The organism is Imperialibacter sp., assembly GCF_040222385.1.
Lineage (GTDB): Bacteria > Bacteroidota > Bacteroidia > Cytophagales > Cyclobacteriaceae > Imperialibacter.
In genome coordinates this window covers 173,015-230,479 of sequence record NZ_JAVKDF010000035.1, presented here as the reverse complement: position 1 = coordinate 230,479, position 57,465 = coordinate 173,015, and the positions used below count along the sequence as shown (strand labels likewise).

Sequence of the window (57,465 nt, the reverse complement as noted above, 5' to 3'; positions counted from 1 at the left end):
CGAATGATTAATTTCCACTGACTTTTTCATTAGTTTCTCCCGAAAATGTATAAACAGACTTTTACTCAATGCGTCTTTTTTTGTGTCGCTATGTGGCATAGCTGCGCTGCGTTTGGTCAGTCTGCTTTACCTGTTGATGACCGGAAAGTTGTGTTGCTAAAAGCCATCAAGACAGATGGAACCGAGGTCGCAGGTTTTTTACTTGATCTCGATAGGGAAAACGGACTTCTTCATTTTCAACAACGAGATGAACTGTTGGTGGAGGAGTTGAGGGCTGAGGAAATTGACAGGATTGCTTATTTCAAGAAGGGCAGTTTCTGGAGAGGCTTTGGTTGGGGGGCACTAGTTGGGGAGTCATTGTGGGCTACCTACGTTTTCTCCAACGAGCCCGGTTATTTTGGGCGAGGTTTTGACCTGGTGGTGGGGTCTGTACTGTTTGTTACTCCGGTGGGCATTGTGGCCGGTGTTGTGGATGGAGCCAAAGGGGTTCATCTTGATTATGAGGTGGGAGGAGATAAGGCTGCCTTCCAACTTCCGATAGACCGGCTTACAAGGTTTACCAACCAGGATGTGCATTTGATAAGGCCATCGGAAAAGGGTAAGAAAAGGCTTCGTAACTATAGCTTCACTGAGACACCAATTGCGAGACGGCATCCGCAGTATAGCCCCCGGTTTCACTTTGGCCTTTCCTATGGGCTTGGGCTAACTGGCATGAGCAGAAAAATCGAAAAGAACTACAGCCCTTTGCAGTTTGACAGCAGGTATGGTGACAGCAGAAGAGGACATGCTGGCATATTTAGAATCGGTATTTCTTACTCGCTGAGCGATACGCTCGAAGTAGGCTATGCTTTCCAAAATGAGTATGGCGATGTGGTAAACTTGTACGGCAGCAGGAATGGTTACGAGATCAGAACATCCGTTTACATGTTTCAGAGCAGCCATAAATTATACGGTATGTACCACCTTAAGCCTTACTACAGAGCTGTTGGTACCCCTTTTCAGCTGTCGGCAGCAGCCGGGCTGATTTTTAGTGACACTTACCTGGCGACGGAAACGTACGGCTCTTCGTCGTTTCCTGATGTTTTTGTGTATGATGAAGCCAGACGCACGACAATTGTGCCAGGTCTTGCCTTCATGGCAAAGGCATCTTATTTCATTAACCCAAACTTATCTATTCAAATATTGCTTGAGCAGGATGTGTATACCAGGGCTTCCACTACTGGCCTTAGCCTGGGTGAGCCGGTAAACTACACCACAAAGCCACTCAAGATCGCTCCCAATCTTTTCTCCATTGCCACTGGGCTGCGGTTTCATTTATGATCGATAGGCCTACTTGAGTTCCTTGTATTTCTCTATATACATCTGATCGAGCTCCTCTGAGTCTTTGTATTTCACCCTTAGCCCAGCCAGCTTCTCTTTCAGGTCTTTTACCACATCTGCATAAGCCGGGTCGTCGTACACATTGGTCATTTCTTGCAAGTCTTTTTTGCGGTCGTAAAGCTCCCATTCGTCTACATCATAGTAAAAATGTACCAGCTTGTAGTCTTCAGTCACAATGCCGTAGTGGCGCTTCACCATGTGCACACCCGGGTACTCGTAGTAATGATAGTAAACAGCATCTCGTGTGAAACTATCATTTTCGCCCTTAAGCAGTGGAATCAGGCTCTCGCCCTGCATGTCTGACGGCACTGCGGCACCCACAGCCGATAGTAGTGTTGGAGCAAAGTCGAGGTTTTGCACCATTTGGGTGTTGGTGGTGCCTGGCTGAACTACACCCGGCCATTTAACCAGCAATGGGGTTTTGAACGATTCATTGTAAATAAATCGCTTGTCGAACCAGCCATGCTCACCCAGGTAAAAGCCCTGGTCGGAGGTGTAAACAATGATGGTGTTGTCGGCCAGGCCATTTTGCTCCAGGTAGTCAAGCACTTTGCCCACACCCTCGTCAACTGAGGCAATGGAACCCAGGTAGTCTTGCATGTAGCGCTGATAACGCCATTTCATCTTTTCTTCCTGCGTCATGTTGGGGTAGTTCTTCTTGAACTCCTCGTTCATGGGGCCATAGACGGCGTCCCATTTGGCTCTTTGCTCAGGATTCATGCGGCCTACCTCCCTGGCAAAGGCTGCCTTGTCCCAGTTGGCTGTTTCGGGAATGCCCAGCTCGTCCATTACTTCAGGGTAGATCTTGGAGTCACCGGCCCAGTTCATATGGGTGAGCAGATTCATTTCAGCCTCTTTGGCTGCAGAGCCACGCCCTTCGTAGTTGTCGAACAAGGTGGCTGGTTCTTCGAAAGTCCTGTTGATATATTCGGTGTAGTGCCTTTCCGCTGGCAACCATTCTCTGTGCGGGGCCTTGTGCAGGTACATAAGGAGGAATGGTTTTTCGGCGTCTCTCTCTTTGTCGAGCCAGTTCAGCGTCATGTCGGTAATGATGTCGGTCACATAGCCTTCCACCTTGATATTGCCTTCGTTTTTGGTAATAAAGTCGGGGTTATAGTAAGCGCCCTGGCCAGGCAGAATTTTGAATTGATCGAAACCTTTCGGGCTGTTGCCAAAGTGCAGTTTGCCAAACATGGCCGTTTGGTAGCCTTCCTTTTGCAAAAGCTGAGGGAAGGTGATATTGGTTGTATCGAACGGGAAGTTGTTGTCGATTTTGCCATTCAGGTGGCTGTGCTTGCCTGTAAGGATAACGGCACGGGAAGGTGCACAGATAGAGTTAGTGACACTGGCATTGGTAAACAACATGCCTTGTTTGGCAATCCGGTCGATATTGGGCGTTTCAATCAGCTTGTTGGAATAGGCACTAATGGCCTGGTAGGCATGATCATCCGACATGATGAAGACGATATTGGGCCGCTTTTTCTCTGCTTCTTTGGGAGCAGAAGGGCTGCAAGAATAAAGGAAAGCGACGAACAAAAGGCCGAAAGTTAACTGACTGATGAGTTTCATTGGGAGCGGTTTAAGCTTGAGTAAAATCCAATTTACCAATAATGATCAAAAATCTATGGCGAGGATGCGATGACCGGCAATAAGGCGGTTTTAAACTAATACTTCAATGGTTGGATTGAGCTGCTTCAGGGCCTCCAGGAATTCGTTTTCCCTGTCAGGCGAACCACCTTTGTACTTTATCCGCAGTCTCCTGATTGAATTAGCCGGTGCCGACAGCAAGGTGTAAGTGCGATGAGCCGTCCAGATGTCTTTTATATCGACTTTATCAGCTATAAATGGCCCGATTTTTACAATCAGAACATTGTCTTTAATGGTATAGCCGGTGCCGAAAAATATGGTGAGGATGAAGACCAGAATGGGGACCCAAATAGCCAATGAGATAAAGATTGAAGTGGTGTGCATCGATACAAGAGACCGGTAGATGTTGGCTGTGCCGAGATAGGCAACTAGCAGTACAGTGAGCCAGACTAGAACGCTTTTGCGGGAGGGGTAGTATCGTTGAGCAGTTGTTTGCATCAGAATTTACTTGTTGTAATATAGGCAATTCCGCCCATTCCGAAATTCTACGAATTCTGATATTTACTATTTTTATATTTACTCTGCTTATTCATTATACCTATGATACGTTTCACCCTAATAGCCCTCCTGCTATTTACTGGTATTGCTTCTTTCGCTCAGCAGTTCACCTATTGCAATCCCATCAATATCGATTATGGCTACACGCCCATTCCCAACTTCAGCGAAATGGGTAGACACCGGGCCACCGCTGACCCCGTCATTACTGTTTTTAAGGGCAAATACTATCTCTTTTCGACCAACCAATGGGGCTACTGGTGGAGCGACAACATGTACAAGTGGAATTTTGTCCCTCGCAAATTTCTGAAGCCATGGCACGATGTGTATGATGAGCTTTGTGCACCCGCCACACTCGTGTTGGGCGATACACTGTTTGTTATTGGCTCTACTCATACAAAAGAGTTTCCGCTTTGGATGAGCACCAACCCCACAGTAGACGATTGGACGGAGGCCGTTGACAAGTTTGAGGGTGCCGCCTGGGATCCTGCCTTTCTAGAGGACGATGATGGCCGGGTGTATCTCCACTACGGTTCCAGCAATTTCTACCCCATGTATGGAATAGAGGTCAGCAGAAAAACCTTACAGCCAATTGGCGAACGTGTTGACTTGATCCACCTGAACGACAGCATTCATGGCTGGGAGCGCTTTGGCGAGCATGCCGACAATACTTTTCTTGACCCCTTTATGGAAGGGGCATGGGTCAATAAGTACAATGGCAAATATTACCTGCAATACGGTGCGCCCGGCACGGAGTTTAGCGGCTATGCCGACGGCGTTTACACCAGCGACAAGCCACTTGGGCCGTGGACTTACCAGTCGCACAATCCTTTTGCCTACAAGCCCGGAGGGTTTGCCAGAGGCGCCGGGCATGGTGCCACCTATCAGGACTTATCAGGCAACTGGTGGCATGTCTCTACGATAGTGATTGGCGTGAAGAACAACTTCGAACGACGCCTCGGCATTTGGCCAGCAGGGTTTGATGACGACGGCATCCTGTATTGCAATACCACCTTCGGCGACTACCCTCACTACCTCCCGAATGGCCCGGCCGACCATTTGAAGAGCAGGTTCACGGGGTGGATGCTGCTCAACTATAACAAGCCTGTGCAGGTGTCATCTACCCTGGGAGGTTTTGCAGCCAACCAAGCGGTGGATGAAAGCATCAAAACTTACTGGAGTGCTGCTACCGGCAACAAAGGAGAGTGGTTTCAAACTGACCTGGGCGAGGTGAGCCAGGTGAATGCCATTCAAATCAATTATGCCGATCAGGATGCTGACTTCCTTGGCAAGCCAACCGATTTCTACCATCAGTACATTATCTACGTTTCAGAGGATGGCAAGAAATGGAAGGTGGCAGCCAACAAAGCACAAAACAAAACAGATGTGCCTCACGACTACATTGAATTCAGTGAGCCCATTAAGGCTCGCTATCTGAAGATGGAAAACAGTCATATGCCCACAGGCAAGTTTGCGCTTAGTGGCTTCCGGGTTTTTGGTAAGCAGAACAAGCCACTTCCGGCACCTGTCCGGCATTTTATTGTGCTCCGTGGCGACAGCGAACGCCGCAATGCCTGGCTGAAATGGGAGCAGATGCCCGATGCCACGGGTTACAACATTTACACAGGTATTGCACCCGATAAGCTATACAACAGCGTCATGGTGTATGGTGCCAATGAGTATTATTTCACAGCCATGGACCTGGACAAAACCTACTATTTCCAGATAGAGCCTTTCAACGAGGCGGGCGTCGGGCCAAGAGGCGAAATCATGAAAGTAGACTGATGCCCCGTCAGGAACCAAAATGTTTTCTGGCGAGCAACACATTTGGCAAACCAATGGCCACAATTAATATACATGAACCAATGATTGCTGAGGTCAGGTTGAAAGGGAACTTTGGTGTATTTGACAATGGCAGCACCGCCTGGTTCATGACCAGCCACACAAAAAGCCCGTAAATAACCGCCGGAAGTAAGATCCCTGCTCGCAAAATTGACACTCTGCGGTAAAGCAAAAAGAAGAGAGTGGCCCATGCGAAGGCAATTAAGTAATGGAACAGCAGGCCGAAAACTGCGATCACTGCTCCACCGGAGAGCGCTTCAACACCAAAAACACCACTGGCAACGAATTTGAGTACCGCTGAGGGGATGGTGGAATTTCGGAGCCAGGCACTGGCGAAAGCGGAGAGGATATCCAGTGTGCCTGTAGCAAAGCCAGCAAAAACAATAGCTTTACTCAATGGCTTGTTTGATGTGCTCATAACGAATTTGTTTAAGTAGCCGGATGGTCTGGGTTAAATAACAATTATCCCGATATTTACTACTATCGGAAGAAGGGTGGATAGGCAAATGACATCAGTTGAATGCCAGTTTGCGACAATTCCTGTCCTTTCATGGAATTGAAGGGAACCCTTTTCTCTAAAAACAGTTTGATACATCATGCAGAAGGAATTTCTAGATAAATTATATAAAGATCACCAGGAGTGTCCCAGGTGTCCAAGCCCTAAAAGGGTATCACAGTTTTTTGTTGACTTGCTCGAAACGCTGTTTCCTGACTTCTCCATGCGGGCTTTTTCTTCTCAAAGAGAGCTGGAGATACACCTGAAAAAACTTCAGATTGAACTGGATGAGATGCTCACACTCAACCCTATCAAGGGTGTGGTGGATCTGGAAGATGTGGCAAAGCTTTTCTTTGAAAAACTGCCGGAGGTTCATTCAAAAATATTAGACGATATCAAAGCGCTGTACGAAGGTGACCCGGCTGCAAAGAGTCAGAGTGAGGTAATTCGCACCTACCCAGGCTTTTACGCCATTGCTTCCTACAGGATTGCGCATGAGCTGCACAAGCTTGGTGTGAAGGTAATTCCAAGGATTATCACAGAGCACGCCCACGGCAAAACAGGGATCGATATTCACCCGGCAGCCACAGTTGGGGAGCATTTCTGCATTGACCACGGCACTGGCGTGGTGATAGGAGAAACCACCATCATTGGTGACCACGTGAAAATATATCAGGGAGTAACATTGGGTGCCCTTAGTGTCGATAAAAAAGATGCGGAAACAAAAAGACATCCGACCATTGAGGACAACGTGGTGATATATGCTGGCGCCACGATTTTAGGTGGCGAAACCGTTATTGGCCATGATAGTGTGATTGGTGGCAATGTATGGCTGACTCGCAGCGTAGCTCCGAACACGAAAGTCTACTACCAGGCCCGCATGTACAATAGTGATACAGAGGAAACTGATCTGCTCATCTTCAAAGAATCTGCTCAATGAAGCTTTTTGATTTAATTGGCAACACGCCATTGGTAGCGTTGGAAAAAATTCCAACCAATAAGAATGTGACCATTTACGCTAAGCTGGAAGGACAAAACCCCGGCGGAAGTGTGAAGGACCGGGCTGCTTACAATATGATCAAAAGTGCTCTGGAGCGTGGCGATATAAAACCAGGCGACAAGTTAGTTGAAGCAACAAGCGGAAACACAGGCATTGCCCTGGCTATGATTGCCCAGGTGATGGGTGTGCACATGACCCTGATCATGCCTGACAACTCTACCAAAGAGCGTGTGCTGTCGATGGAAGCTTATGGAGCCAAAGTGATCTTAACCCCGGCTGCTAAAACCATCGAATACTCCAGAGAGCTGGCAGATAAAATGGCTGCTGAGGACGGTTATACCATCCTTAATCAGTTCGCCAATTCTGACAACTGGAAAGGACATTACAAAACCACTGGCCCCGAGATTTGGAATGATACCAATGGTGAGGTGACGCACTTTGTATCTGCTATGGGCACTACGGGCACCATCATGGGGGTGAGCCGCTACCTGAAGGAAAAGAACAACAATATCCAGATCGTAGGCACCCAACCAACCGATGGGTCAAGCATTCCCGGGATCAGACGCTGGTCGCCGGAGTTTCTCCCTAAGATATTTGAGCCAGAAAGAGTCGATAGGGTGGTGGACGTAAGCCAGGGCCAGGCCACAGAAATGACCCGCCGCATGGCGAGGGAAGAGGGCATCATGGCGGGCATGAGCAGTGGGGGCGCCCTGTATGCAGCACTACAGATAGCTTCCGAACTGGAGTCCGGTGTGATCGTCTGCATTACCTGCGATAGGGGTGATCGGTATTTGAGCTCAGATTTGTTTGGGTGAGAGCACTCAAAACTTCGTTACTTGCTTATTTAGTAGTTTTGAGACTATTAATTTCTTTTCTGAGAATAACGGCCTCTTTGGACGCATTGTCAGTCTTTTCTAAACGATTCTTCAGGTTTTCGATCTGTACCTGAAGCTTCTTTGCTACCTTTTCTATATCTGCGCTACTCTTCATTCCCTTTTAATCTTTTGATCTCGAGATCATTCTGATAAATCTCTTTTTTATAAAGATAGTTCTTTGCTTCTAGTCTTTCAATTAACAGTTCCACATGTTTGAAGTAGCTCTGAATTTTTTCATGGTTTATTATGTCCGGGTCAACATGATTCAATTCACTCTGAGCCTCGTAAATAGCTGATTCATTCAGCAGTATTTCTTTAGCTAATTCGGAGTTGCGACTTTCTAGCTCTGTAATTTTATCATTCATCGTGTAGTGAAAGTGATTTGAACTATTACCAAATCAAAAGAGACTTTTTTAAGCTATCACAACGGATGCGCCAGCACCACCTCCCTCGACTCCAGTAGCGGTACAATTTTACCCAGCACTATTTCCTTAAAGTAGTCGGCGTCACGGTGAGCCTGTAGGGCCGCTTCGTCTTTGTAACCCTCATACAGCGCAATCGTGTGGTCATCGTCTTTGCCCTGATGCAGGGTGTAAAACAGGTTGCCTGCCTCTGCCCGGGTCTTTGGAACCATTTCTCGAAGCAGTTTGATGACAGTATCGGCCTGGCCTTGTTTTACTTTCCAGGTCACAATAAGATAGAGGGGTGGTTGAGTCATAGTTATTTGTGCTGTTAGGTTATCAGTGCTTTGTTCTTCTCAATATCGTAACGGTCTTCCTTGTAATGTTTACTAAATTGGCTCCATATATCGCAACGGTCTCCCTTGTGATGTCTACCTGATTGGCGTCCGCCACTTCCGGGATGGGCGACCGTTCATTCATGCCCTTTACTTCTCCCCCAGCGCCTCAAACTTAAATTTCTCAGTCGCTGCTGGCTCATGCTCCTGCTTCATGATGGCTTCAATCTGCGCCACCACTTCCGGGTTTTCTGCGGCCACATTGCTTTGCTCTTTCGGGTCAGTCTTCAGATTGTATAATTCTACCTCCAAATTGCCCTCAAATATCCCTTTCCTTACGCCCTTCCAGTCGCCCATTTGCACAGCCTGCTGCCCGGTGTATTCCAGCAGCTCCCAGTAGAGAAACTCATGTTTCTTCTGGTCGCCCTGCCCAAGTAAAGTGGGCAGGAAGCTGATACCATCTGTTTTGGCAGGAGCGGATATCCCGACCAGGTCACATAGCGTGGGCATCACGTCGTAAAAAGCTGAGGCAAGGTCGGTGGTAGTGCCAGGCTTGATCTTGCCTTTCCAGCTAGCGATCATCGGCACACGTATGCCGCCTTCGTAAACAAACCCTTTGTTTCTACCATAGCCATTGGTGTAAGGGCCGGTGCTGTTGAAATACTCGAAGTCAACCCCGGCGGTATAGCTAGGACCATTGTCGCTGGTGAAGATGATCAGCGTGTTTTCGTAAACCCCCAGTTCTTTCAGTGTTGCCACTAGTTCGCCCACCTGGTCGTCCAGATAGCTGATCATGCCCGCATAGGCGGCTCTTGGGTAGCGGTGAGGAAAATAGCCCAGATTGCCGAGGTAGGGTTGCTCCTCACCAAAAATGGCATGGTACTTTTCCACGTACTCTTTCGGTACCTGCAAAGGCAGATGAGGAAGAGGAGAGGCATAATACATAAAGAAAGGATTGTCCTTATTCTCACGTAAAAAGCCCAAAGCCTTTTCGTGCATTACTCCGGGGGCATAGTCAGTTTGGTAGAACTTATCAAAGCTCGACTCAGCCAGCGTATCGGCGCCCGTCTCCAGCTTTTCGCCAGGAGCCATAAATGTGTTGTCGAGGTAGATGCGGCTTTCATTTTCCCAGATATGTGTAGGATAAAGGTTGTGTGCCTGACGCTGGCAATTGTAGCCGCAGAAGTAATCGAAGCCCTGCGTGTTAGGTGTGCTTTCGGAGGCGGGTGCCCCAAGCCCCCATTTTCCAATAAGGGCCGTTTTGTAGCCCGCTTGCTGCATCACTTCACCCATGGTGAGGGTGCTGTCGGGTATCGGACGCTGCCCTTCCAGGGTTGAATCGGCCAGCATGGCTGCGAAGTCCCACACGGCGCCCCGCTCCTGCCATTCGTCATTACCTCTAATGAAGGAATGCCCCATGTGCAAGCCGGTGAGCAGTGCATACCTCGATGGCGCACAAACCGGAGCTCCGGAATAATGACGGGTAAACTTCATGCCATTCTTCGCCAGTGCGTCAATATTTGGCGTCTGAATTAGTTTTTGCCCATAGGCACCCACATCTCCATAGCCAAGGTCATCGGCCAGTATGTAAATAATATTGGGTTTCTTCTCTTCCGGAGTGGTAGAACAAGATAGCAGCACTGCGCAGAGAAAGAGCAGAATAATGGAAGACCGCATGATAGATGGTTTGGTGTTAAGTAGCCAATATAGCCATTTTATGTTTTTCTCTTTAAAGTAACTGGCAGCGAAAAAATCCCCCGGAATGGGGGCCGTTTCGAGTGCCGATGGTTTTATATTTACCCCTATGATCAAATGCTTCTATTTCAGTATCTTAGTGGCTGCCTTTGCTTGTGACGCCAGGCCAACCCCACATGTAGAGTCGACGGTGAAAGCCCTGGCGACTGCGCTGAAAGACAATTATATCTATGAGGACAAGGCAGAGCAAATGAGTGAGCACCTGCTCAAACGCTTGAGCGAAGGGAGGTTTGATGGAGAAATGACCGACGAACAACTGGCCAACCTGTTGCACGAAGAGGTGAGGTCAGTAGTCGACGACAAGCATTTGCGGATCTGGCTGAGCAGTCAGGGTAGAAGCGCTTCCAACAGGAGGGAAGTGCCCAGTTACCCTAATGGATTCGGGAAGGCGAAGATCTTGGCCGATCAGGTAGGCTACCTTGACATTACAGGTTTCTATAACCCGGGTAGCGGCTTCAGGGCCGACTTGACTGAGCAAATGACGATACTGTCACGAGCCAAAGCTGTGATCCTGGATCTTCGTAATAATGGTGGTGGCTCGCCCGACGCAGTGCAGCTCATCTCCAGTTATTTTTTTGACAGAAGTAAGCCTGTTCACCTTAACACGCTTTATTTCCGAAACAGGGATTCCAGTACCGATTTTTACACCCTACAGGATATTGAAGGGCCCGATCTTAGCGGTAAGTCGCTTGTGATACTTACGAGCGACTACACTTTCTCAGCAGCTGAGGAGTTTACTTACAATATGCAATCGCTCAAGCGAGCCACCATTGTGGGTGAAACAACGGGCGGCGGGGCTCATCCGGTCAACCGGTACACCATTTCAGAAGGAATTATGGCCATCATTCCCGTCGGTCGGGCCATCAATCCCATAACAAAAACCAATTGGGAAGCTGTCGGTATCAAGCCTGATGTGGAGGTTGATGAAGAAAGTGCGCTTGATAAGGCAATGGAACTGCTTTCCGGCTCCTGATATTTTTTTAGAGGGGACTAATTCCTAATTTGAAATCGACAAATTTCAAATCCTCTATGTTCACCATCGACGCCCACCTTGACCTGTCCATGAACGCCCTGGAATGGAACCGGGATATAAGACTTCCGGTAGCTGACATCAATAAAAGGGAGCAAGGGCTGGCCGACAAGCCAGACAGGGCCAAGGCCGTAGTTTCATTGCCTGAACTGCGGCGGGGAAACATAGGCCTGGTAGTGGCTACGCAAATTGCCCGCTATGTGGCGCCCGGCAATCCTTTGCCCGGCTGGCATTCACCTGAGCAAGCCTGGGCGCAAACGCAAGGCCAACTGGCATGGTACAAAGCCATGGAAGAAGCCGGTGAAATGGCTCAGGTTACCAACCTCTCCTCCCTCAATAACCACCTTGCCTTGTGGAACAACGGGCAAATAAATGAGAGCAAACCTGTAGGTTACATCTTAAGCCTCGAAGGGGCAGACTCCATTGTTACCGTCGGCCATCTTGAAAGAGCCTATGGTTACGGGCTGAGAGCATTGGGCCCGGCGCATTATGGGCCCGGCCGATATGCTCAAGGCACCGACGCCACCGGAGGGCTGGGGCCAAAAGGTCGGGAACTGTTGAAAGAAATGGAGCGGCTGGGCATTATTTTGGATGCCACGCATTTGTGCGACGACAGCTTCTGGGAGGCTTTGGATCACTATCATGGGCCCGTTTGGGCCAGTCACAACAACTGCCGGGCGCTGGTTAATCACAACCGCCAGTTCAGTGACGAGCAAATCAAAGAGTTGATCAATCGGGGTGCTATTATTGGCGGTGCCCTGGATGCCTGGATGATGGTGCCCGGCTGGGTGCGGGGCCAATCGACTCCCCTGGCGATGGATTGCAACCTCGAAAAAATGATCGACCACATGGATCACATTTGTCAGTTGGCGGGCAATGCTCTGCACATTGGCATTGGATCCGACCTGGATGGTGCCTTTGGGAAAGAGCAATGCCCGTACGATTTGAACACCATAGCTGACCTGCAAACAGTGCCAGATTTGCTGGCCAAGCGAGGTTATTCTGAAAAAGAAATTGAACAAGTAATGCACGGAAATTGGCTTAGATTTCTTCAAAAGGCATGGGCGGAGAAAGATTGACGAGCTAAAGTTTCATTCAAAGTGCTTAAGTCATATATTTAGCGAACCACAATGAGTGATTTAGAAGTGGGTAGGATAAGTGGCGGGATGCCGTTTATTGTTACAACCTTCAAAACGCCATCAACCTTAAGACTCATGTTGTTGAGGAGAGATAATTTTAGACAGTTCATCTTTCTGAGTAAGTTCGCTGTTTGCCTTCTTTTGCTGGCTCTTTTTCTCCCTGAAAGAAGTGCTGGCCAAGGTACGGACAAGCCTGATTCATCCATTGTCGATGAGCTTTCGTCAAAGGCAGATGTTGCCATGCTGTCCAATGTAGATTCAGGGTTCTTCTATGCCAAAAAACTATTGGAGCTTGGCGATCAACAAGAGTTTGACTATGCCAGGGCCAGGGGATATGAGAAGCTTGGCTGGACACACTGGGTGGAGGGTAACTACGCCGACGGACTTAAAAATGCTTTGGACGCCATCAGAATTTTCGAACAGTATGGCCCCTCCGAAGGCCTCGTCAGTGCTTTTTTATCTGCCGGAAGAAACCTTTTTGAGCAACGTAGTTACACCATGGCGCTGACTTATTATCAACGGTCGGAGGCTTTAGCACAAGAATTGGGGTTGGAAAAACCGCTGATAGAAGCGTACAGAGATCTTGGTGGTATTTCTATCTCTCTTGGCGACTATGAAAAAGGCCTGGACTATTGCACCCGAGGCCTGGCGATCGCTAACCGCCTGGGGTTGAGATCGTCTATTCCGATATTTTATAGCCATATAGCACTCATTCATTTTAATCAAGGCGACGTTGAGCAATCGGTGGATTATAACTGGCGGGCCATACTGGAAGGGAGACTGACGGGTAACCGCCGTGTAGTGGCACTTGGCTTTGAGCGCCTGGCCAATGTCGATCTTCAGCAGGGGTTGTACGATGAAGCCATCCGCAAAGGAAAAGAAACGCTTGAGATGGGGCAGGAGCTTGGTTCCTCGCTGATAGCCATGCGGGCTTATATGGTGCTTTCCAGAGGGTATGAAGGAAAACGAGACTATGAAAAATCTCTCACTAACTACAAGCTGTATATCGAGATCAGCGATAGCACTTACAACGCTGACAAGGAAAGCATCATAGCGTCCATTGAGGCAGTGTATGACCTCGAAAGCAAGCAGGGGGAAATAGAACTCCTTGAAACGGAAAAGGCGCTGAATGAACAGGAGTCCAGGGCCAAAAACTACTACATACTCCTTTCGCTCGTGGCTATTGGTCTTCTGATTGCACTCACCTTTGCTTTGTTCAGGGCTTCCAGGTTTCAAAATCAACACAATAGTGAACTTCAGGTCAAGAACGATGAGATAGCAGCACAAGCCAAAAAGCTTGGAGAGATGAATGCTACAAAATCGAAAATTTTTTCCATCATAGGTCATGACCTTCGGAATTCGGTGGCCAACCTGAAGCAGCTGCTGGATTTACTGAATAGCAAGAAAATAACCTTGAAAGAGCTCAGAGAAGTAGCTCCAGAAGCCAAGCAAAGCGTAGATGCGTCATTTGACGTGCTCGATAACCTCCTGCACTGGGGGCTTACGCAAATGAACGGCATTAGAACCAATATAGAGCCGGTTTTGCTCCAACCCATCCTTGCCGAAATCGTGTCTCACTTCACTCTTTTTGTGGAAAGGAAAAACATCACATTGACCTTCGAGTCAGAGAAAAGCATCACTGTGATGGGTGATGCTCCTCAGCTGACTGTAGTGCTTCGGAACCTGGTGGGCAACGCCATTAAGTTCACCAAAACAGATGGAGCCATTGTCGTTCAGGCAAAAGACATGGGCGATTTTGTGAGAATTTGTGTGAAAGACAACGGCGTGGGTATTTCTGAAGACAAACTGAAGCTCTTGTTTAAGCATGAAACCCACTATTCCGAATCTGGAACTAACGACGAAAAAGGAACCGGCCTGGGGTTGCTTCTCTGCTACGAATTTGTGGAGAACATGGGCAGCTGGCTGCAGATAGAAACGGCTTTGGGCGAGGGCACGACCTTCTTTTTTGACATGAAAAAAGCCTGATACTGCTTTTCTTACTTATGCTATTCTTTCTGGAGAATGGGCTAACTTTGTGCTATGGGTGAGCATGTGAATAAAATACTCAGCATTTTGGAGAAGGAACCTGCGTTTACCATTGTTGGTAAAGCAGCAGACGAGCTGGGTGTGGAGGCGTACGTTGTTGGGGGTTTTGTGAGAGATATTTTCCTGGGTCGTCCATCCAAAGACCTTGATTTTGTGTGTGTTGGCAGTGGGATTGCACTTGCAGAGAAGGTGGCCAACAGCATCAAGGGCAAATCAAACCTCAGTATTTTCAAAAACTTCGGCACTGCTCAGGTCAAGTGGGGTGAGTATGAGCTTGAGTTTGTTGGAGCCCGCAAGGAAAGCTATCGATCCGACAGCCGTAAGCCCCTTGTAGAAGATGGCACCCTGCAGGATGATCAAAACCGCAGGGACTTCACCATCAACGCCATGGCCATTTGCCTGAACAAGAAAAGGTTTGGCGAGCTTGTCGACCCTTTCAATGGCATTGAAGATCTGCGCAAAAAAACAATCAGAACACCGCTGGATCCCGATATCACTTTTTCGGACGACCCCTTGAGAATCATGCGGGGCATTAGGTTTGCTGCGCAGCTTGGCTTCGATATTGCGCCCGATACCATGGAAGGCATCACCAGAAATGCCCATAGGCTAGAAATTGTTTCAATGGAGCGGGTAACAGATGAGTTAAATAAAATCATTCTTTCAAACCCGCCTTCTTATGGCTTCCAGCTCATGTTTCATGCCGGTGTCCTCAAGTTTGTCTTTCCTGAAATGGTTGATCTTTATGGCGTAGAGGTGATCAATGGCAAGGCACATAAGGACAACTTCTTTCATACCCTGAAAGTGCTCGATAATGTTAGTCAGGTTACTGGCGACCTGTGGTTGCGCTGGGCAGCCATTATGCACGACATCGCCAAGCCAGCCACAAAGCGCTTCAACGACAAAGTGGGTTGGACCTTCCACGGCCACGAAGACAGAGGTGCCCGCATGGTACCCAAAATTTTCAGAAGGATGCGCCTGCCCATGGACTTAAAAATGAAGTATGTGCAAAAGCTGGTCAGGCTGCACTTGAGGCCAATAGCGCTTGTAAAAAGGGAAGTGACTGATTCTGCCATCCGTCGCCTGTTGTTCGAAGCGGGGGATGATGTGGAGGACTTGATGAAGCTGTGCAAGGCCGACATTACCAGCAAGGATCACAACCGGGTGCAGCGCTACCTGAGTAATTTTGAACTGGTAGAACAGAAAATGGCGGAGGTAGAAGGTAAAGACCATGTTCGGAACTTCCAGCCACCAGTTTCCGGCGAAATGATTATGGAGGCCTTTGGCATTCCTCCTTCCAAGCCCATTGGGGAGATCAAAGAAGTGATCAAGGAAGCGATCATGGAAGGAGAAATCCGCAATGAATTTGAGCCTGCCTATGAGCTGATGCTGAAAACAGGGCTGAAGATGGGCCTGAAGCCCGTAAAGGAGTTGAAAAACCAATAGTGTAACCTGCCCCGGGAGCAGATCAATTTTGGTAGCACGACAGGTTAAATGTTGTTAAATCGTGCGGAAATATTTCGTGATTCAACTGAGGAAGTTAATTTCGGGATTGTTAAAGAAGCTTATTAACTAAGAAAAATATGAAAAGAGTAGTTGGTACGTTGATGTTGGTGTTTTTTGGAGCGGTTGCAGCCTTTGCTCAGGATTCGCCTCAGTCCACGCCTGAGTTCAAAAGGAACAAGCAAGTGTTTGAAATGGCCTCTTTGTTCAACGATGCTGCCGTAGCCAGAACAGCGCTGTATAACATGATTGCCATTGATAGCAAAAATCCAGCGCTACTTGACTCACTGGCTCTTTTATACTACGAATTTCAAAATTATTCATCTGCCGCCATCGTGACTCAGGCAGCACTGCGGGCCAATCCCAGCAACCCATTGATGCTGGAACTTTCTGCTATTTGCTATGAAAGTCTTGGCTTGCCCGACAGAGCACTCGCACAGTACGAAACGCTTTACATGAAAGAAAATAACCCTTTGACACTCTACAAAATGGCGTTTCTTCAGCTACAGGTGAAGCACTACGTGGAAGTAAACACGTCAGCGGATATTCTGCTGGCAAAGCCGGAATTGAAGGAGACCAAGATCGTGTTTCCTAAAGCAGATGAAACCACGCAGGAAGTAAGCATGCATGCTGCTTTATATAACCTCAAAGGGCTGGCAGCCAAGGCTCAGGGAGACAATGTTGGAGCCAAAGCCATGTTTGATAAAGCGCTGGAGGTGTCCCCCGATTTTGAAATAGCCTTGAAAAACGCTCAGGAAGCAGTCTCTAAATAAATCTCGCCTTTTAAATTCTCCAGTCTCCGAAATCTGTAGAGGAATTCAGCCAGGTAAAATGCGCCTACGCCGGTGGAGATATGCCATAGAAAATGCGTGCCCATGGGCAGTGCATTTTCCTTCCAAGCATCCAGCTCCCTGAAGGCAAGTGCCAGCACGAACAGCGCTATCGAAGCCCCGATTATTCCTGCATAACGGTACTTAATTTTGTTTAGCAGCAGCAAAATTGGCAGAAAAAGGAGGGTGCCTGTGATGGCGTATGAGATATTGAGTGCGGTATGAGGTGACACAATAAAATACATGCCATACCTGATGCCCGCCGCAGGCACAATGATATACATGATTTGCCACCACTTGGGCAATACTTTGATCCAAAAGTAAATGCTGAGCGAGATGGTCAAAACGGCTGTGGGGAAAACGTCCAGCCACAGGAAAAACTCACTATTGCGGAATGCATGAAAGAGTGTGCTGCCAAGTCCGCCCAAAAACAGCAACGGCATGCAGTAAGCCAGAAAGAGATAGTTCTTCAACTCTTTGTTAAGCTTGAACGCCCAATAAACTGCCGGGAGTAGAATGAGCAGCGAGGAAATAGCATTCCATGGCTCTACTATGATCCATTCAGGATGAAATTCATGGTACACGGGCCCCCCGTCAGGCAGGCTGGCAAAGTACCGTGCATGCTCTGTATTGTTGGGTAAATCAATTACCTGCATAGTTAATCACCTCATTTACTTCTACTTGCGTCCCGTTGATCGGGGATATGTGCCGAACACATAAAGTTCTGAACAAAATAGACGTTAAAACACTTACTAAATAGTATACCAGGCGACAGGAAGTGATGTTCATCATTTGTTTCAGGCAAATTTTCGCACTTCTCATTCGCTTAACAACACAAAGTTATCATGAATTTATCACGCCCAACAATATTCTTTATTGCAGGACTCATTTTATTTACTTCAGCGGATATTGCCGCTCAAAGGGAAGGAGGAAAAGTGGATGTTGTAGGGAAGATCGTTGATGCAGGTAGCGGTGACCCTCTGGAATTTGCTACGGTTTCCTTCTATACGCCCGACTCCAGCCTTGTATCCGGCGTTGTTACCGACCTCCAGGGCCAGTTTAAAATTGAGCTGGCACCCGGATCCTATTACAGCCTGGTGCAGTTTGTTTCATACGAAGACAAGTATTTCTCAGGAATAACCTTAGCGGAGGGGCAGAAACGTATGAATCTGGGCACCATAGCTGTGGAAGCAGACAGTGAAACCTTGCAGGAAGTGGTGGTGGAGGCAGAGAGAGGCCAAATGGAAATGAGCTTCGACAAACGCATATTTAACGTGAGCAAAGACCCAAGCAATGTGGGACGAACTGCCACACAACTGCTCGACAACGTGCCGTCAGTTACCGTTGACACCGATGGAAATGTGGCGCTTCGGGGAAGCCAGAACGTAAGAATTTTGATTGATGGAAAACCATCCGGGCTGGTGGGGATCAGCGGTTCAAACGGGCTCCAGTCGTTGCAGGGAAGCCTGATCGAAAGCATTGAAGTAGTGACAAATCCTTCGGTTCGCTATCAAGCGGAAGGATCGGCGGGTATTATCAACATCGTGCTGAAAAAGGATGATAGAAACGGGGTAAATGGATCTTTTGAATTGAATGCTGGCTACCCGGCCAACTATGGAGCCAGCGCCAATGTCAACTTTCGCAGAGAGAAAATAAACTACTTTGTTAACTACGGGGCTAACTACCGGGAGAGCCCCGGCGGAGGTAGCTCCTTTCAGCGATATACGCTTCCCGACACCTCATTTATTACAAGAAGAACCGAAGACAGAACCAGGGGGGGCTGGGCACACAACCTGCGAGCCGGAGCCGATTTCTTTGTGACCCCAAAAGACATCATTACAGTATCGGGAGTGGTGAGGTACGAAGACGGAGAGAATGTGAATAATCTGATTTACGAAGACTTTAATAGCAACGACGTGTTGCAGAACAGAACGGGTCGGGTCAATACCGAGCAGGAAAATGAACTGAACTCAGAGGTGACGCTGAACTATGAACGGTCGTTTGACGACGAAGACCGCAAGCTGACGGCCTATGCTCAGTACAGGGATAATAACGAAACAGAAGACTCTGATATCGAACAACGTTTACTCGAAGGCGAAGACATAGATATGATTATGTTGCGCCAGCGGTCGCTCAATGATGAAACGGAAAGGAACATTCTGATTCAATCCGACTATGTGCATCCTTTTTCAAAGGATGGCAAGTTCGAGGCAGGGTTCAGGAGCACATTGAGAAGAATCAATACCAGTTACCTGGTAGAAGAGCAGGATTCGGTTGGCACCTGGAATAATCTCGTGAACTTCACCAATGATTTCAGATATACGGAGAATGTGCATGCTGTGTACGGCCTGATCGCTAATCGCCATGGCAAGGTGTCGTACCAGGCTGGTTTGAGAGCCGAGCTATCCGATATCCAGACGTTGTTGCTGCAAACCGACGAAACAAACAATCGGCTTTATGCCAACCTTTTCCCAAGTATCCATGCCAACTATCATCTCAACGAAACCCACTCCTGGCAGGTAAGCTACAGCCGCAGGATCAGCCGGCCAAGGTTCCGGGAGCTGAACCCTTTCTCTTCTTTTAGCGATGCAAGGAACATACGCACGGGTAATCCAAACCTGAATCCCGAATTCACCAACAGCTATGAAATTGGCTATTTGGTCAATGGAAAAACGTCTACCATATACGCTGGCGTGTACAACCGCCGAACCAGTGACGTGAGCCAGAGAGTGAATTACGTGGATTCCGATGGTGTAACGTTCTCACAGCCGCTCAATCTCGCCTTCGAAAATGCTTTTGGCGTAGAGTCAAATATTTCCAAAGACTGGTTTGACTGGTGGACATCAAGCCTCAACTTTAACTTCTACCGGAGTATCATAGAAGGGGACTTTAATGGAGAGTCGCTCAACGCCGACACCTACACGTGGAGTGGGAGGGTAAATTCCAGGGTCACACTTTGGAAGAAAATCAACTACCAGGTGAATGCTTTCTACAGAGCGCCTCAAAATACGCCACAAGGTGAAAGGCTGGCCTACTATGCCATCGACATGGGGCTGAACAGAGACATCCTCAACGGCAATGGCACTATCAACTTGAGTGTGAGGGATATACTCAACTCCAGAAAGTGGAGGGGCATCACTCAGGGAGAAACATTTTATCAGGAAAGCGAATTTCAGTGGCGTGCCCGCCAGTTTATGGTCAGCTTTGTTTACCGCCTCAACCAAAAGAAAAGAGGAGGAGGCCGGGAGGAAAGAGAGGACTTCGAAGGTGGTGAAGGCGACTTCTAGACTCCAGCCGTTTTAATCACTCCTTCATAAATACCGGCTTTCCACCCACAAACGTAGCTATCACTTTGGTGTTTCGAATCTCGTCGCCTGGGATGGAAAGAATATTTCTATCCAACACCACAAAGTCGGCTAGCTTTCCCGGCTCAAGGCTGCCTTTTATATTTTCCTCAAAAGAGGCGTAGGCAGCATCAACGGTATAAGCCCGGAGCGCCTGCTCCGCTGTTATCTTTTGCTCAGGCACCCAGCCGTCCGGGTCGGCACCGTCCAGGGTTTGACGGGTGACGGCGGCATAAATACCTTCCAGTGGAATGGGGGGTGCTACAAACCAGTCGCTGCCAAAAACTACCCTGGCCCCGGCATCGAGCAATGATTTGAAGGCGTAAGTTCGTTTAATGCGCTCAGCGCCAATTACTTTTTCAGCCCATCGCCCGTCGTCTATGGCGTGATAGGGTTGCACTGATGCAATGATGTTTAGCTCAGCAAACCGCACGAAATCATCAGGAAGAATATGCTGTGCATGCTCAATGCGGAAACGACGGTCTTTTGAACCGTTTTCTTTTTCTACTTCTTCAAAAATACCGAGCAGCGTGTGGATAGCCCGGTCGCCAATGGCGTGTACCATCACTTGCAGGTCGGCTGAGTCGGCACTCTTGACCCACCGATGGAGGTCGTCTGGCGTATTGACAAAAAAACCGGAGTCGGTGGGTGTGTCGGAAAATGGCTCGTAGAAAGCGGCTGTGTGCGACCCCAGGGAGCCGTCCACAAAACCCTTCACGCCACCAAACCTCAGCCACTTGTCGCCGCCTTTATATGCTTCTGCATCTTTCAGGGCATTGCGCCAGCTAGCCAGCGAACCTGTCACATACACCCTGGTGGTCATTTCTTCTTCTTTATGAAGCTGAGCATAGGCCTCGTTCATATCGTTGAGCGCATGTACCGAGGTTACACCGTGAGAGGCCACATATTCCATAGCAGTTTTGGCCGCTCTTAGCTGTTGTTTGAGAGAAGGGTCAGGCAACACTTTGTAAAAAGGTCTCCTGGCGTTGTCCTTAAAAATGCCTGTAATATTACCGGCTTCATCTCTTACAATAGTTCCTCCGACAATATCTGCCTGCTGGTTGCTGACATTTGCCAATTCCATGGCTTTGCTGTTGACCAGCACCATATGACCGTCCAGCCGGTTGATGAACAATGGATTTTTGGCTGTTACGCTGTCGATCCAACTTTTTTGTGGCAGTTCGCCATCCCAATTTTCGTGGTTCCAGTCACCGCCAAGTATCCACTCACCAGGCTCAATGGTGGCTGCATAGGCTTTGATACGTTCAATAAATTCTTCGGGTGTGTCGGCGTCTCTGAGCTGCACCGACAGCAGGTTATAGCCACCGTCCATAAAGTGGGTGTGGGTATCGATGAAGCCAGGGATGATCATCTGGTTATCGTAAGCTTCCATGGCAGTGTTGGAGCCTTTGTAGGCCAGCATTTCTTGCAGACTGCCTACGGCAAGTACCGTGTCGGCCTTAACCGCCATGGCTTCTGCCTGTAGATTGCTCTCATCGCCCGTCCAGATAAGCTTGGCACTCACGATCAAATCGGCTTCAATGCCCCTGGAGCACCCAACGCTAATTATTAAAATGGCAATAAGTGCAAATAATTTATTCATGGTTATAAGGGATAAGTAGTAGACTTTGAGTAAATATGCAATAAAACTGTGATTGAATAAATAGAAAAGGCTTCCTGATTTTTTGCAGAGAAATGGAAGCTTTCAACTGGAAGGATTGTCTTTTAGTAAGTGCTGTTTGCTTTATTTTTTTTGTGAGCTGTTGCAAATGCCCTGGGTTTTACATGAACTGAACCATTAGTATATCCCTATCATGATCCAATGAAGGCTATTTACTCTTTTGTTTGCCTCGCTTGTTTGCTGGCTTCCTGCACAAGCCAACCCGATAACTACGAACTCATCGAAGGCGAATGGAGGAATGTGTCGCTGCAACTGATCCAGCATACTATCGCCAACAGCTCAGCTGACTCCACACTGACCATCAAGAATGGCGACTGGGACAGCGTTCTCCAAATGCGCCCGATCCGAACTACCTTCAATAGCGATGGTACCTACATGTCCCGCTACTATAACCTTAGCGACTCTCTGATTTTTGAGTCGGGAGGGCATTGGCATTTCATTGGCGACAGCCTCTACCTGTCGTCCGACGAGGGCGACAATAGCTACCTTTTTCAACTACTGGAAAACAACCAGGCCAGGTTCGTTTCCCGCCTCGACTGGGACAATGACGGCCATCCGGACGATGAGTACGACGGTATTCAGCAAAAACAATAGAACAATTTTTCACATTTAAACTCCTCATGCAACCCTCTATTTCTCCCAAGGTCTTTGGTATAGAATTTCGAAAGTTTTGGAGAAAGCAATTGCATACAGGTTGGAGGATTCACAAGCATATACAGTGACGGAGGAAGGGAAAAGCGCCGTTGTCAATATCCATCAGTCCCTTATCGACAGTTGTCGGGAGGGGAGCAGAGAGGCGCAATACCAGCTTTACAAACTGTATAACAAAGCCATGCTGAATGTGGCATGGCGGATAGTGAACAACCAATCTGATGCAGAAGACATCCTGCAGGAGTCTTTCTTAAGTGCCTTTCGCAATATTCAGTCGTACAAGGGCGACGCCACCTTTGGTGCCTGGCTAAAGCGGATAGTGGTGAACAAAGGTATCAACCACCTTCGCAAGCGAAAGCTGGAAATGAGTGACCAGGAAATTGGTGAAGTGGACGTGGCCGAAGAGCAAACTTCGGTTGAAAATGATCCTGAAGTTTTGTTAAGTGTGGAAAGGATCAAGAGAGCCATTCCACAACTTCCAGACGGTTTCAGAGCGGTGTTGTCGCTTTACCTGTTGGAAGGCTACGATCATCGTGAAATTGCGGACATATTGGGCATAACAGAATCAACATCGAAGTCGCAGTTTAATAGGGCAAAAAGCAGATTGAGAGAAATTTTGAAGTCGGAGGTGAATTATGAGTAGTCGTTTAGAAGAATTTATTCGCAACCACAAGGGGGACTTTGATGACAAGGAAGCCTCCGATAAGGTATGGGCCAACATTAGCAAAGGGCTTGATAAAGACAAAAAGGAACCTGTTCCCATGTGGAACTGGACATGGAGAGTAGCGGCAGTGTTTTTCTTTCTTACCAGCTCCTGGTTTGCAGTGGAAAAAGTGATGCAGTACAGGGAAAACGGAGGAAATGAAGTGGCTGTAAGTGAAGAGTACAAGGAGTTTGTGGAGGCTGATCACTATTACACAACATTGATCAGCCAGAAGAAACAGGAGATAGAAGACTTTCGCCTGGCCAATAGCGATCTCGAAGAAGAGTTTTTGCAGGATGTGGAGAAACTTGACTCCATGTACATGGACTTAAAAAATGAATTGAAAAGCTTTCAATATAATGAGAAACTGATGGATGCAGTAATTCGCAATCTCCAATTGCGTGTCGAAATTCTAAATCAACAAATCAGTCTTCTGCAGCGGATTCAGCAGAAAAAAGCGCAGGAGGAAGCAGTTTCTATTTAAGAGAAAGATCATGAAAAAAGGAATGTATAAACATTTGAAATATTCGGCACTGGCCCTTTGTCTGCTGTTCGTGGCAGACTTGGCGAGTGCTCAGGGCTCTGAAAAAGAGAAGAGGGTGTCGAAATCGTACAAGGTAAATGACAACCGCCTCGAGTTTTCGGTAAGGAATAAGTTCGGGAAAGTGGAGATTTCTACCTGGGACAAACCACAAATAGACGTGGAGGTGGTGATCAAAGTAGATAACCGAAATGAATCCAGGGCCATGAAGATGCTTGACCAGATCAATGTCACTATCATGGAGTCGTCGCAGGCGATTTCGTTTGAGACGAGAATCGACGGCAGTTTGAACAACCGCAACAACGAAGAGTTCGAGATCAACTACACGATTAAAATGCCTTCGAACCTGCCGCTCATAGTGAAGAACAGCTTTGGCGACACCTACATTGGTTCCTACGATGGCCCGGCCACCCTTGACATTGCTTATGGCAATATCAAAGCCGAAACATTTTCGAACGATCTCAGGCTGGAGCTATCGTTTGGTAGCGGCGACATTGCCAGCACCAAAAAGACCGATATGACGGTGAAATACAGTAAGCTCGATGTGGGCAAAGTGGGCAACGCTACTATCAATAGTCAGTTTTCGGACCTCGATATTGAAGAGCTGCTGGACGTGAACCTCGACGCCAAATATGGCAGTGTGGAATTCGGCTCGCTCAACAACATCACAGGTAGGGTGAGCTTCTCGGGCTTTGAACTCGACCTGCTTCGGAAGTCAATGGATCTGACCACCAGCTACTCTGGCGACTTCACAGTGCGCAAGGTGAGCAAGGGCTTTCAGCGCATCAGCCTCGACGGTAAGTTTGGGTCGTTTGATATTGGATTGGAAAGTGGAGCCAACGCTTCAGTAGAAGCCAACCTGAAGTACTGCGACATGTCGTACTCAGGTGTGCCCTTCGAATTCAATTATGTGGTGAAAGACCACAACAGCAAGGAATACCGTGGCAAGCTGGGCACGGGCCAGGGTGGCACCATCAACCTCAGCAGCGACTACGGTGATGTAAGAGTAAGAACAGTGCAGTAATAAGCAATAATTCAAGTCCTTAAAGGCCGTGCCAGTGGAAACTGGGCGGCCTTTTGTGCCTTTTCCCGTCACCACTGACGCCAGATATATTTAACCCTTTGTAAGGCTTTATGTAGTTGTGCCTGGAACTATACCTTTCCATTATGTTTGCTCGTTCAGCTAATTTCTCTAAAATTGCGAGCGGGCTTTTGCTAGCAATTGCTTTCCCCTGGAACCATCAAGTTTTTTCTTTAAAAGTTCTATCAAGAATTTTCGTGCAACCACTATGTATATACCCGAGGAGAACGACCGTCACGCTCCTGATTTACTAAAACCTGGTCAGTTGAATAAGCTTTTACAGCGCCAGCTTGAACAGTTTCTTTCTGCTGGTGAAACGATACCCCCGCATCTTGAAGGGTTCCTGCAGACCGTTAGCGAAAGCTACGAAAATTTTGAAAAGCAGCTGTCTGGCGAAGAAATCCGCTCTCTCGTGTCTCAGCAAATCGGCAGTATGGGTACCTGGGAATTGACTTTGGACAGCCAGAACCCTCTGAGAGGACAGTTGGATTGGTCAGAAGAGATGTACGGGATTTTCGGGTATGCCAGAAATGAGGTGCCGGTAACCCTGGAGCTCTATTTTGCTCACTTGCTACCTGCCGACAAACGGCTGGTGGAGACCACTCTTGGGCAAATGATTGCATCGGGAGAAGATTGCCGCATGGAACACTGGCTGATCAGAAAGGACGGTAGCGAATGCTTCGTGTGTCAGAGGGGAACGCTCGTGCGTGACCCGGAAAGTGGTGAACCCCTTCGGCTGATTGCCATAGTGCACGATATTACGGGCCAAAAAAGAGCGCAGGAGGAGATACAGAATAAGGAGACTCATCTTAGTATGACTCAGCGTATTGCCAGGGTGGGTAGCTGGGAGATGGGCCTGCAACAGTCGCTGAATTCGCTTGCCGGCTCTCTTCGGTTGTCTGACGAGTGTTATCGGATTCTTGGCTATGAACCAGGAGAGATTGTTCCTGACGTTCATGTAATCACTTCGCACATTCACCCGGATGATAGAAAAAGGGTGCACGCCGTAGTTGGGGAAGCAATGGCGGTATCGTCGCCTTTTGAGGTAGAATGCAGAGTGATTACCCGGCAGGGCCAGTTGCTTCATGTAGTTGGCCGTGGTGAGATAATCATTAACGGCTTGCGCAACAAGCCAGTGAAAGTGATTGGTATATTGCAGGACGTAACCGAGCAGAAGCGAGCATCTCTGTCACTGGAAGAGGCCAAGGCCAATTTTAAAAACATTCTCGAAAATACCGATACAGCATTTGTACTGCTTGACGCTGAAAGAAGAATTCTATTGTTCAACCGGCAAGCCGATGAATTGGCCAGAAGAGAGGCTGGATATGCAATGATTATTGGTGAAAAATACGAGGACATCGTGCTGCCAGGCAGGAAGGAAATAGTAAGGCAAGCACTGGAAAGTGTAGCGCTTTCGAAGCAAAAGTTGGTCTACGAGTCCCACTACGCAAATGCTGACCGCCCGGAATGCTGGTTTTCTGTAAGCATACATCCCATTGTAAGTGAAAATGATGAGCTCATCGGTATGAGCGTAGCCACCCATGAGATCACGAAAGAGAAAAATCATCTTGAGCAAATCAAGGTGAGCAATGAGAGGTACGAGTTGGTCACCAGGGCTACGAAAGATGTGATTTGGGACTGGAATCTGATGGATGACATGGTGTATCGTTCAAATACTTTCATTGAAGTGTTTGGAGGAATAAGCGTAGCCGATGAAATGCTCAAAGATGGATGGATAGAACAGGTGCATGAGGAGGATCAGGCTCGTGTGCACCAGCACATGATGAGCTGCATAGAGGACCCCCGAGCCAATGTGTGGGAAGATGAGTATCGGTTTTATCGGAAAAATGGTGAATTGGCCTACGTCAGCGACAGGGGCCTGATTATTCGCAACAGCCAGGGCCAGGCGGAGCGAATGGTAGGGGCCATGAGAGACATAACTACTCAAACGCTGCTTGAAAAGGAAAGAGACAAAATCACCAACGACCTGCTGCAACGAAACGTGGCACTTGAGCAGTTTACTTATATAGTTTCACATAACCTGAGAGGGCCTGTTGCCAACATACTTGGGCTTTCGGGGTTGCTAAAGTCCTCTGCGCTGGACGAGCAATCCTTTCAGATGTGTTTAACCTCCATGGAGTCCACCACAAAAAAACTCGATCAGGTCATTAAAGACCTGGACCAGGTATTACAGGTGCGTCAGCAGCTCACACAAACAAAGGAAAAAATAGGCCTGCGTGGACTGGTGGAAGAAATTCAAGTGATGATAGGGCATGAGCAGGGGCACAATGATATTTGGGTAAATATTGATTTTTCAAAAACAGATGAGGTGTACAGTTTAAAGAGCTATTTGCACAGCATTTTTCACAACCTCATTACTAATAGTGTTAAGTACAGAAAACGTGATCAACCGTTGACTATCGACATAAAAAGTGATCAATCAAACGGGTACACCGTGCTTACCTTCAAAGACAACGGCACAGGCATAGACCTGAAAACCAATGGGGAAAAGGTTTTTGGACTGTATAAGCGATTTCATGAAAGCGTCGAAGGAAAAGGTGTGGGATTGTTTATGACCAAGACGCAGGTAGAATCACTGGGAGGAAGAATTCACCTCCAAAGTGAACTGGGTGGTGGCACAGAGTTTACCGTCGAGCTGCCGCTTGGTTGACACTAGGGGAGGGATCTCGTGCCAATGTGAGCTGAGTCGTTTTTTTTGCATCAATCTGTATTTCTGGGGATCGAGTGTTTGGTTTGTGGTTAGATAAAAAAGCAAAACTGGTTCAATGCGTCTCGCCCGGCCGGGCTTCTCCAGTCGGATAAGCTTGGACCTTTTGCTTTTTTATGACCACTTGGGACATTGGGTTTAAAGGTCAATTTCCCCAGATTTTCCGCTTGATCCGTTTTTTTGTTATGGATTTTGCCCACAGCTTATGCATATAGCTGAATGCGGGTAAGTAAACAAAAACCCCGCATCAAAATGACACGGGGTTTACCTGTGCTGCCAACTTGTTTTATCGTGATTACCTTTTTATCGGATTTTTCATTTATCCAGCAGATTTTATTCGGATAAAACCTTCTTATCCGCCATACCAGTTGCTTTCCCAGCCTTTGCTAATACCCAACTTTAGCCCTATAGGATGTTTATTGAGGTACACCACTACAGGGTATTCAGCACCTGTAGCGTCGCCCTTGAATTCAGCCCCGCTCAGTGTGTAAACCTTGCGATTGTCTGCATTTACCTGTTTCACAAAGTAAACGAGGTTTTGAATGGGCTCCGGGCCTGGATATGGTTGCTCAAACTCCATCTTCAGGACATCTTCATTGTGACTAAAACCAGCGATTTCCATTTGAAAGTCCCATGTTTTTCCTCCGTCTGTTGTAGTGGTGACAATGGAGACCTCCTGGTCCTTTTCCTCCACTATCACATCACTTGTATAAGGCTCCCCGATGGCGCTACCGTCGGCACGGAGCATGGTGGCCGTAATGCTATAGATTGTCTCAATCGGCTTGACTTTGCCCTCAAAGGTGAGAGGCTTATACACGTAGGTATTGAGTGCTTTTTCAATGTTGGAATTGGTTAAGGTCAGGACCGCAGTTTCCGGGGTTGGTGCCGGATTGCCGTAGGTGTCGTTGAACTTTACCTGCACATAGGAGGCGGGCTCATTCTTTGGATCGGTGTTTTCATCCACGATGATGCGGAAATTGGTTCCACTGTTGTTTTCTCTGATCCTGATCCTGTGAATCCGGCCGCAGCACGGCCGTTCCACCAACACGTTCTCAGTAAAGGCGCTCACGGGTTTTCCATCAAAGCCCATCAGGATGGCCGTTACGCTGTAGGCTTTGTCTGTTTCCAATAAGTCACCAGGGCCCTGGGCCACGTAGGTGGTGCCACCGTTTTCATCGTTCTCAATACTTCGGGCTGTGGGGTAGGCAACTTGCTCTATTATGCCGTTTTCAGTTTTGATCATCAGTTCGATGCGTTCTACTATGCTCGAAGCACTGTTGCCATCCAGTACTACCGACGTTCTGAAGTAGTTGTCTTCACGGCGCCTTCTGATCTTTACCCTTTTGACACGGCCTGTGAAATCGGCTTTTTGAATGACGGTTTGTCCGCCACCGGGTTCGCCGATAATTATTCCTTCCAAGTCGGCCATGGTCACACTAGTGGTGAAGATGCCGCCTGTAGGATCAGTGGGTGTCCAGACAAGGCTGTTCACTGTGCCAAGCTTTTTCTGTAGCTCGCTTAGTGTAATCTTCTCCGGTGGCTTCATGCCGCTCATGGATTCAGTAAATGCGATATCTATTTTACTCACCACACTTGCCGGATCGTTGTAAATAGGAATGGAAACAGCCAACTGGAAGCCCTCTTTGCCGCTGGCACCTGTGCTGAGAATCGTTAGTTCACCAAGGCTTGGCGCCTGCAAGATAGCTTTGCCCCTTTCGTCCACATAGGCATCATAGTGGTGCGATTGCACCAGGCTGCCTTTGCTGTCAAAATACTGTAGGTCGATAGTGACCACCGAGCCTTCATACCCATTGTCGCCGGGGCTGTAGGGAATGGAATACTGTGTGTCAATTTTACCGAAGTTTAAAGAGAGGTGCTCGCTCCCTCCGTGGTTGCCTTTGGAACTGATTGTAAGCACGGTCTTTCCCTTTTCGTCGGGCACCACCGAATTGTCTCTCACTACCACTTTGTGTTTGCCTTTATTGGTTGTTCGGAAGACCACATTGGGGATGCCCTGGTCGTTCATTTCGAGGTCGTCGTTGGTCAAAGCCTCGGTCAGCAGGTTGATGTCCTGCGGCTCGATGAGCTCGATCTGTTCCTGGCAACTGGCCAGCAGAAGCAGCATTGTGAAATATTTTAGCGAGTTGGTTTTCATAGGAATGCTGATGTTTGCGAAAATAAAAATATGGCATGTTTATGCCTGATTTTCACTAAATGAGGAATTGCTGGAGCTGAATGAGTATTCGTTAGGGGAAGGTGATTTTCAGACGCCGCCTGTAGTGTGTTTTGTTGCGCTTATAGCTGCCTCAGAAGAGGCTTAGCCGAGGCTGATCCTAAAGCACTTTCCTTCCCTTGTCATCAAGCCGTTGTCGCTTGGTGAGGAGTAAGACGCTATTTCTTCCCCAAACCTCTCGTAGAAACCAAACGACTTTGGGTGACTGGAGCTAAGGTAGATGTCAGTGAAGCTCAGCTTTCCATAGTAGGGTATGATAACCTCTTTCAGCCATCGCTGCCCAATGCCCTGGCCCTGCTCCATGATATGGAAGTATTTGAGGATAAGAGATTTTTCGGGCTTCGGTATCGGATGCCTCGATTCAATTGTTACCAGCTCGCCATGCACCATAAAAAGAGCGCCCTTCAGTTCTTCGCCCTTCATCAGTAAGTGCGAATCTATCCCCAGGGTGGCTTTCTTTTTCACCCCATCAAAAAAACGGGTAGCATGGGTCAGCTCATTGTAGTCGTCCCAGTCGTTGGCAAGTTTCCATTGTACATAGTGCCCTGTTGGGGCCAGGAATTCAGAATGGAATACCTTGCTGAGGAGAAACGACCAGTCGCCTGAGGTGTACAGTGTTTGCATAACACCACAAAAGAAGTAAATATATGGTTCGCCCGGTAGAGCGAACCATGCAAAAGCGGGGATTACTGCTGCGCAGCCACACTGTCGGCCGGTTCAGCCATTGGGTCAATATTCATTCCTTCCAGCTCGCCCTCCAGCCTGGGAATAAACGTGGAGCCAGAGAAGTCAGGGTTGTTCACAATATCCGAAATGGCTTGCTTTCTCTTTTCCATGTCCTTTTCGTTCAGTGCGATCCTGCCAAATTTGGCGGCTGCAATGTCAACAGGCTTTGGCGACAAGTTTTCTTTTTTTACCCAGCCTGTTTCTATCCAGGTGCCCTCGTTGCGTTTGCCAACAACTTCCGCCCAGTCGTCCTGCAGGCTTTTTATGGCTACAATATCCATTTGGCTGAAGCTTTTGTCGGACTTGGTGAGCAGGTCGGGCCTTTTATAAATAGACACATCATCGGTGAACACAGCGGCCATGCCTCCCTCAATCACCAGCAGGCTTTGTGCCCAGCCTTCTTTGCCATCAGCCAGGCTCACCCTGGCATAGGCCCGGTTGTTGTCGCTGGAGTCAACAGCAGACTCTCCCAGCAGGGTTAGCGTTTCACCGATACTAATAGAGGTGATGTACTTGCTTTTAGCATTGGGCTCAGCTCTTACGGAAAGATTGTCCCACACGCATACCGCAGCGAGTGGTTGGGCGCCTGCTTCGCTTTCGTCGGTACTAGCCTCACCTTCCATCGCCGTATCACCGGTGGCGGAAGTTTTCTCTGTTTGTGAGCATGCTGTCAGGAGAAAGGTTGACAGAAAAAAGAATGCTATCTTTTTCATAGTTAGGTTGGTTTGGTTGTAGTAGTTAGATAATTGTTTCTTCAAAATAGAAATAATAAAGATGTAATGAATCATCTATTTCAAAAAAATCCACATGGAAACTACAGCCAGATCAATTGGATTGAAATACTTGCGCTACGATGATTCCCTGTAAAGGCAGTGAGAATAGAATGCAAAAAACGAAAGCATTGCGGTCTGACGCAGCCGAATAGTTTCAAAAACTAAGGAGGCAGATTAACTAAAGCCGGTAGAAACACCGGCTTTTTTGTGCGTTAAATATTCCACCAGTAAGTAAACTTCAGCACAATGGCTCTGTTCTTTACATTGAACAGTCCCGACTCATAGGGCGTTGGCAGGTAATTGTCGGTATACACTATGAACAAGTCGGAGGCCGGCGCATAGCGCCACTGTATCCTGGCATTCAGGTTCACATTGTCTTGTTGATCGTTGTACTGCAAAAAGCCCGTGAGATAGAGCTTGTTAGTCATAGTCACGTCGAGGCGTGGGCCAATCAGCCAGAAGTTGGTAGTGTTCCATGGCTCGTCCATCACTATCTTGTTGTAGCTCGAGCTTAGGGCTATGCTTACATAGGGCTGGAACCGGTAGCCAATATCGGTGGTAAAGTTGAATCTTGTGCCGTCGTTATAGTAGCCGCCATAGCGGGTGCTGAACCCATAGGTGAAAACACTTTGTGGCCGACTGCTAAACTCAGTGCCCCATGAGGCCCAATTGTGTTTTGTTCCTGTTTGCAGGCTGTCTTTGCCTGAGTTGGTGGGGTCAAAGGGAAACAACAGTTCCACATAGTCATAACCCCGCCACACTGTAAATCTCTCCTGCTTTCTGAAAACGAAATTGTAGCTACCGAAGGTAGTGTTGTCGGTCAGATAGAAATCCGGTTTAAACACCGTGTATGTGCCAAGCGTAGGGCCATGGCTGAGCAGCAGCTTGCCTTTTGGAAAGAAGTTGTAGCTCACCTGAGGCGACAAACGAATAAAATTTTTGCGGGGCACATAGCCTGCCTCGGCAGTAAAGTTTTTGCCCACATATTCGTGCTGCCATGCCACTGTCAGTTTCCTCCCGGAATACTGTAGGTTGGCCGCCTGGGTGAAGTCCTGCCCTTTCACGTCGGGGCTAAAAGACTTAAGGAAGAGCGCTTTGCCTGTCAGCTTGTTGTTTGATGTGGCCAGGTTGTATTCCAGCCCCATGTTGCGGTTGTACTGCGAGTAAAACGGCTTATCCGAGCTGAGGTCAGGCGTGTAGTTGATCGACTCTTTGTTCACAAACAGGAAGCCTATATTGGAGCGGGCGAAGACCCTGCGTTGCACTGCCATCACGGCAAAATTCTGTGAAGGGAGGGCAGTCTTTTCCACCTTTCCTGTTTGCATGTCCATCAATCCTACCCGCCAGTTGCGATTGATTCTTCCGCTGAGTCTGGCACCAAACTGAATAGGCACTCCCAGTCCAACTCGCCGGGAAAAGAAGGGGCGAATGGAGGAGTAGCCAAAATTGGCAAAGAGGTCGCCGTTTTCCAGAAAAAACTGTCGTCGTTCGGGAAAAAATAACTCAAAGCGATCGAGGTTGGTCACTTGTCTGTCTACATCCACCTGCGAGAAGTCGGGGTTGATAGTGAGGTCGAGGTTCAGCGACGAGGTGAGGGCAATTTTGGCATCGGCTCCCACGTCGCCGGTCACGTCGGCGTCGGTGCCCTCCTCATAGTTTTTCGTCACCCGACCCAATGTGTAGGGAATCACCGAGATGTTGGGCCCGGCGGCTGGTGGCGGCTGATCCCAGACGAGTATGCCGGTGTAAGCTAGCGAAGCACTGGGAAACTGCCGTGGCACAGGTGCCCAGCTGGATTTCTCGGTTGTTTTCAGGTCGAGGCGACTGAAATTGATGCCCCAATTGGTGATGCCATTTTTGTATCGGATGCTTTTGAAAGGTACGGCCATTTCGAACACGTAGCGGTCGTCGTAGTTTTTCACCGCCGAGGTCCATTTGTTGTCCCAGCTGAGGTCTACCGAACCTCCGTTGTACATAATGCCATCCCATTGCGCACCTGCTGCATTGGCGCCAAAACTGAAGCCATTGGTTTGGTCGTCAAAGGGATCCATGAACAGCAGGAAGTTGTCATTTTTGCCGAAGCTGAAATCTCTTCGGAGAGACTCCACATAATAAGGGCCTTCAATGGGCCCGTGAAAGCAGGTGGCTATCAGGTAGAGGGTGTTCTCATCGTAAGTCATGCGCACATCGGTGCGCACTTTGGCAAAGCTGGTATCCATGGGCAGGATACTAAAGAAGTCGGTAGCGACGTCGGCGTCGAGCCAGGCCTGCTCGTCCATGGCACCGTCGATAACTATTGGTGAAGATGCCTTTTGGATTTGGAGCTTATAGTCTTCATTTTTTTTCTGAGCAAAGGTGACATGCCGTGCTAAACTCATCAGCGTCACCAGGAGTAAAAAATACTTCACGTAGTAGGGGTATTGTTTAAGAGGTTCTGGCAAAAGTAAAACCTTATTTCAAGTTTTGAACGACGGATTTGACCAGCGGCCATAAGTCAGTTGATTACGGAACCTGAAAGCATTTTCGTTCGCATGAGAGATAACAAGTTCCATGTTTTTTTAAAGCCATTACTTCCATCGGCATTAGTCATATTTAGCCACGATTGAGCTGCGTTTTTTTAAAGTAAAAAATTGAAGACTATCGCTTTTCAAAGAAAAAAGTCACTTGTGTTAATAGCAGGTATTCAATACTATGAAGTGAAACGCATCGTCTTAATTGATGGGTGGTTGGAACTTGTTTCTGTAAATCCTGTAGATTTATAACAGGTTCAAAATGCAATTTCATATTTCTTGTCTGATAATATTTATCTTATTTGTTGATATTTTACAATTTTTATTATAAATAATTACCTCATATCACTTTTAGTCAACTTTTGGTGGTATGGAACAGCTTTACGAAAGATTAATAATTCGGATAAAATAACAGAAAAATAGGCTGTGGCATCAGATTCATTCGACAGCCTTTATGAGAAGAAAAATGTTATCGGAAGTTGACAAACGTATTATTGGGGGTTTTGCGACGGCTTTTTTGCTTCTGGTTGTCACCATGTTCTTTTCCTACCGGAATATGTCGCAGTTTCGTTCCATCACCTTTGAAGTATCGCACACACACGAAGTGCTTTTTCAAATTGAAGCGATTTATTCAAATCTGCTTGAAATTGAATCGAGTCGGCGGGGCTTCCTGATCTATGGAGATAAATCCTTTGAAGACACCTACAAACAAAGGAGCAAGGATATTGCCGTACACCTGGATAGCTTGGAAAAGTTGGTAGCCGACAATGCCAGGCAGCTCCAAAGTTTAGATACATTGGGACAGCTAATAGCGCAAAAGATTGCTTTGGGGGCCGTAGAAAGTGCTGGTATTCAACAACTTACAACTCCGCCAAATCGAAATTCATTGACAGGCAAACAACTTACTGATGGCATCAGACGGATATCGGAGGGTATGAAGAGCAATGAAAGAGATTTACTAGGCAAACGGGTAGGTCTTGCAAATGCCGCCAACCGCCAGTTTTACCAACTGTATGTCGCCTTTGGGTTGATAATTCTATTGATTTTTGTGATCACACTGTACATAGTTCGGAGTCGGATGAAGGAGCGTTTGGCTGCAGAAAGGGCCCAGCGGCAGCGTGCGGAAGCAATCAAAGACCTTTACGACAATGCACCTTGTGGCTACCATTCTCTTGACGATAGCGGTAACTTTATTGAGATAAACAACACGCTGTTGCGCTGGCTGGGCTTCAGCAAGGAAGAGGTATTACACAAGAAAAATTTCTCAGATTTATTGAAGGAAGAAGAGCGGGAAGTTTTCAAATCGAATTTCCAATTGTTTAAAGAAGGCGGGAGGGCGGATGCCGTGGAATTCGAGCTTGTCAGAAGTGACGGTACTTCTTTCCCAGCTATATTGAATGCAACGGCTGTAGTTGACGAGAACGGAAAATTTATTAAGGACCGTGCTTCTATCTTCGATATCACCGCCAGAAAGCAGGCAGAAGAAAAGGCTCATTTTTTGAATGCCGAGCTGGAAGCATTTAGTTACTCAGTTTCGCACGACTTACGGGCGCCTTTGCGGTCAATTGATAGTTACACGAAGATTATTGCAGAAGAGTACAATGACAAACTTGACGATGAGGGTAAAAGACTGATCAGTATCGTGATGCGGAACGCTGCCCGGATGGCCCGGCTCATCGACGACCTGCTTGATTTTTCACGCCTGGGCCGGAAGGAGCTGATCAAGTCTACCTTTAATATGAAATTGCTGGTGCAAAGTGTGCTGGAAGAAATGGAGGTGCGGAACGATGATCCCAGGATTCTCCTGAAAAATGAAATAGAGCTTGATGCCTGGGGGGATAAAAAAACAATACGGCAGGTTTGGTACAATCTTATTTCAAATGCGATCAAATACTCCTCGAAAGTTTACCGAGCTGAGCTAGCTTTTGGATGTTATTCGGAACCTCACCGGCAAGTATACTTTATAAAGGACAACGGCGTGGGGTTTGATATGGCCTATTATGATAAACTATTTGGTGTTTTCCAGCGGCTCCATAGTGCGAAGGAGTACGATGGAACCGGAGTGGGTCTGGCTTTGAGTCATCGGATTGTTTCCAGGCACGGAGGGGATATATGGGCAGAATCTAGCCCCAACAAAGGTGCGACATTTTACTTTAGTATACCTACGAAAAACACAAAAGATGATAGCTGAAATAGAAGTAGAGCCCTATTTAGTGATTGTAGACGACAGTGAGGAAGATGCAGAACTCACCACCAGGGTGCTCAAATCTGGAAAGTTGATCACGAGCGTTGTGCATTTCTCTGATGGAGCGGAAGCTCTGGAGTATTTCTTTTCAGCTTCATTCAAAAGGCTACCCGTTCTCATGTTGCTGGATCTGGACATGCCAAAGGTGGGTGGGCTGGAAGTTTTACGAAAGATAAAACAAGACGAACTGAAAAAACACATCCCTATTGTGATCATGTCATCTTGTGGCGACGATAACGTGATCCGGGAGTCTTACTCCCTTGGCGTGAACGGCTTTGTGAGAAAACACGTGCAGTTTGAGAAATTCAGGCAGGAGATGCTGTGCGTTGGCGATTTCTGGTTAAGAACCAACTACTATCCCGGCAACCCGAACCAAACTGACCAATGAACAAGTCCAGTTCTTTGCGAATATTGATCCTGGAGGATTTTGAAGAGGACGCTGATCTCTTAAAGATAAATCTTAAGAGACAAGGTGTAGTGTTTGAAGACGTTATCGTAGACAACAGGGATGATTATGTAACCCAACTGATTGACTTCAAACCGGACTTGGTGCTGTCCGATCACCTGCTTCCTCAGTTTGATTCTACCGAGGCGCTCAAAATTTGCAGGGAGGAGATGGGAGATATACCCTTCATACTCGTGACTGGCACGGTATCGGAAGAGTTCGCAGTGTTGTGCCTCAAGCAGGGTGCCGACGATTACATACTTAAGAGTAATCTGGCACGCCTTTCTTCGGCTATTTACAATGCCATTAATCAAAAGGAAGGAGAAAGAAAGCGCAGGGAAGCCGAGGCCAACTTGAAAAAACAGAACCGGCAACTGAAGAAAATCAACGGAGAGCTGGACAGCTTTGTTTATAGGGTATCGCACAATCTCAGGGCACCGCTTACCTCGGTACTGGGTCTTATACAGCTATCGAAGCTAAACGGAGTGTCTCAATCTGAAGTAGAAAAATACCTAAGCTTGATGGAACAAAGCGTAGTGAAGCTTGACAATACTGTACGAGGTATACTTGATTATTCACAAAATACCCGCAAAACGCTTGAGTATGTGGCAGTCGATCTTGATAAGGTTATTACTGAAAGCATATTCAATTTCAGGTACCTGGAGAGATTTGAGTCAATAGACATTTTGAAGGACATCAAACAAGATGTTCCCTTTCATTCTGATGCGCTGAGGCTCACTTTTATCTTTGATAACCTCATATCCAATGCTATCAGGTTTTCGAAAAAGCTCACTGATGAGCCTCGCTTCATAAAGATATCGGCTGTGGTTGATGAGGAAAAGGCGATCTTGTCTGTGGAAGACAACGGAGTGGGTATTGACCCGGAATACCGTAATCAGGTTTTCAATATGTTTTTCAAAACATCTGAGTCTGGTGCTGGTCTTGGATTGTATATTGTAAAGGAAACTGTAGATCGGCTAAAGGGCAGCATAATTTTGAGTTCTGAGCCTGATAAAGGCACTAAGCTGACCATACAAATCCCGAATCACGCAGGTTGAGAAATAATGCAATCAGGCAGGCCATACATTGCCGCCAATTCTACCATTTTTTTATTGAGTGCTTCCGTGTAGTATTTGGGCATTTCGTTTTGGTGTTCAAAGAAGCGCTGGTACTTTTCGTTGAGGTGTGGAAAGTGCGCTGCTATGGCTTTCATGACAAGCACCTTACTATCTGCAGCATTATTGCCAAACAGCGTCAGGCTGGCTGGCATTACGTATTTGGCTCCCACTCTTTGAAAACTGCCCATCATCTGGTGAAGGTGTTCGCCGGTATCAGACAGGTAGGGTAATAGAGGCATTAGGCTTACACCTGCATGAAATTGCTTGCTCAGGCAGTCGCTGAGGGTGACCAGCCTTTTCGAAGGGGGTGTTGCTCCCGGTTCAAAAATATGTGCGAGCTGGTCACTAACTGTCGAGAATGAAAAGGTAATCAGCAGGCCCGAGGGAGCTTTGTCTTTGAGGTCATCAGGCAAAATAGCCTTGCTTTTTATTTCCTGCAGCAAATCAAAATCTCTGGAGATAAGATCCGACTTCGTAATTATGTGCAGAGGGAACCTGTATTTCATGATTACCTCAAGCAGGCTTCTGGTTACTTTGAAGGTCTTTTCTGCTTGTAAATATGGTTCGGTTGCAGAAGAAAGCACTATGTAGCCGTACTGCCCCTTTCGGGCCCGCAGCGCCAGGGCCTTATCAAGCAGTGCTGGAGCATTTTCCTTTACCGCCAGCTTTTCCTCCATATGGACGCCGTATTTGCTGCCCCGGATATGGCAAAACAGGCAGTTGAACGAGCAGCCGCTATAAGGGTTGATAGTATAATCGTCCAGAAACCAGGGATCCCGCCGTTTGGTTTTATTGAGAATGGATTTGGCCTGGATGAAATGTGGCATAGGGGCTACTTTGACACGATTACCTTTCCTTCAATGTCCTCAGTCATTCTCAGCAGCTCAAGGTTTTCGTTGAAATCGGCCTGGAAAGCGAATGGCTTACTTTGCATCACATACTGGTAAATATGCCAGTCTGTTTCGGGGGTAGGCATGTCCGGCACCTTGTCAAGGGCTATCCATTCAAGGGTGCCCTCGTTACAGAGTGGTGGCGGAAGGCGGTCAATGTCTGCCACGTACACAAAGCTGCACCAGTTGTATTTGGTGGGAGACGTTTCCACAAGGATTCCACAATACTGCATGTGAGACAGCTTGATGCCTGTTTCTTCTAAGGTTTCTCTTATTGCTGCCTCGTAGGGGCTTTCAAAGGGATCGAGCTTGCCTCCCACTGGCGTGTACATGTCCTTGTTGGGCTCTTTCAATCTTTTGAGGAGAAGAAACTCCTCCTGATGACGCAGTATACAGAGCACAGCTGTTCTCTTCAGTCCCTCGGTTACTGATGGCTTCATGGTTAAAAGTAAGCAATTTGAGAAAATTAGAAGTCTTCTGTGGAGAGGCTGAAGCTGTCTTTTTTGGAGTCGAGTAAACGCCCGGCCTCACATTTGAGCACCCGCCCCGGATATTTTTTCAGAAAGGCGTGGTTGTGAGTCGCCATCAGAATGGCCGTGCCACTGTTGTTGATTTCCAGAAAAAGTTTGAAAATGCCATCAGAAACGTCTGGGTCAAGGTTTCCTGTGGGCTCGTCGGCCAGTAGTATAGCAGGCTCGTTGATTAGCGCCCGGGCAATTACTACCCGCTGCTGCTCGCCACCGGAAAGCTGGTGGGGCATCTTGTTGCCTACTGACCCCAGGCCTACTTTCATCAATACTTCTGACTCACGGGCTTTCATTTTGGATCGGTCAGTCCATCCAGTGGCTTTCATCACGAAGTTGAGGTTTTCGGAGACGGTTCTGTCGCTGAAAAGCTGAAAGTCCTGAAATACGATGCCTATTTTCCTGCGAAGGTAGGGTACTTTTGAGCTTTTGATGTTTCGGATAGAGTGACTTGCCACTGTGGCGTCGCCAAGTCTTAAAGCAAGGTCGGCATAGAGGGTTTTAAGCAACGACGATTTCCCGCTTCCTGTTCTGCCAATCAGGTAAACAAACTCACCTTTTTCAATCTCAAATGTAATGTCATTCAGCACTGTGCTGTTCTCCTGAAACACAGTAGCATTACTTATCGCAACAACGGGCTCAGAACTAAATGACATTTTCAGAGGCTTAGCTTTTGGAGCTTGCCAAAAGGCAGCTCAGTGATCAATTTTTGAAGCGCTTCTTCCTTCCCCTCCAATCCGTACTTTTCAATATTTTTCAGAGGCCTGTCGGCTCTGAAATAGGCAATAAGCACAAAATCATCATCCCTCAGCTGGATGTAGTCAGGAATTTTGGCCTTGCCCTTCACTTTAATAATATACATATCTTCAATGGTAGATGAAGATACAACTGCTGAGACACTCATTTGTTAGGAGTTGCCCTTTTTGTAGTCGGCCAGAAACTTCTCCAAACCGCTGTCAGTCAACGGGTGCTTCAGCAGTGCTGTGATAACATTAAGCGGGCAGGTAACCACGTCGGCGCCTATTTCAGCACACTTGATCAGGTGCATGGTGTGGCGAACTGAGGCTGCCAGTATCTGAGTTTCGAAGGCATAGTTGGTATAAATCTGCACCATTTGCTCAATCAGGTCAAGGCCGTCGTGAGAGATGTCGTCGAGTCTTCCGATGAAAGGAGAAACATAGCTGGCTCCAGCCTTCGCTGCCAGAATGGCCTGGCCTGAGCTAAATACCAATGTGCAGTTGGTTCTGATGCCTTCAGCAGAAAATGCTTTGATGGCTTTCACACCGTCACGAATCATAGGAACCTTTACCACAATTTTATCATCGATTTTGGCAAGCTCTTTCCCCTCCTTCATCATGCCTTCGAAGTCGGTAGAAATAACTTCGGCACTTACGTTGTCGTCCACAATCTTGCAAATGGCTTTGTAATGAGCCAGGATATTTTCTTTGCCTGTGATGCCTTCCTTGGCCATCAGGCTTGGGTTGGTGGTTACACCATCCAACACGCCCAGGTCGTTGGCTTCTTTGATCTCGCTAAGGTTTGCTGTGTCGATGAAAAACTGCATAGTATGAGGGGTTTTAAGAATGCTTACAAAGCTAGTTAATCTCTGCTAAATTGTAAGGAGGGAAATAAAAAATGGCAAACCGAATATCGCACCGCTACAACCGCTTACCCTTGCTTCCTTCCGGACCTGGGGGATTCAGCAGGAGCTGGTCGTACCGATTTGCCGCTGCAAAGTTATGGAATTATTAATGGTAAAATCAAATAGAAAACAAACTTTGATGGGATGGCCTTATTCCACCAGGCCTTTGAGGTACAGATTAAACTCTAGAGGACTGCCGTCTTTGAATTCATCCGCCGCCAGGTCTTCAAAAATATCTTTGTCAAATACCCTTTTGGTTTTTTCTATTTGTCCGTTAGAATGGACAATGAGTTCTGTGCCCCTGAGGCTCTCCGGGTTTACCTGAACAAGTATTTTGAAGCCTTCTAGCTCTTTTTTGAAATATTGATGGATAATGTCTTTCATACCTGCAGTAAAGGTATGAAATGGAAACTACAGATCGTCTATTCTTCTGTAACTGCTGTCTCGCCTGACAGCCACATCGTAAAATGTATCGTCGTCGTCCGTGTCGTCACTGGTTACAACCACCGTCTTTTCGTATGTGTTGTCCCACAAGTCAAAGTATAAATCGTCTAGTTCTCTTTCTGCTTCCATGTGCTATTGTTTTAAAGCAAGGTATGGTTGGTGGTTTACAACTATCGAAATTATTTTTTAATCTTAAGTGAAATATTGGTAACAATGACCGCACCTCAAGTGAAGGAACAGTTTGAGACAGAAAGATTGAAAATAAGAAAGATCGTGCCCACTGATACGCCACATGTGTTCGATACCTATGCATCGGTTAAAAAATCGACCAGATACATATCGTGGCCTACTCACAAGTCCGTAGAAAAAGATACCCTGCCTTTTGTAGACTATGCGCTACAAGCATGGAATGCGGGCACCGACTTCACTTACCTGATTTTTGACCTGACTGGCACCCCTGTTGGCTCAATTGGCTTTATCAATGAAAAGGGCAGAGTGTCTTTTGGCTATATTCTTGGCCCCGCTTTTTGGGGCAAGGGCTTTATCGTGGAGGTGCTGAACGAAATGCTGCCCTGGTTTGCCGCCCAGGTTTGGGTGTATCGCTTGTGGGCCTGCTGCGATGTGGACAATACCGGCTCGAAGCGGGTGCTGGAAAAGGCTGGCCTTCAATTTGAAGGGCGAATTGCCGATTGGGCCATATTTCCTAATCAAAAATTCAAGAGCAAAGACTGTTTCTTTTTTTACTATCCGTTAAAGAAGAGGTAGCTTTTGCAGCGAGGGCTGAGTAGCATCGGAAATATTCACTTTGTCGAGTAGTTCATCCTCCAAAGCGGACGCCCATGTTGTGAGATACTTCACCACATCGTCTCTGTGGTTGTGGCGAAGGTTCCGTTCGGTTAGGGGGAGCTTGCAAAGCACTTCCTGGTCAGAAAGCCTTTCGAGGTGAACAAGGTCTTCCCTGTCAAGTCCTGCGCTGAGCATTTCGCTAATGAGCAAGTCCATTGGCATGCCGCTGGTGGGGCAGAAGTCGTTGATTTGATCCGCCCAGTCGCCATGGCCTCTCATCGCATAGGCATGAATATCGGCCCTGGTTAGCTGGGTGATTTCCTGGGCCAAATTGCCGCAGTTGCAGCTTCCCATATGGCCCCACATGTAGTTGTTGCCCTTTTTTAGTTTTTCGGCTGTATGCCGAATCGCTTGGATCAGTGCCACATTTGCTCTAGCCATTCTTCTCTATTTTTGAATTGAAAATTTAATCATCTCATAGCGATTTTGCTAACATCGGGTGAACCTAATTTGTTTGCCTTCTCATCACTTTGGGCCCATACCAAAGCCAAAAGCCAGTAATGGTAAACACGAGAAGAGCCAGACCGATAACTGTAGTATAAGCAAGCTTAAAAAGGCCTTTCTGCCAACCGAAGGTGTCGTCGACGATGGAGCCGTCGTGAATATGTTCGATCAAATCCGACAGCCGGGTTTCGGTATGCAGTATCTCGCCGGTAGTGCAGTCGATTTGAAAACTTTGGTAGTGGTCAGCGAAAAGGATTTTTACTATTCCTTTGCCAGGGCGGACGTCCAGCCTGTCAATGGCTGGCGATAGGCTGGCATCCACGGAATCACGAAGATAGTTTTGGGCAATTGTCATTAGTTCACTCATTGGTTTCCATTCCTGCTGGTTAGCTGATTGCCCGGTTCGGGTTTTGGCCAGGATCAAATCGCCCGAGTGTTTTTTCCACCCGAGTAGCAGGCCTGATATGGAAACAAAGAAGAAGAATACGAAGAGGAATGCCCCAGTTAGGCGATGCACCTTTCGGAAAACTCTCAACACTTTTGCTTGCGCCTTGCGGGATGTGTTGGCTTCGGAGTTGCTCATTTTAATTTCCTTATCTGTTTCTGCGAAACTATCGGATACAGGAATTTATTCCCTTCCGGCTATGGAAATTGTGAAAGGAACTTGTGTGTTCATGGCCAGAAACAGGCAATGGTACATTCGTCGTGAAGGAACCACTAAAATTTGCTAATATTGCACTTCAACTTAAATTTGCACCGCAAAACATAATTACAATGGGAAGAGGAGATAAAAAGACTAGAAAAGGAAAAATTACAATTGCTTCTCACGGCAATTCCAGGCCGGCTAAAGAGAAGAACGAGAAAACCAAAATCCAAAGTCCTAAGGAGTCGTAAGCTCTTTAAAGGTTTTCGGTACTTATGAATGTCTCATAGGAAAGACAATAAATCTTGCCTTTGAGACATTTTAATTTTAAAGGAATCCAAATGAGGCTTTTTCGGATTTTCATCTTCATTGCGGCTTGTCTGTCTGAATTTTCTGTATCTGGCCAGGAAATAGATAAAGCGGCTGCAGCCCCCACTGGTGGCAGTAAAGGAGGAGCATGGGGCTATTTTGGGCTCCGAGGTGGGGGGCATTTCAGCCAAGTGCTTTTTAGCGATACGTTCAGGCCTGTGAATATGCAGACGAGCTTTGTTTACGGCAAACAATATGGTGCTGTTGGAAAGCTCTTTCTGGCGGAACATGCGGGTATTCAAGTGGAAGTGAACTACATCGAGAAGGGATACAAGCAGCTGTTCGACTCTGGTTTTTACAGCACTAAAATGAACTATGTGGAGGTTCCCCTGCTGATGAATGCCTACCTGGGGAAGCAGAAGACCCAATTTTTTGTTAACATGGGGCCTTATCTTGAAATATTCATCAACCAGAAAGACGATCTGCTTGGGCTGGTACAAGATGGAGAAGAGTTTTATCGGTTCAATCCCAAAGTGGATCGAACCATGGGCTATGGCCTGAGGGCATCGGGAGGGCTCAACAGACTTTTCAGCTTTGGGCTGATACAGTTGGAAGGGGGCCTGGAGGTCACGATTAGCGATATGATTTTTTCAAACAGACTCATTTCTACTATCCCCGACAGCTCCAAGCACCTGGTAGGCTTTGTGTCTTTGGCCTACATGATTCCCATAGGCAAAAAGCCTGACACTGACGGACAGTAATCCCCACGTTTTCAAATTTACATCACAACCAGAAAGAAAGCAGCACCCCCGCTATCGGTACGTGAGGCTGAGTTCGTTATGGCCCCTTTTTGCCGATCTTAAAAGATTCGCCCAGAGTTTTTGAAGAAAAAGAGTACCTGCAAGTGGTTACGAAATCGTTTGCTGAATTAAATTTGTGTTAACATTATTTATTATTCTTTGTATATTATCTAATGAAATGATTAATTTTGTGCGTAATTAATAAAAATATCATCACTCTATTAAGCATTACTATTATGGCTACTTCGGCTAATGAGAAAATTGAGATGGCTTGCGTTGAGGCACGTGAGAAACTCGCACAACTAGGGATTGAAGAGAAAATTCAAGCGGAGCTGGACTGGGTACTTGGAAGTTTCAGGAATGACCAAAACTCGTCTGGATTGTATGAGATAGGAGCAAAGGCCTTGAAGGCACTTGTGAAATATAAAAAAGACAAACCCAAAGCCATCACCAAGAAAATGATTGATGAGCTTGAAAAAGCATTGAAAGCGAAATAAAATATTTTCTACACACAGAGCTGTTTCAATCGACAGTTGCGAATTTGGCCGTAGACCAAATGTCGATATTTTGAAAGCGAACCTCCCTTTTAATCAGGCTCGTCAGTCAACTATCGTTGAAACAGCTTTTTCTTCACTTCCCATCCCAAGACTTCACAAACCTTTAATCACAGTTCTGTTAGGTACTGTATCATAATTGCTATTTTTGCTGTGTCAGTGATTTTAGGCGCACCCATGCTTCAATGAAAGGAAGGAAGATGCTTTTTATACTATTGTTCTTGATGAGTGGGTCGGTGCCCCCCTTGTTTGGGAAACACTTTTATCAGGAACCAGCGAAACCATCTCACAATTACGTCTCGCTTGTCGACAGCATTAATCATCTTGCCAGCGTTTTTCTTAGAACGGAGCCTGATTCCGCACAAGCATTGATCATCGAGGCACTGGAAGTCTCCCGACAGTATGACTACACCGCAGGCGTTGCAAGGGCTTTATTTCTACAGGGCAACTACTATCAAAATAGAGGCCAGCTTGAGCTGGCATACAGGACTTTTTACGAGTCGCTTCAACTACATGAGGCTCAGAAGGATAAAAAAAGTGTTGCGGAATGTTATAATAGTATTGGCGATGTTTTCAGGAGACAAAGGAACTACAGGGAGGCAAGCAGAAACTACGATTTATCCTTTGCGTTAGCCAACGAAATAGGAGACTCGGCGCTCGTTTCGGAGAATATCAATAATTTTGGGGACGTTTTCAGAGATCAAAAAGACTACAGTTCGGCCATTCTTCGGTATAACGAAGCGCTCGAAATTGACCTAAAAATAAACAATGGCTACGGCGTAACCGATGGCTACAATAACCTGGGTGACGTGTACCTCTACCTGGAAGACTATGACCAGGCCATATCATACTACAATCGTGCACTGAGGCTGGCCGAGTCAATGAATAACCAGCTGGAGGTGGCAGACAACCTCAATAAACTCGGCCGGGCTTATGCTGCAAAAGACGATCTGGAAACTGCTTTGTTTTACTCGAAGCTGGCAGCCACGGTAAGCGGCAGAATCAGGCTTACCGAGGAGCTTATGGAGGCCTACTACAGCCTGGCGGAGGTGTACCAACGGGTGGGCAGATACGACAAGGCACTTGAAAGCCATATGCTGTATTCCAAGTTTCAGGACTCACTGCTCGACGTCAGGTCCGTTCGCAAAATATCAGAACTACAGTTTTTGTTTGAATCGGAGAAGAAAGACAGTGAAATTCTATTGAAAGAAGCAGAGCTGGAAACACAGTCTGTTCAGCTCAAATGGCTGATTACGGCGGTGATACTGCTGATCATTTTGGCACTGGTGTTTTATAGAAACTACATTTCAAAGCAAAGAGTTAACAACAAGTTGATAGCTCAGCAGGAGGAAATCAAACACCAGACCGAAAGCCTGGAAGAAAAGAACCGGCAGCTAAAGATCATCAATGAAGAAAAAAATGAGATCATTGGCATGGTGGCGCACGACCTGAGAGCTCCAGTCAATCAGGTTATGTCGGTGGTAAACCTTATGCACTATGAAAAGGAAGCCTTTTCCGACGATATGGTTTCCTATCTGAGTATTATGGAACGGGCCACAACGAGGATGAAATTTATGGTGAGTGAGATTCTTGATGCAGAAGCGATAGAAAACTCCACTTTCAACATGGATATTGAAAATATCGACCTGCGTGAAATTATTGAAGAGGAGAAAAAGAATTACCGGTTATATGCCGATAAGAAGAAGTTAAAGCTGACTACTGAACTAGTGGGAAGCCCGGCTTGCGCCAGAGTTGACAAAAACATTTACAGGAATATAATAGAAAACCTTCTTTCCAATGCACTGAAGTACTCTCCGGAAGGAAAAGAGATCAAGTTGATCCTCAGGTTTGAGGCTGACAGGGTTGTCACTTCAGTGAAAGACGATGGCCCCGGGCTGAGTGATGAAGATATGAAGAGGGTTTTCGGAAAATACCAGAGACTAAGTGCTCAGCCAACGGGAGGGGAGGAAAGCATAGGACTTGGCTTGTCGCTGGTGAAAAAATTCACTGAAGCCATGAACGGAGAGGTGTGGTGCGAAAGCGCAGAAGGAAATGGTGCCGAATTTTTTGTGTCATTTGAAAAAGTAACTTCCAATTCAAACAAATAAACATCAATGTATCTAGCTAAAAGAATTCTTGTGCTGCTGTTAGTAATAGTGGCATCCTGCAATCCTCCAAAGGAGGTTCCCACCCAGCCTGAGAAAAAGGCCGTGAAGAATATAATCTTTATGGTAGGCGATGGAATGGGATTAACCCAGGCAACCGCCGGTCTTGTTGCCAACGACTTTAAGCTTAATCTTGAGCGGGTGCAGTATGTAGGCCTAAGTAAAACTTTTTCCAGTGATGCACTGATAACTGACTCAGCTGCTGGTGCCACGGCTTTTTCTGTTGGTGAGAAAACCTATAACGGAGCCATCGGTGTGATGCCTGATTCAACTTCCAGAGAAACAATTCTCGAAACTGCCGGAGCCAAAGGCCTTGCCACTGGTCTTGTTGTAGTATGCACCATCACCCATGCCACTCCTGGCTCTTTTTATGCCCACCAGCCATCGAGAAACATGCACGAGGAAATTGCTTCTGACATGATCGATTCGCCTGTCAACTATTTTGTTGGCGGTGGAAGAAAGTACTTCGCCGCTCGCAAAGACAGCACCAGTATATTACCTGCTTTGGAGGAAAAAGGCTTCAGTTTTGTAGAAAGCCTGGAGGCATTCAAGAGTAGTACATCGGAAAAAATTGGCTATTTCATCGCTGACGGAGAGCCTGCTCCCGTGGCTGAAGGCAGAGGCCCTATTTTGAGCGAAGCTGTAGAAGCGATGCTGCCAAAGCTGGCGAATGACCCTGAAGGCTTCTTTTTGGTCGTAGAGGGTTCCCAGATTGACTGGGGAGGCCATAACAACAACTCTGAATACATCACCTCTGAGATGATTGACTTTGACAACGCCATAGGTAAAGTGCTCGACTTCGCAGCCAAAGATGGTAATACACTTGTTGTGATCACTGCCGATCATGAAACCGGAGGATACTCTTTAACCGAAGCGGAGGATCCCTGGAAGTTCGAGCCTAAGTTTACCACAGGCCATCACACAGCTACCATGGTTCCTGTGTATGCTTTTGGTGCAGGGTCTGAAGCTTTTGCTGGTATTTACCACAACACAGAGATTTACCACAAAATGATGAAGGCCTACGGCTGGAAATAACTTGCCAGGTGTTTTGAGCTTCCGGCACGTCTTCGCTGGAAGCCCAAAACAGTTGTTTTAAAATTCTTACCTGATAATACTCACTTCGCCTTTCCAAGTTTTGCCCTTTATAGAATTGGTAAGCGTATAAAAGTAGACACCTGATGGCCAGTCTCCGCCAGCCCAGTCATTTTGATAGTCTTCTGTTTCGAAGGCTGTTTTTCCATCTCTGCTCACTATCACCAAAGAAGACCTGGGCTTGATTCCTTTGATAAAAAATTCATCATTAAATCCGTCTTCATTTGGGGTGAAAGCAGATGGAATTATCAAAGGCTCTTCAATCAGGTTGAAATTATCGATAAGGATATTGCCATTGGTTGTGCGATTGCCTTCGGGCGTTGCCACAAACACCAGGTACCTCAAATTGTCCATTTCAGGTCTGATTACTTCCTCAAAATGTATCCACTCAGTGTTGTCTACCAGGGGAGACTCCCATAAAAGCTCCTCCGTAAGGCAGCTTTCTGTGCCCCCGTACACGGTAAGCTTGATCGGTCGGTTGACCCATATAAAAGTGCCATTGTCGTCATATCCCATGCTATCAGCGTGAGCCAGACTTACGCTGAGCACATAAGGAAAGCCTGTTATCATGGGAAGGTTGAGCCTGGTTTCCATGTCTTCCCTCACTTCGAAGGGTTCGACAGGAAGGCTCCGGGTAACGATACCCATATAGGTGTTGCCATCATCGGCAGGCAAGGTCACACCATATGAAAAAGGCTGGGTGTCAGGGGTGCTTTCCGACGAGCAAGGGTACCAGAAAGCTGGTGGTCGGTTCGGGCGATTGGCTCCTTCAAATGATTTGTTGTTGACCAGCTGGGCCCAGCCGGAGTATTGAAGCATGCAAGCAAATAATAACAATACCAGGTTTTTCATTCAGTTAAATACGGCCTGTGGCTTTTTGATTCAATGACAATGAAAATTTCCGGCTCTACACAATTGCCTAAAAGTAAGCAGAATTTAGACTTATTTTGAAACTATCTTGACCAAAGCCTCTGCTAGTTTATCAAGCTCTGTACTGGTGGTGTACAGGTGCGGAGCAATCCTGGCGCCCTGTATATCATCGTTGTCGATAGCCACAGTGAATACCTTGTACTTGGAATAAAGGGTATCTACCAGTTCATTCGGGGTCATTCCTTCAACACCTATATTGCAAATGGCATAAGACTGACCTTCTCCCAGAGGTGTGTTTATTTTTATTTTAGGCAGGCTTTTTACCCTACTCACCCAGTAGTGCTTGAGGTAGTTGAGCCGTGATGCTTTTAGCTCACTGCCAATGCTCTCGTGGAACCTGATGGCTGCTGCTATCGACAGTTGATTGGAACAGGGCTGGGTGCCAAAGTGCTCCAGCTTTTTGATATCGTCTTCCGCAAAATCAGTGTCTCCAAAAAGTGGCCAGATGTTGTTCACTTTTCCTTTTTTCACATAGAGTAGCCCATTGCCAAGAGGGGCGCACAACCATTTGTGAAGGCTACAGGCAAAATAATCGCAACCCAGTTCGGATATTTTGAATGGTAGATGGGCGAAAGCGTGCGCACCGTCCACAATCACTTCGATGCCTTTTCTGTGGGCCATGGCACATATTTCCTTGATTGGCAGCACCTGGCCTGTTAGGTAGGTCATGAACGACACCAGAATCACTTTCGTCTTGCTCGTAATAGCTTTTTCTATCAGCTGCACAACTTGCTCCTGCGAATCGGGGATCAATGGAAGTGAAACAATCTTCACGGGCGTGCCAAATCTCTTTTGTCGCTGGTCTAACGCCTGAATCATGCTTGGGTACTCTCTATTGGTACGGAGAATCTCCTCGCCCTCTTTCAACTTCAGCCCCTGAATGACGATGTTGAGCGATTCAGTGGTGTTTCTGGTCATGATGAGCTCATCGGTACCGCAGCCTGCAAAGTCTGCAAGCTGCTGCCGCAATGCGTCTCTTTCCTCAAACTGCTTCCGTCTCATATAGAAACTTGGCGACTCATTGATCATCCGCACGTTGTCAATTTGATCTTCCAGGGTCACATTGGCAGCGGGACTAAAATAGCCAGCCTCCAGGTTGATAAAATGTGGGTTTTGCACATAACACTGCTGCACCTGGTACCAAAACGATTCGTCAGCTACGAGATCAGCCTCGGACTTGCCAGAAGGTTTTTTTAATACAAGGAGGTTATTCTGCGAACCAGCCAACGGGAGAAATGCAGCACCAAGAGCCGCTTCACCGGTTTTTGTTAAGAATGATCGCCTGTCAATCATGAATATTTTTTATTCAATAAAGCAAATTCTGCCGAGGTAAGCACTGTCGTTTAGGGGTATGTTGCAGAAAGTTTGTCTTATAGTTACTTTCCAAGAAATACATAGGTTTCTTGTTTTCTGTATAAATACCACCCATGCATTAGCGGGTGGTATTTTTTATGCCCAATAGTTTCTCCAAAGACATATCTTAGCCAGCTAATATTGCGTTATATTTCAAAATATTTTTCCTATTTGAACTACATCATTATGCACCTTAACACGCTGCTTTTTACGGCACTTCTGGCTTTTCTTTTTTCTCCAGCTTTTTCGCAATCTTTTAATGGACGAAACCTTGCAGATCACATGCTGATCAAGATAAAGGATAAAAGTCTATACCAGCAGGAATATCCTGTCGATGGTTCTCCTTACTTAAATCCAGAGTTTGTAGAGGGCGAGGTGTACACCACCAAGGGGAGCTATACCGGGGTGCCGTTGCGGTACAATATTGACTCAGATGTGATTGAGTTCAGTCAGAACGAAGGAGTTTATGTGCTTGACCCGGAGCCGAGGATAGAGAAAGTGGTGATAGGAAAGTATGTGTTTGTGGTGGACAAAGGAGAAGCGATAGGTAAAATGGATAACAGCTTTTACCTTCGGCTTGACAGTGGTAAAGCCCAACTTTTGATGAAAAAAGCTGTTTCGTTCAGAGAAGCTCAGCCGGCCCAGGCCATGCAGGCGGCGTCCACCCCGGCCAGGTACCAGAAAATGCCGGATCAATACTTTTACAAGATTGGTGATGGGGGAGTTGCTAAGATAACCAGCATAAAGAAATTGATAGCAGAGTTTCCTGACAAACAGGAAGAGCTCAGTGCTTTCGCTAAAAAGGAGAAGATATCTCCTAAAAATGAGAAGGAGCTGATCAGCTTTTTTGAATATTATAATTCTTTGTAGGCTGGCATAGTATATATTTCTTCCAGCCGGCCCCACTTTAATCATTGCCTCGCATTTCCTTTGCAAACAGGAAATAAATAATTCTCATATCATTTGGTTTTAGGAATCAAATGTGTTTAAATTAGATTTGGTTTTAGGAATGATATAACGAAACGATTATATACGATATGAAATTAGGAGCATTTGAAGAATTGGTATTACTGGCAGTGGGTTCGCTTGGCGAGGAGGCCTATGGGGTGGCAGTCAAGGAAACACTTCAGCAAAAAATGGGGAAGAACCCCAGCATTGGGGCCTTACACTCGGCGCTCTACCGGTTGGAAGATAAAGGCTGTGTGACCTCCGAAGAGGGTGGAGCCACCACCGAGCGTGGGGGGCGCCGGAAGAAATTTTATAAGCTGACGGCCTATGGCATTACTATGCTGGAGGATGCCAACCAGCTGAGGATGGAATTTGCCAGGCAGGTGCCCGGCTTGAACCTTAGCACGGAATAAATGCCCGCCAAAAATCCACGTCCTCCCAAACTCGCCGACCGCTTCCTACAGTGGTTCTGCTCCGAAGAAGTGCTGGAAACACTTCAGGGGGATTTGTATGAGCTGTATGAGAAAGGGAGGGAAAAACATGGAAAGCTCTGGGCCGATTTTTACTTCATTACGGGGGTGATAGGTGCTTGTCGGCCGTTTGCCTTCAAGAGAATTAAGCATAGGTCAAACTCAAATATTTTCATTATGTACAACAACTATTTTAAAATTGCCTGGCGCAGCCTCTCCAATAATAAGGCATATTCGGCGCTCAATATCTCTGGGTTGGCCATCGGGCTGGCTAGTGCCATTCTCATCATGCTTTGGGTGGGCAACGAATTGAGTTACGACACTTTTCATCCAAATGCTGAAAGCATTTGTAGATTAACAGCCGATGCGGGAGGTGGGTTTAACGCTGCGGTAAGCCCTGCTGGCATGGCTCAGGGGCTTCAAGCTGAAATGCCCGAAATAGAGGCAACGGTTCGTTTGAGCAAACCAGTGACAGCCCTGTTCGAATATGATGAAAAGAAGTTTGAAGAAACCAGGGTGTTTTACGCTGACTCAAATTTTCTACAGGTGTTTGCATTTCCCCTCGTAAAGGGTAATGCAAAAACGGCCTTGGGCTTTGCTGAGGGAGTGTTACTGACCGAATCCACAGCAAGAAAGTACTTTGGTAAAGCGGATGCGATCGGTAAAGTAATAAGAAAGGACAACAACAGCACCTTCACTGTGACTGGTGTACTTAAAGATGTGCCGGTCAATTCACATCTTCAGTTTGATGTGATATTGCCGATGGCAAGTCTTGCGAAGACCAACTCCGACCTAATTAACAAGGTCTGGGGCAATTTCAATTTCTACTCCTACCTGAAGTTCAATGAAAGTGTGGTTTCATCGCCAGAAGGTATTGGGCGCATGGAGGCAAGAGTTGACGATATATGGGCCAGTAAAGGGATGAATTTCCAACCCAGGTTTCATCTTCAGCGGCTCACCGATATCCATCTTCATTCTGACTTGCAGATCGATTTGCCCGGACATGGCAACGTGCAATATGTCAATACCTTTTTCATCATTGCCATCTTTATCCTGGCGGTGGCTTGCATCAATTTCATGAACCTGGCTACGGCACGCTCCGCACGCCGAGCCAGGGAAGTAGGGCTCAGAAAGGTGGTCGGTGCAACCAGGCAGCAGTTGGTTGGGCAATTTCTTACTGAGTCTGTTGTTGTTTCTTTTATCTCGCTACTGCTAGCTATTGGATTGGTATACCTGTTCCTTCCTGTATTCAATAACCTGGCCGATAAAGCTCTCCGGTTTGATCTCAGTAATACCCGATTGCTTGGCGCTCTTCTGGTTGTAGCATTTCTTACTGGCATCGTTTCGGGTAGTTATCCGGCACTTTTTTTGTCCAGCTTCCGGCCTATTGCTGTTTTGAGGGGGAAATTAAAGCAGGCAGGAGGGAACTTCAATTTCCGCAACAGCCTGGTTGTGTTTCAATTGATCATTTCAGTCTCACTTGTGGTGGGCGCAATAGTCAGCCACAATCAGTTGACTTTCCTGCGTAATAAAAATCTTGGGTTCGATAAATCTAATTTATTGTACATGTCCATGAAGGGCGATTTATGGAGTAAAAAGGAGGTGCTGGAGACTAGGCTGGAAGAAAGCCCACTCTTTAGCGATTTTACAGTCGTTTCTGATTTGCCCACGAACCTTGTGACCGGTAATATAGATGTGACCTGGGAAGGCAAAGACCCTGATTCAAAGATTGTGATTCCAGACATAAGAACGGACGAACACTTTCTCGATGTCTTTCAAGTAGAACTGATAAGCGGGCGGAACTTTTCAGAAGAGTTGACGACTGACGAGAACAACTTCATTGTCAACGAAAAGGCTGTGCAAGTGATGGGTTTCGATAAAGAAACTGCAATCGGTCAACGTCTTTCTTTCAACGAGCAAAGGGGGATGGTAATAGGTGTTGTCAAGGATTTCAATTTTAAGCCACTTCAGTATGCTATAGAACCGCTGGTGCTTCGTATCGGCGGGGGTGGAATTGTCGTCGTGCGAATTCCCGCAGGAAAAACAGAAGAAGCTATTGCTAACCTCGAAGCCATCAATGAGGAGCTTAATCCAGCCTTTCCACTGGCATACAGCTTCGTTGATAAGGATTTGGACAACCAATACCGGGGCGAGCAACGCATCACCGCTATATTCAAGCTTTTCACAGTGCTGGCCATCTTCATCTCCTGCCTGGGGCTGTATGGCCTGTCGGCTTTTATTGCCGAGCAGCACACCAAGGAGATTGGTATTCGCAAAGTATTAGGTGCCTCCATGATGGGGTTAGTCAATCTTCTGCTACATGATTTCATGAAGCTGGTTGGCATAGCCTTAGTTATTGCTATCCCATCCTCCTGGTACCTGATGGACAAATGGCTGCAGGATTTTACTTACCGAATAGACATCGCCTGGTGGGTTTTTCTTGGTGCTGCCTTCTGTGCCGTTGCGGTGACCATACTTACAGTAAGCTACCAGGTGATTAAAGCGGCTTTGATGAATCCGGTAACAAGTCTGCGCTCTGAATAATAAGTCAGGATGAAGAACAAAGCCCCAAATCCACCCCGCCTCGCCAACCGCTTCCTGCAGTGGTTCTGCTCCGATGAAGTGCTGGAAACACTTCAGGGGGATTTGTATGAGCTGTATGAGAAGCGGCGGGAGAAGAGCGGGAAGATGTGGGCAGACTTCTATTTTATTACTGGTGTGATCAGTGCCTGCCGTTTATTTGCTTTCAACGGAGAAAAACGAATTAGGTCAAACTCAAATATCATTGGTATGTACAGGAATTATATAAAAGTGGCATTTCGCCAACTGCTGGCAAGGAAGTTTTATTCAGCGATGAATATTTTAGGCCTGGTTGTCGGGTTGACGAGCTCTATTTACATTTTGCTTTATGTGCAGCATGAGCTAAGCTACGATGGCTTTCAGGAAAAAGGAGATAGAATCTATCGGGTAATATCCCGGTTTACCGACTCAGGCATTGAGACAGACTATCCATCCACGCAAATACCGCTTGCTACGGAACTACGGGAGAGGCGGCCCGAAGTGGAACTGGCAGTTCGGATTGTAGAAATTGATAAAGCGCTCATAGAAAGTGAAAACCACAACGTTCGGCAGTATGAAGAGAACTTCTGCTATGCCGAACCCACTGTTTTTGATCTGTTTACTTTCAAGTTTATAGAAGGCGATCCCGGCACGGCTTTGAATGCGCCAAATACCGCTGTCGTCACAAGTTCTACAGCGAAAATTTACTTTCAGGAAGAAGACCCAATTGGACGAACCTTTCGGAATGGTGACAATGGAGATGTTTACCAGATCACCGGCGTGATAGAAGATTTGCCGGAAAACTCACACCTCAAGATCGATGCGCTCCTATCATACGCCACCTTCCCAAGCGAGCAATTTTCGGATTGGGGTGGCTGGTTCCCAACTACCTATTTGTTGTTGAAAAGCGCTGATCAGCAGGGCGTGGTGGAAGGAGCATTGGCAGACATTGTCGATGAGTTTGTGGCTCCGCAGTTTGAAGATTTTGGAGTGACAGTCAATTATTGGTTGCAACCACTCGCAGATATACACCTCGCATCAAATTTTGGCGACAGCCAGGGAGAAAGCAGCGACGTGGCCTACATCTACATTCTTTCTGTTGTTGGTTTTCTTTCTCTGGTGCTTGCCTGTATTAACTACATGAATTTGGCTACAGCCCTTGCCTCAAAAAGAGCCAGGGAGGTGGGAGTTAGAAAAACCATGGGGTCTTTCCGAAAGCAGCTCATCAGTTTGTTTCTCGTAGAGTCGTCACTTACCTCGTTCATCGCCTATGCCATCAGCATAGTACTGGTTGTTGTCCTCCTTCCTGCTTTTAATCAATTGGCCGACAAGCAAATAACGCTGGATTTTTTGATGCAGCCCCGGATTGTTGCCGGGTCACTGTTGGCGATGCTATTCGTGGGAGTCGCTGGCGGTTGGTACCCCGCTTTCTACCTGTCAGGTTTCAATCCTGCCAAAGTATTGAAAGGCAATAGCGCTAACAGTAAGTCAAATGGCACCCTGAGGAAAACGCTCGTCGTTGTTCAGTTTTCAGTGTCCATCGCTATGTTGATTAGTACACTGGTTGTCTATGATCAGCTCAGCCACATGCAGAAGGCAGACCTTGGTTTCAGGGGCGATCAGGTAGTGTCGTTGCAAATGCCCGATTCGCTCACCAAATCTAATTATCCGGTGCTACGCAACAGGTTGAAGGCTGAAGCAGGTGTTTCTGAGGTCTCCTCGTCTTCTGCCAAACCAGGAAGTGATGTATTTTATAGTCTGATGAATATTGATAGCCCGGAAGGAATGATTAACAGGGGTGTCGATTTTTACTGGGCCGACTACGATTTTCTTCAGACCATGGGTCTTGAAATCAAAGAAGGGAGAAACTTTTCGGGACAGTTTGCTACCGATACCATGGCCGCTTTGGTAAATCAGGCGATGGTTACCCGAATGCAGTGGGACGACCCGATTGGCAAGCACTTTGAATTTGAGGACGGTGACGACGACACACCAAATCCGGCTTACACTATCGTTGGCGTGATAAACGACTACCACCAACAATCTCTCCACAGCCCCATTTCGCCTCTGGCCATATTTTTCAAGCAGAGCAGCGACCTCGTCGATATAAAGATATCAGGTCAGGACATTGCCGGTAATTTGGCGGCGATTGAAGCTGCCTGGGCGGAGGTGAATCCTGGCAAGCCGTTTTCCTACAGCTTTCTCGACGAAGACTTTGAATCGCAGTATTATGCCGACGAAAAAAGAGGGCAGGTATTCACACTATTTTCCGTATTCACGATGGTGATTGCCAGCCTCGGCTTGATCGGCCTGGTCGCCTTTACGGTGGAGCTGAAAATAAAAGAAATAGGCATCAGAAAAGTACTGGGTGCGTCGATTACGCAACTATGGGCCATGCTTTGCAAAGAGTTTTTGGTATTAGTTGGCGTCGCATGTTTCATAGCAATGCCCATTGGCTATTATATCATGTATAAATGGCTTCAGAATTTTTCGTACCGGACCGACATAGGCTGGCACGTCTACGCAACTGTAGGGCTTGGGTCATTATTTCTGACCCTGGCAATTGCCAGTTATCACGCTATTAAAGCTGCGTTGGCTAATCCGGTCAATGCACTTAGAACAGAGTAATAAATGAGCCACAAAAACATATACCCACCCCGCCTTGCCGACCGCTTCCTGCGGTGGTTCTGCTCCGAAGAAGTGCTGGAAACACTTCAGGGGGATTTGTATGAGCTGTATGAAAAGCGGAGGGAGAAGAAAGGAAAGCTACTGGCGGACATTTACTACGCATTCGACGTGCTGAGCGCACTTCGCCCCTTTGCATTTGAAAAGAAAAGGTCAAACTCAAATTATACTGGTATGTTACGCCACACTCTACTCATCTCTTTCAGAAGCTTCTTAAGGTACAAGGCTTCCTTTTTCATCAACCTGACAGGGTTATCCATCGGCCTGCTGTCAGTGATCCTGATCTATCTGTGGGTGCATGATGAAATGTCTTATGATAAGTTCCATGTTAATAATGATCGACTGTTTCTCATCCAAAGAAACATCAATGCGGGCAATGGAATCATAACAACACCTGCTAATTCCACACTCCTGCCTGAAGCGCTAAAGAGCGAAATGCCCGGGCTGGAATATGTTGTGCCAGTTCGCCCTGTTCCTCCCGCCGTAGTATCTTCTGAAGGCGAGTTCATGAAGGCCAACGGATGGTTTGTCGGGAAGGATTTCCTCAATGTTTTCACTTACAAAATTATATCAGGAGATCCCGGAAAAGTGCTCGTGGATAAGTATTCAGTGGTTAT

Annotated in this window: 53 protein-coding genes (1 of these 53 running past the window's edge); 29 read left to right on the top strand and 24 right to left on the bottom strand. The window is 47.0% G+C overall.

Annotation, left to right across the window (positions count from 1 at the left end; all coding sequences use genetic code 11):
• The first annotated feature begins 90 nt into the window (after positions 1–90).
• Positions 91–1,320 (top strand): hypothetical protein, encoded by a 1,230-nt coding sequence (locus RIG68_RS16865; protein WP_350124724.1) that lies wholly within the window; start codon positions 91–93, stop codon positions 1,318–1,320.
• 9 nt (positions 1,321–1,329) lie between these two features.
• On the opposite strand, the gene RIG68_RS16860 is transcribed toward RIG68_RS16865, so the two are convergent.
• Both RIG68_RS16860 and RIG68_RS16855 read right to left on the bottom strand, forming a co-directional pair.
• Positions 1,330–2,949, bottom strand: coding sequence for a sulfatase family protein (locus tag RIG68_RS16860; protein ID WP_350124721.1), 1,620 nt, complete (start codon positions 2,947–2,949; stop codon positions 1,330–1,332).
• Between the two features lie 90 nt (positions 2,950–3,039).
• Positions 3,040–3,465, bottom strand: coding sequence for a PH domain-containing protein (locus tag RIG68_RS16855; RefSeq protein ID WP_350124718.1), 426 nt, complete (start codon positions 3,463–3,465; stop codon positions 3,040–3,042).
• Positions 3,466–3,567: 102 nt separating this feature from the next.
• Between RIG68_RS16855 and RIG68_RS16850 the strand changes: the two genes are divergently transcribed.
• Positions 3,568–5,307 (top strand): family 43 glycosylhydrolase, encoded by a 1,740-nt coding sequence (locus RIG68_RS16850; RefSeq protein WP_350124715.1) that lies wholly within the window; start codon positions 3,568–3,570, stop codon positions 5,305–5,307.
• Positions 5,308–5,314: 7 nt separating this feature from the next.
• On the opposite strand, the gene RIG68_RS16845 is transcribed toward RIG68_RS16850, so the two are convergent.
• Positions 5,315–5,782, bottom strand: coding sequence for a DUF1440 domain-containing protein (locus tag RIG68_RS16845; RefSeq protein WP_350124714.1), 468 nt, complete (start codon positions 5,780–5,782; stop codon positions 5,315–5,317).
• Between the two features lie 178 nt (positions 5,783–5,960).
• Here RIG68_RS16845 and RIG68_RS16840 point away from each other — a divergent pair, with 178 nt between their 5' ends.
• Together RIG68_RS16840 and cysM are read left to right on the top strand one after the other, a co-directional pair.
• A complete protein-coding gene (locus RIG68_RS16840; protein WP_350124711.1) occupies positions 5,961–6,800 on the top strand; it encodes a serine O-acetyltransferase in 840 nt (279 codons plus the stop codon).
• The gene (gene cysM / locus RIG68_RS16835) at positions 6,797–7,675 is read left to right on the top strand and encodes a cysteine synthase CysM (RefSeq protein WP_350124708.1); all 879 of its coding nucleotides are present in this window, start codon (positions 6,797–6,799) and stop codon (positions 7,673–7,675) included. The genes RIG68_RS16840 and cysM overlap by 4 nt, the downstream gene beginning before the upstream one ends.
• Before the next feature lie 25 nt (positions 7,676–7,700).
• On the opposite strand, the gene RIG68_RS16830 is transcribed toward cysM, so the two are convergent.
• From RIG68_RS16830 to RIG68_RS16815, 4 genes are all read right to left on the bottom strand, one after another.
• Positions 7,701–7,850 (bottom strand): hypothetical protein, encoded by a 150-nt coding sequence (locus RIG68_RS16830; RefSeq protein ID WP_350124705.1) that lies wholly within the window; start codon positions 7,848–7,850, stop codon positions 7,701–7,703.
• The gene (locus RIG68_RS16825; protein ID WP_350124702.1) at positions 7,840–8,100 is read right to left on the bottom strand and encodes a hypothetical protein; all 261 of its coding nucleotides are present in this window, start codon (positions 8,098–8,100) and stop codon (positions 7,840–7,842) included. The genes RIG68_RS16830 and RIG68_RS16825 overlap by 11 nt, the downstream gene beginning before the upstream one ends.
• A 56-nt stretch (positions 8,101–8,156) precedes the next feature.
• Positions 8,157–8,453, bottom strand: a complete 297-nt coding sequence (locus tag RIG68_RS16820; RefSeq protein ID WP_350124699.1) for a putative quinol monooxygenase — start codon at positions 8,451–8,453, stop codon at positions 8,157–8,159.
• Between the two features lie 168 nt (positions 8,454–8,621).
• Positions 8,622–10,148: an arylsulfatase gene (locus RIG68_RS16815; protein ID WP_350124696.1), complete on the bottom strand. Its 1,527-nt coding sequence runs from the start codon at positions 10,146–10,148 to the stop codon at positions 8,622–8,624.
• Between the two features lie 85 nt (positions 10,149–10,233).
• Here RIG68_RS16815 and RIG68_RS16810 point away from each other — a divergent pair, with 85 nt between their 5' ends.
• The 5 genes from RIG68_RS16810 (at position 10,234) to RIG68_RS16790 (ending at position 16,714) form a co-directional block, all read left to right on the top strand.
• Complete coding sequence (locus RIG68_RS16810; protein WP_350124693.1) at positions 10,234–11,199, top strand: S41 family peptidase; 966 nt, start codon at positions 10,234–10,236, stop codon at positions 11,197–11,199.
• Between the two features lie 56 nt (positions 11,200–11,255).
• Positions 11,256–12,335, top strand: a complete 1,080-nt coding sequence (locus tag RIG68_RS16805) for a dipeptidase (RefSeq protein WP_350124690.1) — start codon at positions 11,256–11,258, stop codon at positions 12,333–12,335.
• A 135-nt stretch (positions 12,336–12,470) separates the two neighbouring features.
• Positions 12,471–14,381, top strand: coding sequence for a sensor histidine kinase (locus RIG68_RS16800; RefSeq protein WP_350124688.1), 1,911 nt, complete (start codon positions 12,471–12,473; stop codon positions 14,379–14,381).
• Positions 14,382–14,435: 54 nt separating this feature from the next.
• Entirely contained in the window at positions 14,436–15,884 is a 1,449-nt protein-coding gene (locus RIG68_RS16795) for a CCA tRNA nucleotidyltransferase (protein ID WP_350124685.1), read from the top strand.
• A 137-nt stretch (positions 15,885–16,021) separates the two neighbouring features.
• Entirely contained in the window at positions 16,022–16,714 is a 693-nt protein-coding gene (locus RIG68_RS16790; RefSeq protein ID WP_152000489.1) for a tetratricopeptide repeat protein, read from the top strand.
• Here RIG68_RS16790 and RIG68_RS16785 read toward each other — a convergent pair.
• On the bottom strand, positions 16,693–17,427 hold the full coding sequence (locus RIG68_RS16785) for a ceramidase domain-containing protein (protein ID WP_350124682.1): 735 nt from the start codon (positions 17,425–17,427) through the stop codon (positions 16,693–16,695). The two genes, RIG68_RS16790 and RIG68_RS16785, sit on opposite strands and share 22 nt — an antisense overlap.
• Positions 17,428–17,616: 189 nt before the next feature.
• Here RIG68_RS16785 and RIG68_RS16780 point away from each other — a divergent pair, with 189 nt between their 5' ends.
• Positions 17,617–20,058: a TonB-dependent receptor gene (locus tag RIG68_RS16780; protein WP_350124679.1), complete on the top strand. Its 2,442-nt coding sequence runs from the start codon at positions 17,617–17,619 to the stop codon at positions 20,056–20,058.
• Positions 20,059–20,074: 16 nt separating this feature from the next.
• Here the strand turns inward: RIG68_RS16780 and RIG68_RS16775 are convergent, their stop codons facing one another.
• Entirely contained in the window at positions 20,075–21,718 is a 1,644-nt protein-coding gene (locus RIG68_RS16775; protein ID WP_350124676.1) for an amidohydrolase, read from the bottom strand.
• Between the two features lie 219 nt (positions 21,719–21,937).
• On the opposite strand from RIG68_RS16775, the gene RIG68_RS16770 reads away from it, so the two are divergent.
• The 5 genes from RIG68_RS16770 to RIG68_RS16750 all read left to right on the top strand — a co-directional run bounded on the left by RIG68_RS16770 (position 21,938) and on the right by RIG68_RS16750 (position 27,443).
• Positions 21,938–22,390, top strand: coding sequence for a DUF5004 domain-containing protein (locus RIG68_RS16770; protein WP_350124673.1), 453 nt, complete (start codon positions 21,938–21,940; stop codon positions 22,388–22,390).
• A 76-nt stretch (positions 22,391–22,466) separates the two neighbouring features.
• Positions 22,467–23,090 (top strand): RNA polymerase sigma factor, encoded by a 624-nt coding sequence (locus RIG68_RS16765; RefSeq protein ID WP_226940571.1) that lies wholly within the window; start codon positions 22,467–22,469, stop codon positions 23,088–23,090.
• The gene (locus RIG68_RS16760; RefSeq protein WP_152000494.1) at positions 23,083–23,634 is read left to right on the top strand and encodes a hypothetical protein; all 552 of its coding nucleotides are present in this window, start codon (positions 23,083–23,085) and stop codon (positions 23,632–23,634) included. The genes RIG68_RS16765 and RIG68_RS16760 overlap by 8 nt, the downstream gene beginning before the upstream one ends.
• A 10-nt stretch (positions 23,635–23,644) precedes the next feature.
• A complete protein-coding gene (locus RIG68_RS16755; RefSeq protein WP_350072162.1) occupies positions 23,645–24,715 on the top strand; it encodes a DUF4097 family beta strand repeat-containing protein in 1,071 nt (356 codons plus the stop codon).
• A 322-nt stretch (positions 24,716–25,037) separates the two neighbouring features.
• Positions 25,038–27,443 (top strand): PAS domain-containing sensor histidine kinase, encoded by a 2,406-nt coding sequence (locus RIG68_RS16750; RefSeq protein ID WP_350124670.1) that lies wholly within the window; start codon positions 25,038–25,040, stop codon positions 27,441–27,443.
• A gap of 409 nt (positions 27,444–27,852) precedes the next feature.
• On the opposite strand, the gene RIG68_RS16745 is transcribed toward RIG68_RS16750, so the two are convergent.
• From RIG68_RS16745 to RIG68_RS16730, 4 genes are all read right to left on the bottom strand, one after another.
• The gene (locus tag RIG68_RS16745) at positions 27,853–29,655 is read right to left on the bottom strand and encodes a hypothetical protein (RefSeq protein ID WP_350124667.1); all 1,803 of its coding nucleotides are present in this window, start codon (positions 29,653–29,655) and stop codon (positions 27,853–27,855) included.
• A gap of 162 nt (positions 29,656–29,817) precedes the next feature.
• The gene (locus RIG68_RS16740) at positions 29,818–30,357 is read right to left on the bottom strand and encodes a hypothetical protein (protein WP_350124664.1); all 540 of its coding nucleotides are present in this window, start codon (positions 30,355–30,357) and stop codon (positions 29,818–29,820) included.
• 62 nt (positions 30,358–30,419) lie between these two features.
• Entirely contained in the window at positions 30,420–31,172 is a 753-nt protein-coding gene (locus RIG68_RS16735; protein WP_350124661.1) for an SH3 domain-containing protein, read from the bottom strand.
• A 272-nt stretch (positions 31,173–31,444) separates the two neighbouring features.
• Entirely contained in the window at positions 31,445–33,610 is a 2,166-nt protein-coding gene (locus RIG68_RS16730) for a DUF5916 domain-containing protein (RefSeq protein WP_350125786.1), read from the bottom strand.
• A gap of 586 nt (positions 33,611–34,196) precedes the next feature.
• Between RIG68_RS16730 and RIG68_RS16725 the strand changes: the two genes are divergently transcribed.
• Genes RIG68_RS16725 through RIG68_RS16715 form a run of 3 tightly spaced genes read left to right on the top strand, consistent with a single transcriptional unit; the run spans position 34,197 to position 37,490 of the window.
• Complete coding sequence (locus tag RIG68_RS16725) at positions 34,197–35,933, top strand: CHASE3 domain-containing protein (RefSeq protein WP_350124659.1); 1,737 nt, start codon at positions 34,197–34,199, stop codon at positions 35,931–35,933.
• Complete coding sequence (locus RIG68_RS16720; protein WP_350124656.1) at positions 35,923–36,375, top strand: response regulator; 453 nt, start codon at positions 35,923–35,925, stop codon at positions 36,373–36,375. Before RIG68_RS16725 ends, RIG68_RS16720 begins: the two co-directional genes overlap by 11 nt.
• Positions 36,372–37,490, top strand: coding sequence for a sensor histidine kinase (locus RIG68_RS16715; protein WP_350124653.1), 1,119 nt, complete (start codon positions 36,372–36,374; stop codon positions 37,488–37,490). Before RIG68_RS16720 ends, RIG68_RS16715 begins: the two co-directional genes overlap by 4 nt.
• On the opposite strand, the gene RIG68_RS16710 is transcribed toward RIG68_RS16715, so the two are convergent.
• The 7 genes from RIG68_RS16710 to RIG68_RS16675 form a co-directional block, all read right to left on the bottom strand.
• Entirely contained in the window at positions 37,478–38,377 is a 900-nt protein-coding gene (locus RIG68_RS16710) for an SPL family radical SAM protein (RefSeq protein ID WP_350124650.1), read from the bottom strand. The genes RIG68_RS16715 and RIG68_RS16710 overlap by 13 nt on opposite strands.
• 5 nt (positions 38,378–38,382) lie before the next feature.
• A complete protein-coding gene (locus tag RIG68_RS16705; protein WP_350124647.1) occupies positions 38,383–38,880 on the bottom strand; it encodes an NUDIX hydrolase in 498 nt (165 codons plus the stop codon).
• Positions 38,881–38,906: 26 nt separating this feature from the next.
• Positions 38,907–39,620, bottom strand: coding sequence for a cell division ATP-binding protein FtsE (locus tag RIG68_RS16700; RefSeq protein ID WP_317490196.1), 714 nt, complete (start codon positions 39,618–39,620; stop codon positions 38,907–38,909).
• 2 nt (positions 39,621–39,622) lie between these two features.
• A complete protein-coding gene (locus RIG68_RS16695) occupies positions 39,623–39,826 on the bottom strand; it encodes a fructose-6-phosphate aldolase (RefSeq protein WP_350125783.1) in 204 nt (67 codons plus the stop codon).
• A gap of 45 nt (positions 39,827–39,871) precedes the next feature.
• Positions 39,872–40,528 carry a fructose-6-phosphate aldolase gene (gene fsa, locus RIG68_RS16690; RefSeq protein WP_152000509.1) on the bottom strand — a complete coding sequence of 219 codons (657 nt, stop codon included), beginning with the start codon at positions 40,526–40,528 and terminating at the stop codon, positions 39,872–39,874.
• Between the two features lie 228 nt (positions 40,529–40,756).
• Positions 40,757–40,990, bottom strand: coding sequence for a hypothetical protein (locus RIG68_RS16680; protein ID WP_350124644.1), 234 nt, complete (start codon positions 40,988–40,990; stop codon positions 40,757–40,759).
• A gap of 27 nt (positions 40,991–41,017) precedes the next feature.
• Positions 41,018–41,179, bottom strand: coding sequence for a hypothetical protein (locus tag RIG68_RS16675; protein WP_350124641.1), 162 nt, complete (start codon positions 41,177–41,179; stop codon positions 41,018–41,020).
• Positions 41,180–41,263: 84 nt separating this feature from the next.
• On the opposite strand from RIG68_RS16675, the gene RIG68_RS16670 reads away from it, so the two are divergent.
• Positions 41,264–41,815: a GNAT family N-acetyltransferase gene (locus tag RIG68_RS16670; protein WP_350124638.1), complete on the top strand. Its 552-nt coding sequence runs from the start codon at positions 41,264–41,266 to the stop codon at positions 41,813–41,815.
• On the opposite strand, the gene RIG68_RS16665 is transcribed toward RIG68_RS16670, so the two are convergent.
• Entirely contained in the window at positions 41,801–42,277 is a 477-nt protein-coding gene (locus tag RIG68_RS16665; protein ID WP_350124635.1) for a hypothetical protein, read from the bottom strand. The genes RIG68_RS16670 and RIG68_RS16665 overlap by 15 nt on opposite strands.
• 64 nt (positions 42,278–42,341) lie before the next feature.
• A complete protein-coding gene (locus tag RIG68_RS16660) occupies positions 42,342–42,923 on the bottom strand; it encodes a PepSY domain-containing protein (protein WP_350124632.1) in 582 nt (193 codons plus the stop codon).
• A 191-nt stretch (positions 42,924–43,114) separates the two neighbouring features.
• Between RIG68_RS16660 and RIG68_RS16655 the strand changes: the two genes are divergently transcribed.
• The 5 genes from RIG68_RS16655 (at position 43,115) to RIG68_RS16635 (ending at position 47,846) form a co-directional block, all read left to right on the top strand.
• Positions 43,115–43,234: a 30S ribosomal protein THX gene (locus RIG68_RS16655; RefSeq protein WP_152000514.1), complete on the top strand. Its 120-nt coding sequence runs from the start codon at positions 43,115–43,117 to the stop codon at positions 43,232–43,234.
• A gap of 90 nt (positions 43,235–43,324) precedes the next feature.
• Positions 43,325–44,053: an outer membrane beta-barrel protein gene (locus RIG68_RS16650; RefSeq protein ID WP_350124630.1), complete on the top strand. Its 729-nt coding sequence runs from the start codon at positions 43,325–43,327 to the stop codon at positions 44,051–44,053.
• Between the two features lie 275 nt (positions 44,054–44,328).
• Positions 44,329–44,589 carry a hypothetical protein gene (locus tag RIG68_RS16645; protein WP_152000516.1) on the top strand — a complete coding sequence of 87 codons (261 nt, stop codon included), beginning with the start codon at positions 44,329–44,331 and terminating at the stop codon, positions 44,587–44,589.
• 242 nt (positions 44,590–44,831) lie between these two features.
• Positions 44,832–46,754: an ATP-binding protein gene (locus tag RIG68_RS16640; protein WP_350124627.1), complete on the top strand. Its 1,923-nt coding sequence runs from the start codon at positions 44,832–44,834 to the stop codon at positions 46,752–46,754.
• 6 nt (positions 46,755–46,760) lie between these two features.
• On the top strand, positions 46,761–47,846 hold the full coding sequence (locus RIG68_RS16635) for an alkaline phosphatase (protein WP_350124624.1): 1,086 nt from the start codon (positions 46,761–46,763) through the stop codon (positions 47,844–47,846).
• Between the two features lie 66 nt (positions 47,847–47,912).
• Here the strand turns inward: RIG68_RS16635 and RIG68_RS16630 are convergent, their stop codons facing one another.
• Complete coding sequence (locus RIG68_RS16630; RefSeq protein WP_350124621.1) at positions 47,913–48,755, bottom strand: T9SS type B sorting domain-containing protein; 843 nt, start codon at positions 48,753–48,755, stop codon at positions 47,913–47,915.
• Between the two features lie 90 nt (positions 48,756–48,845).
• On the bottom strand, positions 48,846–50,126 hold the full coding sequence (locus RIG68_RS16625) for an aminotransferase class V-fold PLP-dependent enzyme (RefSeq protein ID WP_350124619.1): 1,281 nt from the start codon (positions 50,124–50,126) through the stop codon (positions 48,846–48,848).
• A gap of 231 nt (positions 50,127–50,357) precedes the next feature.
• Between RIG68_RS16625 and RIG68_RS16620 the strand changes: the two genes are divergently transcribed.
• From RIG68_RS16620 to RIG68_RS16600, 5 genes are all read left to right on the top strand, one after another.
• Entirely contained in the window at positions 50,358–51,056 is a 699-nt protein-coding gene (locus tag RIG68_RS16620) for a hypothetical protein (protein WP_350124616.1), read from the top strand.
• A gap of 167 nt (positions 51,057–51,223) precedes the next feature.
• Positions 51,224–51,547: a PadR family transcriptional regulator gene (locus RIG68_RS16615; protein WP_350124613.1), complete on the top strand. Its 324-nt coding sequence runs from the start codon at positions 51,224–51,226 to the stop codon at positions 51,545–51,547.
• Positions 51,548–54,148, top strand: a complete 2,601-nt coding sequence (locus RIG68_RS16610) for an ABC transporter permease (RefSeq protein WP_350124610.1) — start codon at positions 51,548–51,550, stop codon at positions 54,146–54,148.
• Between the two features lie 9 nt (positions 54,149–54,157).
• Positions 54,158–56,791: an ABC transporter permease gene (locus RIG68_RS16605; RefSeq protein WP_350124607.1), complete on the top strand. Its 2,634-nt coding sequence runs from the start codon at positions 54,158–54,160 to the stop codon at positions 56,789–56,791.
• A gap of 3 nt (positions 56,792–56,794) precedes the next feature.
• Positions 56,795–57,465, top strand: partial view of an ABC transporter permease gene (locus RIG68_RS16600; RefSeq protein ID WP_350124604.1) — the 5' portion only. Its footprint extends 1,933 nt past the window's final position; only the first 671 of its 2,604 coding nucleotides appear in the window; the start codon lies at positions 56,795–56,797; the stop codon falls past the right edge of the window.

What these genes read in the sequence shown, in the direction of transcription:
- RIG68_RS16865 (WP_350124724.1), top strand. Translation starts at nt 91, where the DNA reads ATGTGGCATAGCTGCGCTGCGTTTGGTCAGTCTGCTTTACCTGTTGAT.
- RIG68_RS16860 (WP_350124721.1), bottom strand. Translation starts at nt 2,949, where the DNA reads ATGAAACTCATCAGTCAGTTAACTTTCGGCCTTTTGTTCGTCGCTTTC.
- RIG68_RS16855 (WP_350124718.1), bottom strand. Translation starts at nt 3,465, where the DNA reads ATGCAAACAACTGCTCAACGATACTACCCCTCCCGCAAAAGCGTTCTA.
- RIG68_RS16850 (WP_350124715.1), top strand. Translation starts at nt 3,568, where the DNA reads ATGATACGTTTCACCCTAATAGCCCTCCTGCTATTTACTGGTATTGCT.
- RIG68_RS16845 (WP_350124714.1), bottom strand. Translation starts at nt 5,782, where the DNA reads ATGAGCACATCAAACAAGCCATTGAGTAAAGCTATTGTTTTTGCTGGC.
- RIG68_RS16840 (WP_350124711.1), top strand. Translation starts at nt 5,961, where the DNA reads ATGCAGAAGGAATTTCTAGATAAATTATATAAAGATCACCAGGAGTGT.
- cysM (WP_350124708.1), top strand. Translation starts at nt 6,797, where the DNA reads ATGAAGCTTTTTGATTTAATTGGCAACACGCCATTGGTAGCGTTGGAA.
- RIG68_RS16830 (WP_350124705.1), bottom strand. Translation starts at nt 7,850, where the DNA reads ATGAAGAGTAGCGCAGATATAGAAAAGGTAGCAAAGAAGCTTCAGGTA.
- RIG68_RS16825 (WP_350124702.1), bottom strand. Translation starts at nt 8,100, where the DNA reads ATGAATGATAAAATTACAGAGCTAGAAAGTCGCAACTCCGAATTAGCT.
- RIG68_RS16820 (WP_350124699.1), bottom strand. Translation starts at nt 8,453, where the DNA reads ATGACTCAACCACCCCTCTATCTTATTGTGACCTGGAAAGTAAAACAA.
- RIG68_RS16815 (WP_350124696.1), bottom strand. Translation starts at nt 10,148, where the DNA reads ATGCGGTCTTCCATTATTCTGCTCTTTCTCTGCGCAGTGCTGCTATCT.
- RIG68_RS16810 (WP_350124693.1), top strand. Translation starts at nt 10,234, where the DNA reads ATGGGGGCCGTTTCGAGTGCCGATGGTTTTATATTTACCCCTATGATC.
- RIG68_RS16805 (WP_350124690.1), top strand. Translation starts at nt 11,256, where the DNA reads ATGTTCACCATCGACGCCCACCTTGACCTGTCCATGAACGCCCTGGAA.
- RIG68_RS16800 (WP_350124688.1), top strand. Translation starts at nt 12,471, where the DNA reads ATGTTGTTGAGGAGAGATAATTTTAGACAGTTCATCTTTCTGAGTAAG.
- RIG68_RS16795 (WP_350124685.1), top strand. Translation starts at nt 14,436, where the DNA reads ATGGGTGAGCATGTGAATAAAATACTCAGCATTTTGGAGAAGGAACCT.
- RIG68_RS16790 (WP_152000489.1), top strand. Translation starts at nt 16,022, where the DNA reads ATGAAAAGAGTAGTTGGTACGTTGATGTTGGTGTTTTTTGGAGCGGTT.
- RIG68_RS16785 (WP_350124682.1), bottom strand. Translation starts at nt 17,427, where the DNA reads ATGCAGGTAATTGATTTACCCAACAATACAGAGCATGCACGGTACTTT.
- RIG68_RS16780 (WP_350124679.1), top strand. Translation starts at nt 17,617, where the DNA reads ATGAATTTATCACGCCCAACAATATTCTTTATTGCAGGACTCATTTTA.
- RIG68_RS16775 (WP_350124676.1), bottom strand. Translation starts at nt 21,718, where the DNA reads ATGAATAAATTATTTGCACTTATTGCCATTTTAATAATTAGCGTTGGG.
- RIG68_RS16770 (WP_350124673.1), top strand. Translation starts at nt 21,938, where the DNA reads ATGAAGGCTATTTACTCTTTTGTTTGCCTCGCTTGTTTGCTGGCTTCC.
- RIG68_RS16760 (WP_152000494.1), top strand. Translation starts at nt 23,083, where the DNA reads ATGAGTAGTCGTTTAGAAGAATTTATTCGCAACCACAAGGGGGACTTT.
- RIG68_RS16755 (WP_350072162.1), top strand. Translation starts at nt 23,645, where the DNA reads ATGAAAAAAGGAATGTATAAACATTTGAAATATTCGGCACTGGCCCTT.
- RIG68_RS16745 (WP_350124667.1), bottom strand. Translation starts at nt 29,655, where the DNA reads ATGAAAACCAACTCGCTAAAATATTTCACAATGCTGCTTCTGCTGGCC.
- RIG68_RS16740 (WP_350124664.1), bottom strand. Translation starts at nt 30,357, where the DNA reads ATGCAAACACTGTACACCTCAGGCGACTGGTCGTTTCTCCTCAGCAAG.
- RIG68_RS16735 (WP_350124661.1), bottom strand. Translation starts at nt 31,172, where the DNA reads ATGAAAAAGATAGCATTCTTTTTTCTGTCAACCTTTCTCCTGACAGCA.
- RIG68_RS16730 (WP_350125786.1), bottom strand. Translation starts at nt 33,610, where the DNA reads ATGAGTTTAGCACGGCATGTCACCTTTGCTCAGAAAAAAAATGAAGAC.
- RIG68_RS16725 (WP_350124659.1), top strand. Translation starts at nt 34,197, where the DNA reads ATGAGAAGAAAAATGTTATCGGAAGTTGACAAACGTATTATTGGGGGT.
- RIG68_RS16720 (WP_350124656.1), top strand. Translation starts at nt 35,923, where the DNA reads ATGATAGCTGAAATAGAAGTAGAGCCCTATTTAGTGATTGTAGACGAC.
- RIG68_RS16715 (WP_350124653.1), top strand. Translation starts at nt 36,372, where the DNA reads ATGAACAAGTCCAGTTCTTTGCGAATATTGATCCTGGAGGATTTTGAA.
- RIG68_RS16710 (WP_350124650.1), bottom strand. Translation starts at nt 38,377, where the DNA reads ATGCCACATTTCATCCAGGCCAAATCCATTCTCAATAAAACCAAACGG.
- RIG68_RS16705 (WP_350124647.1), bottom strand. Translation starts at nt 38,880, where the DNA reads ATGAAGCCATCAGTAACCGAGGGACTGAAGAGAACAGCTGTGCTCTGT.
- RIG68_RS16700 (WP_317490196.1), bottom strand. Translation starts at nt 39,620, where the DNA reads ATGTCATTTAGTTCTGAGCCCGTTGTTGCGATAAGTAATGCTACTGTG.
- RIG68_RS16695 (WP_350125783.1), bottom strand. Translation starts at nt 39,826, where the DNA reads ATGTATATTATTAAAGTGAAGGGCAAGGCCAAAATTCCTGACTACATC.
- fsa (WP_152000509.1), bottom strand. Translation starts at nt 40,528, where the DNA reads ATGCAGTTTTTCATCGACACAGCAAACCTTAGCGAGATCAAAGAAGCC.
- RIG68_RS16680 (WP_350124644.1), bottom strand. Translation starts at nt 40,990, where the DNA reads ATGAAAGACATTATCCATCAATATTTCAAAAAAGAGCTAGAAGGCTTC.
- RIG68_RS16675 (WP_350124641.1), bottom strand. Translation starts at nt 41,179, where the DNA reads ATGGAAGCAGAAAGAGAACTAGACGATTTATACTTTGACTTGTGGGAC.
- RIG68_RS16670 (WP_350124638.1), top strand. Translation starts at nt 41,264, where the DNA reads ATGACCGCACCTCAAGTGAAGGAACAGTTTGAGACAGAAAGATTGAAA.
- RIG68_RS16665 (WP_350124635.1), bottom strand. Translation starts at nt 42,277, where the DNA reads ATGGCTAGAGCAAATGTGGCACTGATCCAAGCGATTCGGCATACAGCC.
- RIG68_RS16660 (WP_350124632.1), bottom strand. Translation starts at nt 42,923, where the DNA reads ATGAGCAACTCCGAAGCCAACACATCCCGCAAGGCGCAAGCAAAAGTG.
- RIG68_RS16655 (WP_152000514.1), top strand. Translation starts at nt 43,115, where the DNA reads ATGGGAAGAGGAGATAAAAAGACTAGAAAAGGAAAAATTACAATTGCT.
- RIG68_RS16650 (WP_350124630.1), top strand. Translation starts at nt 43,325, where the DNA reads ATGAGGCTTTTTCGGATTTTCATCTTCATTGCGGCTTGTCTGTCTGAA.
- RIG68_RS16645 (WP_152000516.1), top strand. Translation starts at nt 44,329, where the DNA reads ATGGCTACTTCGGCTAATGAGAAAATTGAGATGGCTTGCGTTGAGGCA.
- RIG68_RS16640 (WP_350124627.1), top strand. Translation starts at nt 44,832, where the DNA reads ATGAAAGGAAGGAAGATGCTTTTTATACTATTGTTCTTGATGAGTGGG.
- RIG68_RS16635 (WP_350124624.1), top strand. Translation starts at nt 46,761, where the DNA reads ATGTATCTAGCTAAAAGAATTCTTGTGCTGCTGTTAGTAATAGTGGCA.
- RIG68_RS16630 (WP_350124621.1), bottom strand. Translation starts at nt 48,755, where the DNA reads ATGAAAAACCTGGTATTGTTATTATTTGCTTGCATGCTTCAATACTCC.
- RIG68_RS16625 (WP_350124619.1), bottom strand. Translation starts at nt 50,126, where the DNA reads ATGATTGACAGGCGATCATTCTTAACAAAAACCGGTGAAGCGGCTCTT.
- RIG68_RS16615 (WP_350124613.1), top strand. Translation starts at nt 51,224, where the DNA reads ATGAAATTAGGAGCATTTGAAGAATTGGTATTACTGGCAGTGGGTTCG.
- RIG68_RS16610 (WP_350124610.1), top strand. Translation starts at nt 51,548, where the DNA reads ATGCCCGCCAAAAATCCACGTCCTCCCAAACTCGCCGACCGCTTCCTA.
- RIG68_RS16605 (WP_350124607.1), top strand. Translation starts at nt 54,158, where the DNA reads ATGAAGAACAAAGCCCCAAATCCACCCCGCCTCGCCAACCGCTTCCTG.